Below are 57,671 nucleotides of genomic sequence, written 5' to 3' on the forward strand. Positions count from 1 at the left end.
ATGGGCATGTACTCATTGAGAGATGGGTATGAGTCACTGAAAATATATTCGGAACCGCCGTATGCGACCCACGCTTGTACGGTGGTGTGAGAGGACGGAGGCCGTGAGGCCTCCTCCTACTCGATTCACTATTATTGACTCAGTTGATCATATCCGGACGGGTGACAACAATACCTTGTCCAGCATTCGCTGAGAACGTCGCAACTTGCAGCTGAGCCTGATCGGTGGCAGCTTGGGCGGTGACAGGATCAATAGCAGTTCCTTCGCCGTCGACTAATTGCGGGCCGATTACCGTACTGTGCTGAGCTTTGGAGTCGATATTGAATCGAGCGATGTGGGCGACTTCGCCCGATGAATAGTTCTTGAGGTCAGCCAGGCCAAGTTGTTTTGCTAACGGCTCCGTACCACCAATGATGCCATACTTGGTGGTTTGGTTTGGTATCACGCTGTCATTGGCCGCCTGCATGACATATACAGGGCCTTCAACATCACGTCCAAGGTTGTAGGGGTCAATGGTATCCAACACGGTTTGAGCGGCATAGGCAAAGGCGGTAAATGTACCGTCGACTTTTGCTTGGGTTGTTTCATCCAAGCTGTCATAGAAAGTAGCGAAACAAGCAGCGCCATCTTCAGCTCCGCCGCAGGCACCCAGGTATGCTGCGTCTTCTGCCCCCAGCATGAGTGAATGCTTGATAGTTGGCCCAAAGGTCTTTGACTCAAGCAATAGCGATGGAATACCGCCGCCCGGGTTGGCAAATGCCCCAGAGGTGAAGTTGAACAAAGCATCAGCTTCATCGATGCCTAGTGTTTTGTTGCCTAAACGGTAAGTGCCGATGCCCGAAATAGCCCCGAGAGAGTGGCCGAAGAAGCTGACATCCATGACATTCAGGCTTGGGAATGTAGGAAGGCCGCTGCCAGCCATCACAGACAGCGAGGTGCGAAGACCTAGATCATCAATGATACTCTGGCGGATATTGTCGCGGGCAACATTGAGGTATTCGAGGTTCATGTACACGTCAGCGGTTTCGCCGGTGGTCACGGTACCATCGGCCAGCGCACGTTCACCGTGAAGCGGGTGGTCAATCGCGACGATGGCTTTCGGGACTGCCGATGTAGCTGCTGCGGCACCGATATGTTGGGCACCGAACAGGTAGGCGGTTTCCTTGACCGAAGTGATACCGTGCTGGTAAACCACGACCCCCGGCGTCGGTGCCAGAGCCGCTGGTGGAACGATCATCAGCACGGGCACCTGATCGACCGATTGGATTTGCGGTAATGGACTGTACTGGGTGACCAGGCGTTCTTCATCCAGTTGCGAACCATCGGCTAGCGTGACTTTTAGGCCAATCAGTTTGATGAACTCGGCACTGTCGCCGCCAAGCAGCTTGGCAATATCGATACCGTCCAAAGAGGCTTGTACCGCGGCTTTGTCGGCATCGGAGCCGTTGGTCATGACATTGCTGATCTTGGCAAGGCTAGGTACCGCGCTCTGCCATGGGGTTTTCTTCCACGCTTCATTTTCTGTATTGCTGTTGAGGAAGTTAGGCAGGCTGACGGTACCAGTGTACACTTTAATTCCATTTCCCACGTAACCAGCGACCAGATCATCAATCGTGTCCTGGTCATTGCTAACCAGTGCGCGCAGGGTAGCGCTGTTATTAAAGAAGGTTTCAATATCAGTGACTTCACTGATATTCATCTGGTACAGGCTGGACAGATCGATGTTATTGGGATTGGCTTCACCCTTTAGTATATCTTCCGCTTTCCCGCCTGCTTGAACAGTGCCGATTGTCTGGGCGATGACGGCCTTGGTGGTATCAAGCACATCACCGACCGAGCCGGTAGTGAACCAGCTTGAGTAGATGATTGAATTAGGCTCTATACCTTTTACCGCGGCAACAGTCGCCTCGATGGCATGGGTGACTTTCTGTGCGCCGATAAGGTCACTGCTTGGCGGTTTAACGGTTGTTTTCAGTGCTGCATAGGATTCGGACATGCCGACCGGCTCGCCTTCACTATCAAGCAGGCTATCGGTCAGGGCAAACATATAGTTAGATTTCGGGTTCAGTGGTGAATTCGGGAAAATGGTAATCTTTCCATCTCCGGGAACCAGCAAGTAGTCTTTCAGAGGGCCGCGTTCCAATACTTTGATGAGTTGAGGAGCCCCCGCCAGCGGACTGGTTGTCTCTATAAGGTGGAATGCATCCAAAGCGCTCGCGGCATCGAGTTTTCCATCAAACGGCAATACAATCGGCTGTGATACACTCCAACCGTCTGTTTTACCCAGTGCGGTTAGCGGATCAGACAGGTCGGTTTTGTAGTTTTCATCACCGACACTGCCCTCGGTAGACAGTGTTCCATCAGTACTGTCCATGGCCAGGAAGGTTGGTAGAATCGGCGCCGTCAAAATATCAAATTTAATTTTGGTATCGGCTTCCAAGCTCTTGGCGATGTGATCTTCATAGCTGACTTTATTCTCGACTTTTGCGTCGTTACCACAGCCGGCCAGGGCCAGTGAGGCGGCAATGCTCAGAGCTAAAATACTTTTGTTCATTGTGGTGATCCCTTAACTGAATTTATTGTTTCCTACCGGATTAGAAGATGTAGTTAATCTGCGCCGAGGTTAGGTACGCATCATTGGTGGCGTTGAATGTCTCGCCACTTTCTTCGAAAGTACTGCTCTTGCCGTAAAGGTAGGTAAAGCCAAAGTCGAATGTCATCTGGTTGCTGTAGTTGTAGGTAAATCCAGCCGAGTACCAGTAACGGTCGGTATCGGGAATACTCAGGGTAGATTTGCCCGCCTGCTCATCGAACGCAAAGCCAGCGCGGAGGGTCCAGTCAGGGTTGAGGTTGTAGGTGGCACCAATGGAGTAGCGGAAGTTATCGTCGTAGTCTTCCTCTTTGAGTAAGCACACATTGTCGACACACTGATCGCTGGTGGCACGAAGCTCTTTGAACTTGCTCCACTGGACCCACTGCACGCCATAGTGAACGGCCCATTGGTTGTTTAGCTGATGGAAGCCGCCAAATTCGGCAATGGCCGGGGTGATCACATTGAGTTTGCCGGGTACGGTATCGCCAGGTGCACCGTCTTTGATAAATGCACCGCTGTAATCGGTAAAGTCGCCATCAAACTTCAGCTCTACTTCCGAGCGGTAGCTCAGGCCGAAGCGGTTGTTTTTGTTATATTCATAAAGAAAACCGATGTTCCAGCCCCAATCAATGGTATCGCCTGCCAGTTTTAGGAGATCCGCACTTGGGTTGGATGGGGTAAGGCCACCGTTATGGCGCAGCAATTCGGCGTCGGCATACACCATGTTGATGCCCGCACCAAGACTGAATTGTTCGTTGATTCGGTAAGCGATGTTGGGATTGAGGTTGAGGGTGAGCAGGTCGGTTGTACCGGCATCGGTGCCGAAGTGGAAATCAGCAGGGTACTCTGTGGCAAAACCGTAGTTGGTAAACATCGCCAGTCCCCAAGCAAACTTATCGTTGATTGGCTGGATGAAGTAACCGGCTGGAACCACGGCGGTTGGCGCGACATCCTTCGCCGTTTCGCCAATTGTTTCCGCAGTGACATCGATTTGCGGGTCAATGTATGAGACCGCACCTGAGAATTGCATCCGGTCGAACATCATCATCGCGGCTGGGTTACGGGCCAGTACCGACGCATTGTCTGCGACTGCTACTTCGCCAGAGAAAGCGCGGCCAAGACCGGATGCAGAGTGTTCGTTAACTTGGAAGCCAGCCGAGTGAGCATTGATACTGAGGAGCGCTGCGGAAACGGCGAACGCCGTTAGAGTGATTTTCTTAGTCATTATTATGCATGCCTTTTAGAGTAAGTTACTTCTTGTTCTTCGATCCATGAATGAAAAACGCAAAAAGGTGTTACTGAACCACGGGTTTCGGAAGGGGCCCTTGACAACAGGGGAACAGGATATTTGTTCACACGAAGGGGACACATCAACGATAAATAGCCAGAGGTTATCGTTCATGCGGTGATACCACTTGAAACAATATGAAACAGTTAGGGCAGTATAAAGACGGAATTTAGAATTGTTAACCTACTGTAAAGCATTGTTTTTGATTAATATGTATAATTGAGCAATGTTTAATTAGGTTGCGTTTAAAACAATCACAAAAAGTTGCAGGCATGTTTGAATGGAAGTGTGACCAAGCCCAAATTTAAAGGGCTTGGTCAGAGGTCTGATGAGTTGGTGTTGTTTGAATTATTGGCTGTTAGCGCTAGCGTCTGTTTGACTTTCTAGCAGTGGCCAACCACCCAATTTTTTCCATTTGTTAACAATCTCACAAAATAACTCTGCCGTTCTCTCGGTGTCGTACAGGGCTGAATGTGCTTCCTTGTTGTCAAATTCGATCCCTGCGGTGGCACAGGCTTTGGCCAGCACAGTTTGCCCGAAGGCCAGGCCACTCAAGGCTGCGGTATCGAATGTGGCAAATGGGTGGAACGGGTTGCGTTTTAGTTTCGCACGCTCTGAAGCCGCCATAACAAAACTGTGGTCGAAGTTGGCGTTATGGGCCACCATGATGGCTCGAGAACATCCCGCTGCTTTTTGTTCTTTGCGGATCTGCTTGTAGATTTCTTTGAGCGCAGCTTCTTCCGATACTGCGCCGCGCAATGGGCTGAACGGGTCACGGATGCCGTTGAACTCTAATGCTTCTTTGTGGATTACGGCCCCTTCGAATGGCGTCACATGAAAGTGCAGGGTGGATGCCGGTTTCAGCCAGCCTTCCTCATCCATTTGTAGCGTTACGGCACAGATCTCCAGTAACGCATCAGTCTTGGCATTGAAGCCTGCAGTTTCTACATCAATGACGACTGGGAAGTAGCCGCGAAAGCGACTTTTCAAGGTATTTAGTTCGTTATCTTGGCTCATAAAACGGCAAATCAATGTAAAATAGTCGGCCATTATGTCAGATTCGACCGATGAGCTAAACCTTTCCCTGCCCTGAAGCCCAATCGCTCTGCAGTAAGGATAGGTCGAGCCAATTCAGCCTCGTAGCCCCAATAACCCCGAGGCTATTTGGTTATAAAGTTTTTCTGGCGTTTTCCGATACAATAACAAGCTTCACATTTATCTCGCACTGACAGGCAGTGTGAAGGGCAGGACAGCAGTAATGGGTGATAAAATGGCTATCTCGAAATTTCAATCTTGCAACGTAGCATTCATGCTCGGCATGGTGATGGCCAGTGCGGCGAGCGCGACACCTGTGTATGTTGCCGAGCCTGCCCAGTCGACCTGGAAAGTGGCCGTCGATACCCCATTGGAGTGCCGGATGCTCCACACCATACCCAGCTATGGTGAAGCCCAGTTTACCTCCAAGGCCAGTAAGAAAATCAATCTCGACTTCGAGCTGAAGATGCGTCGTCCGATGGGCGAAACACGCAATGTCAATCTCGTTTCAATGCCCCCGCGTTGGATGCCGGGTGAGGCCGCGCAGTCCATTACCAACCTGACGTTCTTCAAACAGTTCGATGGCTATGTCGGTGGGCAAACAGCCTGGGTTATGCTGTCTGAGCTAGAAATTGGGCGCTACCCAACATTTAGCTACCAGGACTGGCAGCAGCAAAACAAACGGATCGAAGTGGGCTTGTCTGCTGTCGCTTTCCGTCCGGCCTATGATCAGTTCAGCCAGTGTCTGAATAATTTGCTGCCTTACAGCTTCGAAGATATTGCATTTACCGTGCTTCATTACGATCAGGGCAGCGATCAACTGAACAAAGCCTCACAGCAGCGCCTGGCTCAAATTGCGGATTTCGTCCGCTACAGTGACGACGTAGATTTGGTCTTGGTGGCGGCCTACACCGATGGGCGGGGGGGAAAGACCGCTAACCAGGCGTTGTCCGAGCGACGGGCAGAGCGTTTGGAGGAATACTTTATGGCGATGGGGTTGCCGGAAGACAGGATCCAGGTTGAAGCGTATGGTGAACGCCGCCCCGTTGCCGACAACAATACGCCAATCGGGCGCAATAAAAACCGCAGGGTTGTCATTTCATTAGGTAGAACAATTATCTAATGGCACCTTGCCGTAAAAGAGTAATTTGCCTCCTGCTTTGTCTTAATTTTGAAGCGCTGAGTTTGCCTGCCGAAGACTAAATTTATCTGGATAAATAATTAAGCAAGGTAGTGGCGATGAAAAATATCCTGTGGACCCTATTGTTCGGTGCTGGTTCGGTTTTGGCTGCTAATGACGTGGTTGTAGGCAGTGATGTGTCTAAAATACAAAGCGAGTTAGCCTCTGAGGTAAAATCGCAATTGATTACATCGGAGCAGGCCGAAGAGATGGAGCTTAACCGGGCGGAAACGTACGAAGTCACTAGTACGGTGAGTGTCGAAAACTTGGAGTTACAGATTGCCGAGAAGCTCAAAGACAGCATCATGCCTTATTACTCAATTGAATATAACGAACCAACCAATGACGATGATCGTTTTACGGCTATCGTTACAGAATATTTCGGTAAAGTTGAGTAATCGATTTGCTTGGTTGGATGCGCCCGCCATGGCGGGCGTATCATTATCCATTACGCGAAAAGGCCAGCTCTATAGTTCCGTTTTTTCTTTGTACTCACAAAGGTCTTCGATGATGCAACTGCCACAGCGGGGTTTACGCGCCACACAGGTGTAACGGCCGTGGAGGATCAGCCAGTGGTGAACATCGACCTTGAATTCTTTAGGGACCACCTTGAGTAGTTTTTCCTCTACCTGATCGACATTTTTGCCCATGGCGAACTTGGTGCGGTTCGATACCCGGAAGATATGGGTATCAACAGCAATGGTCGGCCAGCCAAAGGCCGTATTGAGCACGACATTGGCTGTCTTGCGGCCAACGCCCGGTAAGGCCTCCAGTGCCTCGCGACTTTCAGGAACTTCGCCACCGTGTTTCTCCAGCAAGATTTTACAGGTCTTGATGACATTCTCAGCCTTGGAGTTAAACAAGCCGATGGTTTTGATATATTCCTTGACGCCGTCTACACCGAGGTCGAACATGGCCTGCGGGGTATTGGCAACAGGGTAGAGCTTGTCAGTAGCCTTATTGACACTGACATCGGTTGCTTGGGCAGAGAGCAATACTGCGATTAGCAACTCGAACGGGGTGCTCCAGTTCAGTTCGGTCTCGGGGTGGGGGTTCTCCGCACGTAAACGTTCCAGGATCTGGACGCGTTTTTGATTATTCATATTAACTTCCAGCGATATAGCCAACATTGTTCTGCCGGTGATCCCTCACCAGCAGTTTAGGATTAATTTGTTGTCGTGACGCGGGCACGCTCGATAACAGGTTTGTCCTGTGCCTTGGCGGCTTTCTGCTCACGCTTGTTATCAATAGCATTTTTCAGGGCAATCATAAAGCCTACCCCGATGAAAGCGCCCGGTGGCAGGATGGCCAGCAAGAAACTGCTGTCAAAACTGAAGACTTCGATACGCAGCGATGCTGCCCAGCTACCAAGCAGGCGGTCTGCGCCATCAAATAGCGTACCGTTGCCCAGGATTTCTCGCATGGCGCCCAGTACCACCAAAGCGGCGGTCATACCTAGCCCCATCCATAATCCGTCCAATAGGGCTGGAACAGGATCATTTTTAGAGGCAAAGGCTTCAGCACGGCCGATAATGATACAGTTGGTAACGATCAACGGGATGAAGATACCCAGCGATTGATACAAGCCATAGGTAAACGCATTCATCAGCAATTGCACGCAAGTTACCAAGGAGGCAATGATCATCACGAACACCGGAATACGAATTTCTGATGGTACCCACTGCCTAACCAAAGAGACGATCAGGTTCGAGCCAACCAGTACTGCCGTTGTCGCCAGGCCCAGGCCAAGGGCATTGGTCACTGTGGCTGATACGGCGAGAAGCGGACACAGTCCCAGCAATTGGACAATTGCCGGATTATTGTTCCACAAGCCATTTTTCATCAGTTCTTTATTCATCATCTTCACTCACCCTGACAGTTCAGTGGCTGTTCGAATAGGTCTTGCTGGTTCGCCTGGTAATACAATGATACGTTTTTGACCGCACCCACTACCGCTCGTGGGGTAATGGTCGCACCGGTAAACTGATCAAACTCGCCACCGTCTTTGCGTACCGCCCAGCGGGTATCTTTTTCGTTGTCGACACGTTTGCCAGTGAAGCTGTAAATCCAGTCGCTGATCCTGGTTTCGATTTTATCACCCAGCCCCGGGGTCTCATTGTGGCTAAGGATGCGAACACCGGTCACGGTACCTTCAAGATCGAGTCCGACGATAAGTTTGATGGCACCGCTGTAGCCATCAGGTGCGATAGTCTCAATAGCCATACCGACTTTCTGACCATCTTTCTCTGCGATATATGCCGGCATAGGGCTTTCGGTACCCAAATATTGTTCGCTGGTCAGCAAAGTACAACTTTTATATAGCTCATTATCATGGCTTTCCGCTGGGATCACCTGGTTAAGTACCTTAAGCAGTTCTTGCTGCTGCTGTTGCTCGATTCGCCCGGCGGTTAGCAGGTTGGTGACCGATACCAAGCTGGTAGCTAGGATGGCAAAAATTGCCAGGATGCCACCATTTTTTTTCATTGCGTTAATCATGGTGGTTTCCTCAGTGGCCAAACGTGCGTGGTCGGGTGTAGTAGTCAATCAGCGGTACGCACATGTTGGCCAGCAGGACACTGAAAGCGACGCCGTCAGGGAAGCCACCGAAGGTGCGGATCAAGAACACCAGCACGCCGATCAATGCGCCGAAGATCAAGCGGCCTTTAACTGTGGTCGAGGCTGATACGGGATCGGTCGCAATAAAGAAGGCACCCAGCATGGTGGCTCCCGAGAACAGGTGGAACAGCGGCGAAGCGGTGTTATCCGGGCTGATCATAAACGCGATAGTGCTGATGACGAACAGCGCGCCGAGCATACCTGCTGGAATATGCCACTGGATCACGCGCATTTTCAGCATGAGCAGACCACCCAACAAAAAACCGAGGTTAACCCACTCCCAGCCAATTCCGCCAATCAGGCCAAACACTGGGCCAGAGAGGATCTCTGTAGCGGTATGGCCTGTGGTCAACGATGTTTTCAGCGTATCGAGCGGCGTTGCCATTGTTATACCATCGACCGACATACGTAGCTGGTGGACGCTGAATCCATCAGGAGTGAAGCCTGTCAGGATCGCGCTGACACTATCCATCAAAGTAACAGGCTCAGCAGCCAATGACTGCGGTGGTAACCAGGTGGTCATTTGCAGTGGGAATGAGATCAGCAGAACCACATAGGCCACCATGGCTGGATTGAACAGGTTTTGTCCCAATCCACCGTACAGGTGTTTAGCAATAACAATGGCAAATAGGCAACCAATAACACTGATCCACCAAGGTGCTAGAGGTGGAATGGAGAGGCCAATCAACACTCCTGTTAGCAGCGCGCTGTTATCACGCAGGTAGGGTACCAAAGGACGCTGGCGCAGTTTCAAAATCACAGCTTCGGTGGCGACGCACAGTGTTGCTGCTAGGGCGATTTGGATAAGGACGCCCCAGCCAGAGAAGTACCATTGGGCGCTGACACCCAAGGCGGTACAAAGGATAACAGTGCGCATCAAGCTGCTGGTGCTTCGGCGACTGTGGGCATGGGGGGAGCTTGCAATATTAAAAGCCACAGTTAGTTTTCCTCATTTTTTTCTTGTGCTTCTTTCGCGGCTTTGCGTGCCTTGGCGCGGGCGACGGCAGCTGCGACAGCGGCTTTTTTCGGATCAATTTCAGCCTCTGGTGCCGATTCTTCCTGTTTGGCATCTTCAGCAGCAGCTTCGGTTTGCGCCTGCTGAGCCGCCTTGCGTGCCTTGGCTCGAGCAATCGCAGCAGTGACAGCGGCTTTCTTCGGATCAACCTCAGCATCTGGTTCCGGTTGTTCCGGTTTGGCATCTTCAGCAGCTTCGGTTTGTGCCTGTTGTACAGCCTTGCGCGCTTTGGCGCGGGCGACGGCAGCAGCGACAGCGGCTTTCTTCGGATCAACCTCAGCATCTGGTGCCGGTTGATCCGGTTTGGCATCTTCAGCAGCTTCGGTTTGCGCCTGCTGCGCCTGCTGCGCCTGCTGCGCCTTGCGGGCCTTGGCACGGGCGACGGCAGCAGCGACAGCGGCTTTCTTTGGATCAATTTCAGCGTCGCCAGTTTGCTCTGGCTTGGCTTCTTTAGCAGGTGACTCCGCTTGTGCTTGCTGGGCCGCCTTGCGCGCTTTGGCGCGGGCGACGGCAGCAGCCACAGCCGCTTTTTTCGGATCCGTATCTGCTTGTGTGGTTTCAGCCGGTTGCTCAGGTTCACCGCCTGATTCCTGTGCGGCTTTACGCGCTTTGGCACGAGCTATAGCGGATGCAACCGCTGCTTTCTTCGGATCGGATGTTGCACTTGCAGATTGCTCTTTCGTTGACTCTGGCTGTGCATCAGCTTGTTGAGCTGCCTTGCGGGCCTTGGCGCGGGCAATCGCAGCAGCAACCGCATCCTTCTTGCTATCAGCGCTTTGCTCTGATGAGTTTTCTGCCGTGTCAGTCGATTTAGCTTCTTCTGCTAATTTTGCAGCCTTGCGCTCACGGGCTTGACGCTTACGTTCTTCACGCAGTTTTGCCATCTCACTGTTGTCAGGGACCGCACTGCTGATCTTGGGTACTGCATTACCGGCGTTAGCGGCTTCTGCCTGCTTGGCTTTAGCACGCGCAATGGCAGCTGCAACGGCTGGCTTCTTCTCCGCGCCTTCAGTAGTTGCAGCGGCTTGCTTAGCTTTGACGCGTGCAATAGCCGCAGCGACTGCGTCGTCGCCACCTTTCGCGGCCATATCTTTGCGACGGTCTTCAGCCGCCTTCTTGAAGCGGTTTTCACGCGCCGCTTTTTCACGTTCGAAGCGCGCTTGCTTGGCTTCGAAGCGCTGTTTTGCGCGCTCGGCATTAGCGGTCTCTTGCTGGTTGGCCCAAATCTCGGCCTTAGCCTTGCGGTAGTAGTTAACCAGCGGAATTTCACTTGGGCAAACATAGGCACAGGCACCACATTCGATGCAGTCGAACAGGTTGTATTCTTCACATTTGTCGTAGTCCTTGTCCTTGGCATACCACTGTAGCTGCTGGGGTAGCAACGATGTTGGGCAAGCGTCGGCACAGGCACTACAGCGGATACATGCCATTTCGTGAGTATGCAGCGGTAGCTCACGACGTTTGGGCGTCAGGATACAGTTGGTGATCTTGGTGATAGGTACATTCGGATGCGGCAAAGTAAAGCCCATCAATGAGCCACCAATAATCACGCGCGGGTATTTTCGATCCGGCTTATACCCGTAGTTATCGAGCAGGTAGGAAATCGGCGTTCCCAAGCGGGCAAATACGTTACCACGCTGCTTGAATGCTTCGCCGGTCAGGGTGACAACACGTTCGATCAAGGGCTCGCCATCAATAATGGCCCGCTTGACCGCAAAGGCGGTACCGACGTTCTGCACCACGACACCCACTGCGGAAGAACGTGCTTGGCTTGGTACTTCACGTCCTGTCAGGATTTTCACCAACTGTTTGGAGCTGCCCGAAGGGTACTTGGTGGGTATTACCCGGATGATAATGTTGTCTTCCGGCGAAACACATTTCTCCAGTGCCTTGATTGCATCTGGTTTGTTATCTTCGATACCGATCAGCGTCAGCTTGGGTTTGACGATATGACGGAGGATCCGCACCCCTTCGATCACTTCTTCGGCATAGTCCTGCATCAGACGATCGTCGGCGGTGATATAAGGTTCACACTCTGCCGCATTGATGATCAGAATATCGGCCAAGCCCAAGCTGCCCTGCAGCTTACGACCTGTCGGGAACCCTGCGCCACCAAGACCGGCAATGCCGCTCAGGCGGATCGCATCGATCAGCTCAGCGGGCTCAAGAGATTGGTAATCGGCAATTTTGTGCTGAGAGCCCCACAGATCTTCGCCGTCACTCTTGATCACAATACTCAGATCGCTGAGACCTGAAGGGTGCGCCGTGGTTCGTTGTTCTATTGCCGTCACGGTGCCGGATGTCGGGGCGTGGATCGGCACGCACATGCTCATATCACTTTTGGTCAGCGGTTGGCCTTTGAGAACGTGATCACCAACATTGACTAATATTTCACCTTTGGTACCGATGTGCTGCTTGAGTGGCAGTACCAATTCATCCGGAACCCCAGCACGAGTGATTGCCGTGCGGTTAGACAGGGTTTTATTTTCGGCAGGGTGGATACCGCCTGGGAAGTCCCACAGCTGACCTTGTTTGATTTGTTCAATAATAGACAGCATGTTACTTCACCGTGCTTTCATTGTTATCTGCTGGAAGGTTTACAACCGGGATCTGGTTCAAGTCCCATGTCCAGCTCTCAGGCGTTGTTTCTACCGGGATCATTTCAATACAGTCGGTCGGGCATGGAGCGACACACAAATCACAGCCGGTACATTCATCCTTGATGACGGTATGGAGGGCCTTGGTACCGCCGACAATCGCATCGACAGGGCAAGCCTGGATGCACTTGGTACAGCCGATACACATGTCTTCATGGATGAAGGCGACTTTCTTGATGGTTTTATCGACATCGTGGGCCGATTCCTGCACCTCAACACCCATCAAATCTGCCAGTTTTTCGATGGCCTGCTGGCCGCCAGGGGGACATTTGTTGATGTCGTCGCCATTGGCGATGGCCTCGGCATAGGGACGGCACCCTGGATAGCCGCACTGGCCACATTGGGTTTGCGGCAAGATAGCATCAATTTGTTCGACGATCGGATCCGCTTCAACCTTGAACCGGATAGAGGCATACCCCAATACCAGGCCAAAAATTGCTGCCAGGGCTGCAATGGCTATCACAGCAATGATTAATCCACTCATGTTACAGTTTCACCAATCCAGTAAAGCCCATAAAGGCAAGTGACATCAGTCCTGCAGTGATCATGGCAATAGAAGCACCTTTGAACGGGGCGGGTACATCCGCTGCGGCGATACGCTCGCGCATCGAAGCGAAAAGAATAAGGACCAGAGAAAAACCGGCAGCAGCACCAAAACCATAGACGACCGACTCAATAAAATTGTGGCGTTCGTTAATGTTTAGCAGGGCAACCCCCAGTACGGCACAGTTTGATGTGATCAGTGGGAGGAAAATGCCCAGAAGGCGGTAAAGTGTCGGGCTTGTTTTGTGAACCACCATTTCTGTGAACTGTACAACGACCGCAATCACCAGGATAAAGCTCAGCGTTCTGAGATATTGGATGCCTAGTGGTACCAGAATGTAGGTTTCGACTAAGTAAGCACATACTGACGCCAGAGTCAGCACAAAGGTGGTAGCAAGCCCCATCCCGATGGCAGTCTCCAGTTTTTTGGAAACCCCCATGAAGGGACAAAGTCCTAAAAATTTAACCAGTACAAAGTTGTTGACCAACACTGTACCTACGAGAAGGAGTAGGTATTCAGTCATACCGCCGTAATACTATTTGCAAAAGATCCTTATATTATCTTCCTTTGTCGCACCTATAACAACTCCCTAGGAGCAGGGTTTTTCCACTTCGACGACCTTTTCGCCATTCATTGCGGCAAAGTTAATGCGACATTATGTGCTGTTAACATTTAAGCCCGATCTTTCTATGTCACTACAACATCCGCTGAGGCCATGCTACTTGTGGTAAAAAACACGGTTGTTTACAACAATAAACATCTTCAGTTCCAGAGTAGTCTGTTTTTTGACCAGGCTTGTAACAGAAGGCGAAAGAAAGTTCGGCGAGGTTTTTTTTGCAGAAAAAAAGCTTGATTTCCTTCAGCCCTGACGGCTCAAGGGTTTAGCCCACTTATCCACGGAAACTGTGGATAACTGTGTTGATGGATGTTTGGAAACTAGGGCTTGAGGTTATCTCTGTGTCGTTGCGGTTAAAATGTGAGCAGGATCAGATATGCAATAAACCACTGTTATAGGTGGAGTCACGGAGGGTAACGATGTGCTTGTGGAGAAAGCTAGAGTGATTACTTTACGGAATTTTTGGATGCAACAACGCTGTGAATTGATATAAATCAAAACTTGGATAAGTTGTGGAAAGTTTCCTCAAAAGCATATTTTGAAGATAACGAAAGGGGTAAAGCTGACTGGTGGGTAAACAGCACTGTGCTGCAGCGTGGGCGGTGATAATACGGCGTTAGACGGATACCGTCAAGGAAAAAGACGCAGATGTTTGGCAGAAAGTACCACTCCAGTCAGTGAGGGGCTGGAGTGGTACCACGGGGTTATGGCGCTAGCTGGCAGCCCTTATCTGATAGTGAGTTTAGATATACCACTTCTCCCTGTGGCTCGTAATCAGCGGCATTGATAACCTGTTTGGTCTCAAAGAAGCGCTTCAGTTCATCTGCGTCAACTTTACCGGTATCGATGAAGTCAAGGATTGGGTAATTGTCGCCCCCGTTGGCATTAAAGCTTGGTATGGTGAAAATGTAGCTATCTTCAGGGCTATAGTCTTTATCTCCCAGTGAGTTGATAGCAACCGTACCGGCTGCGCAGTCAACAGCCATATTGACCCCAGAGAATTGTGCATAGGCACCAGATTCGATCTGCTTGGTGGCGACATCGCCAAGGTATTCGGCGATTGCCGCGCCTGACATCTCGACACGGCCAATAGTATTACCGAATGGCTGCACGATTAAGACATCGCGGTAGGACACGTCATAGCCACTAATACCTTCGGCATTGATGGAGTCACGAACTCCACCAGAGTTCATGACGCCGAAGTCGGCGTTTGGCACCGCTTCGGTTTGGGCTGCAGCAATCAGGCGGCCAAGATTGGTTTGCTGCGAGCGCACAACGCTCCTGTCGCCTTCAAGCTTACCGTTGAGGGTGGCGATGATATTGCCAAGGGCCTCGTCACCTTTGTTCTGGAACTCTTCGAGGATAGAGTAGAGGGCGGGATCTTTCTCGATTTCCTCACCAATAAAGACCTTGTCGCCGTCTTCATTCTCTTCTTTTAGGTTCACCGGGATGAGCTCATAGCTGACGAGCTTTAATTCATCGCCGCGAAACTCAAAGTCTGCACGGCCAACATATTTGCCCCATTCATGGGCTTGCATAATGTAGGTCCCGTTTTGCTGGTCGGGAACACACTCGTCGCCGGGCTTAAAGTCCGTATTGTAATTGTTTGTGCCAGGCTCCATGCACACCGGGTTTTGCGAGTGCCCGCCGATGATGGCATCTAATTTGCCAGGTGCCAGTGAGCGTGCAAGAGTGACATCGCCTGGGGCGTTGCTCCCATTATTGCCATCTTCGTAGTGGCCCATATGGGTGGTGGCGAGGATAACATCAACGCTTTCGTTAGCTTCGATTTCAGCGATGACTTTTGCGGCTTCTTCTGCGGTGTTGCGAAACTCAAGATCAGAGACATACTCAGGGTTACCTATCCGACCGGTATCTTCGGTCGTTAGCCCGATCACGGCAATCTTTACCCCATTGACATTAAAAATTTCATAGGGCTTGAACAATCGCTCGCCAGTGTCTTTCTTGTAGATGTTGGCAGAGAGCATGGGGAAAGATGCCCAGGCTTGCTGTTTTTCCAGAACCTCACGAGGGTTATCAAATTCATGATTGCCGACCGCCATGGCATCGTAACGGATGTGGCTCATACCGACGAAATCCGGCTCGGCATCGAGCAAGTCAGATTCGGGTACACCGGTATTGATATCGCCCCCGGAAAGCAGCAACACTTCGCCGCCGTTCGCCGCTACTTGCTCACGAAGACGGTTAATCAAGGTTTGCCGTGCGGCCATGCCATATTCGCCATCGGAGTTATGCCAGAAACGTCCATGGTTATCATTAGTGTGTAAGACCGTGAATTTTAACGTTTCATCACTATCGCTGGAGCAGCCTGCCAGTGACAGAAGAAGTGATGCTGATATTGCGGTTTTAATTAAGTTCTTTTTGCGGATAAATTTCATAATAGTCTTGCCGTATGCTGAATTTATTGAGTGAAAGCTTCTATGGTTCTTTTCATGCATAGAGGAAAGACAAAATTAGGGATTTATTGTTTAAAAACAACGGTAAGATCATTCGAGTATGGGCAGGATCACTGCGTCGGCTTAAATTACTGTCAATATTGTAATTAGCATCCATAAAACAACATTTTATGTTACCTATCAGTGTATTATTTAAACCGAATGCCAATAGTGTGATGGTGACTGTAGAATGTTATACAGTATTCAGGATAGGCCGTCGGTAAATACCCAGGGGGAATACCCGCTGGTTATTGCACCGTGCGTGTCTGTGTTTTATATCATGGGTGAGGGCTGACATCATACCCTTGCCGATATGGGGCAGAAAATGGCTTATTATTGACATGCTCGTTAGCTGCTGCACAATGTCATACACACTGATCATATAGCCAGTATGGAATCATGATGGACAAGTCTAGTTCTAAAACCTTTAAACTCTCTTCTCGCTATTCCCCTTCCGGTGATCAGCCGACGGCTATCAACCAGTTGCTTGAAGGGCTGGAAGCCGGCCTTGCTCATCAGACCCTGCTGGGGGCGACGGGGACAGGTAAAACTTTTACGGTGGCCAATGTGATTGCCGAGTCAGATAGACCAACGCTGATTCTGGCACCGAACAAAACCTTGGCAGCACAATTGTACGGTGAGATGAAAGAGTTCTTCCCGGACAATGCGGTTGAGTATTTTGTTTCCTACTACGATTACTACCAGCCGGAAGCTTACGTCCCGACGACAGATACCTTTATCGAAAAAGATGCGTCAGTCAATGCGCATATCGAACAGATGAGGCTGTCTGCCACCAAAGCGCTGATGGAGCGCCGTGATGTGGTCATTGTGGCATCGGTGTCGGCGATTTATGGTCTGGGCGATCCTGACTCATACCTCAAAATGATGCTGCACGTGCGCCGTGGCGACATCTTGGATCAGCGCGATGTCTTGCGCCGCTTGGCTGAGTTGCAATATACCCGAAACGATGTCGCCTTCGAGAGGGGTAACTTCCGGGTACGGGGAGAGGTGATCGACATCTTCCCGGCTGAATCTGAGAAAGAGGCGGTAAGGATCGAGCTGTTTGACGATGAAGTTGATTGCATCAGCATGTTTGATCCGCTAACAGGTGCCATATTGCAACGGGATCTGCCTCGCTGCACGATCTACCCTAAAACTCACTATGTTACCCCACGGGAGCGTGTCCTTGAGGCTATCGATGGCATCAAGGAGGAGCTCGATGTACGCAAAAAGCAACTGCTCGACAACAACAAGCTGGTCGAGGAGCAGCGTATTAGCCAGCGAACTCAGTTCGATATCGAAATGATGATGGAGCTTGGCTTCTGCTCGGGGATCGAAAACTACTCCCGCTACCTCAGTGGCCGTGCCGAAGGTGAGCCGCCACCGACCCTGTTTGACTACTTGCCGCCGGATGGCTTGTTGATCATCGATGAGTCCCATGTCACCGTCTCGCAAATTGGTGCGATGTACCGCGGTGACCGCTCTCGCAAAGAAAACTTGGTGGAATATGGTTTTCGTCTGCCGTCGGCACTGGATAACAGGCCTCTGAAATTCGAGGAGTTTGAGTCTCTGGCTCCCCAGACGTTGTATATCTCGGCAACACCGGGCCAGTATGAAATCGACAAATCCGGCGGGGATATTGCCGAGCAGGTTGTTAGGCCAACAGGGTTGCTCGATCCGGAGATTGAAGTCCGCCCGGTTGCGACTCAGGTTGACGACCTGCTGTCTGAAATTCGGATCCGCGAGGCCAAGCAGGAGCGGGTACTGGTAACCACGTTGACCAAACGGATGGCAGAGGATCTCACTGAATACCTGACTGAGCACGGGGTCAGGGTGCGCTACCTGCATTCGGATGTCGACACGGTTGAGCGGGTTGAGATCATTCGCGATCTGCGGCTGGGGGAATTCGATGTCCTGGTCGGGATCAACTTGCTGCGTGAGGGCTTGGATATGCCGGAGGTCTCGCTGGTGGCGATCCTCGATGCCGATAAGGAGGGCTTTTTGCGCTCCGAGCGTTCGCTGATCCAGACAATCGGCCGTGCCGCCCGTCACTTGGAAGGCAAGGCGATATTGTATGCCGACAGGATCACCGGCTCGATGGAGCGGGCGATGAATGAAACCAACCGACGCCGTGATAAGCAGATCGCCCATAATGAAAAGCATGGCATTGTGCCCAAGGCACTCGAAACCAAAGTGTCCGACATTATGGAATTGGGGGCCCCGGGCAAGGGCAGCAAAGCCAACCGCGCAGCACAGCTGCATAAAGTTGCCGAGAAGAAGGCAACCTATACCACGATGTCTCCGCAGCAGCTGGAAACGGAAATTCTGCAGCTTGAGAAGGAAATGTATGATGCTGCCCAGAACTTGGAGTTTGAAAAAGCGGCTGAGCTCAGGGACAAAATCCACACATTGAGAGAGCAATTTATTGCCAATAGCTAGCCAACGCGAGACGGTAAAATAGGTAAGGAAAAGCGGGCAAAAAAAAGCCAACCGAGAATAGGTTCGGTTGGCGTCATTGTTTTATTGAAATAATTCCAAAAACAACGTCAGTTGGCTAGGTTGACTCTCAGGAAGAGTCACTATGAATAAAGCATGATGTGTGCCAACTTTTTATGGCCCTCTTTAATTGCACTTTTTTAAGGGTTTAACAGCAAAATTAGCCGTGTATATTGATTATTTGTGGACACGGATTCGCATTTTGCAAAGCAATTTGCGATTCATAATGCCAAGGCAGTGCAAGTCAGTTATATTTGAGTGATAGATTAGAAAAAGTCACATCGTTTTTTTTCTTTTGTTTACAATTAGTAAAGATTGGTGGGACTTGGAGGGGCAATGGAAAGCAGATTACAACAGCGTCGTATTTTGATGGTTGAAGATACCGCCTCAGTCGCTGCGTTATATAAGTCGTACCTTAATCCATTAGGGGTATCAGTGACCATTGTGGGCTCGGGGGCGGAAGCGCTGGACTTTGTCAAAGGTGTCACGCCCGATTTGATCCTGCTCGACCTGCGGTTGCCTGATATGCAAGGCATGCAGGTGCTGGAAGTGGTTAAGCGAGACAATCCTGACATCCCCGTGGTCATTATGACTGCTCATGGCTCAATCGATGTGGCTGTTGAAGCGATGCGATATGGTGCCATCGATTTTCTTATCAAGCCTTGTGAAGCTGACCGCCTGAGGGTGACCGTTAACAATGCGCTCAAAGACGGAGACCGTAAGGCCAAAGGTGAAACCTACCAGGCTGCGCCCAAGCAATCTGGCGCCCAATATCAAGGGTTTATCGGTAACAGCCTGCCTATGCAGGCTGTTTACCGGGTGATCGAGTCTGCCGCAGCCAGTAAGGCTACTGTGTTTATCACCGGGGAGAGCGGTACCGGTAAAGAGGTCTGTGCCGAAGCGGTTCATGCGGCCAGTCCACGCAACGACAAACCTTTTGTCGCTCTCAATTGTGCCGCGATCCCCAAAGAGCTGATCGAGAGTGAATTATTCGGTCATGTGAAAGGGGCATTTACCGGTGCGTCGACTGAGCGCCAAGGTGCCGTCGAGTTAGCGAATCATGGTACGTTGTTCCTTGATGAGCTTTGTGAAATGGATTTGGATCTGCAAAGCAAATTGCTCAGGTTTATCCAGACCGGCACTTACCAAAAAGTCGGCTCATCTAAAACCAGTACCGTCGATGTCCGGTTTGTTTGTGCCACTAACCGCAATCCTTGGCTGGAAGTGCAGGAAGGCCGTTTTCGTGAAGACCTTTATTATCGTCTGCATGTGATTCCCGTGACGTTGCCTCCGCTACGTGAAAGGGGGGGAGATGTGATGGAGATCGCCCATGCCTTGCTGGCGTTGATGTCAGTTGAGGAGGGTAAAAACTTTTCCCGTTTCTCTCCGGAGGTCAGCTCTCTGTTCGAGCAATATCACTGGCAGGGCAATGTCCGTGAACTGCAAAACGTTATTCGAAATATCGTTGTGCTAAATTCGGGCGAAGAAGTGACTTTGGAAATGGTCCCACCTCCAATTAACCAAGCTGGTGTTAAAATTGCATCATTTCAGCCTGTTGCCACTGGTAGCATCGAGGGGGAAGCTCTTCAACCCGAGGTCAGTGGATTAACAATCATAGATAAATCGCAGGTTGAACCGCTGTGGATTGTCGAAAAGCGCGCAATCCAAGCAGCTATCGATGCTTGTGATGGCAATATTCCACGTGCTGCGGGGTTGCTAGAAGTCAGTCCGTCAACAATTTACCGGAAATTACAAGCCTGGCAGGAATCGCAAGGTTAGTTGTAGGGAGAGAAATACATAATGACAATTAATGCCGAGACTATTAAACGCATGGCAGATGAAGTCGGTCAGGAAACATTGACATTACTCCTCAATGTATTTAGCGATGAATTGGAACAGTACCAGCGCCAGCTCTTGGACCAGCCCACGATCAGTGAGGTTAGAGAGATCTGCCATTCGTTAAAGAGCAGCGCGGCCAGCTTCGGTGCTGATGAGCTCGCTGATATGGCCCAAGAGTGTGAATCACGTGTCAAGCAAGGGCAGGATGAGTGGATTGTCACCCATCTGCCAGAGTTTAGGCAGATGGTTGAAGGTATGGCAATTGAGTACAAGCGCTTAGCCTGCCATGATAATCCGGTGAATAGCCTGTTTTAACTTTTCCCTGTCGTGTCGCCATTGATGGTTGTTAGACGCAAGTGAGGTAATATGCTGGTTGTATCTTGCATCCAGCCCTTCGGACTTCTCGTCAGCAAGCACAATATCAATTTGGCGGCCTCCCATCGAGCGTTCACACCAATTGAGCATTTGCGGTAGCGTCATCATGCCTGCCGGACCGTGTTCTTTATCCAAGTTGGTGACAAAAACTATTCTGGCTTTGCATTTCTTCAATGCTTGCTCAATTTCTTTTAGCAACAGTGGCGGCATGACGCTGGTTAGGAAACTGCCAGGACCGAGCAATATGATATCAGCGTGCTGGATAGCGATGACGGCTTCTTTGGTTGCCGGCACGGCCGGTTCGATGTATAGCCGCTGAGGTACATCAGCCAGCTCATCCACGCTGGTTTCACCGCAAATAATCTCACCTCCCGGAGTCATCGCTGACAGATCGGCAGGGTGCTCGGTCATCGGTACAATATGCGTTTTGACTTTCAGCATATCGCGGATCAAGTTGATTGCTTCCAATGGCCTGACCGAGAGGTTATCCAGTGCCTTTAGCATCAGGTTGCCCAGGTTATGGCCATTCAACTCGCCGTTGCCACGGAATCGATACTCGAAAATCATCGAGCCGACGGAAGGCTCAGTAATAAGCTGGTTGATACAGTTGCGGGTATCGCCCCAAGCAATCCCCCCTTGGCAGGCGCGGATCCGACCGGTTGAGCCACCATTGTCGGTAGTGGTTACAATACCGGTTACATTCTCGCCATGTTCAGAGAGGGCCGAAAGCATGCGGCCGAGACCATGGCCACCACCAATAGCAACAATTTTGGCTTCTGTAATATTATTCACTGTAGTGTTTGTCATCATTGGCTGAAAAGTGTGAACTAAGTAGATGCAGTGTATCGCGTTAGTTGTATTGAATACAGGCCTTGCCCCTGTGGTGGTATGCCTGTCACGTATTGTGGGCGTAGGGCGAATAAAAAATGCCCTCTATGGGGGGAGGGCATGGGATGGAACGGTCTGGCTACCGCCGTTGCAGCATGAGCGCAGCGGGGTAAGGAGTCTACCAGGCTATAATCTAATGGGTTTTTTGCATAATGCTGATCAGGTAGTCATAGGTCTCTAAGCAGCTTGGCGCTGTCAGCAGCATCTGTTTTTCACTGGCCGGTACGGGGAGCAGCTCCAACCAGCGTTGGCAAAGCCAGCTCAGGTTGTCGAATTGTTTTTTATGGTGTAGCTCGCCAAGCTCCGGATGTTTGCTGAACATTTGCTTGAGCTTTTCAGCCAGGATTTGCTGGTCTTGGCGCACCTCGGTTTCGGGCCAGGGAGGAATGAATTGGCAGTCTCCACAGAAGAAGCCTTCATCAGTTTGCTCCAGATGGTTGATTGTGAAATTTTCGTGGCCCGCAACAGTAACGATCAAGCAGCCGTTGTTTGGCGAGATATCAAAATCTTCAACCGTAACGCGAGTGCCAATTTGGAAGAAGTTGTGTCCGTGCTCGTCTTGGTCGAACATACAGACACCAAAACTGTTACTACCTTCACGTAGCGCGGCTTTGAAAGCTTCCATCTGCGGTCCAGGAGCAATGCGTAGGGGAATGCGACCACCGGGTAAGACGTGGCGTTTTTGGAAGAGTAGCGGCATGTAAGTGTTCATAGTCTAATCCGGTTGCAAAATGTCTGATGAAGTAGACATTGCAAATGGGATACCAATTTTACAAACCGCTTATAGTTTGTTTTCGGCGCTTTTGACCCAATTTGTCTTTCTAAAATGCAAAAAAGTACCAATTTACAATTTGCATTTTGCGAATTATTTCTGATTCGCAATGATTTTCATTGCATTATCGCTGGGTAGCAACTCCAAATGACTTTGCTCATCAAAGTACCAGCCTTTGATTAAACCTTTCTCCTGCATGTCAATAAAACCGTTAATAACCAGCTTGGCTTGTTCGCGAGCATGTGCCAAATCTAATCCCTCTTCGCGTTGTAAGTAGAGGGCAATATCATCGACTGTCGCAGATTCAATAATATTGGACATAATATCCTCACAATCAGTAAGAAATTTTCCGGGTATTCCCTTTAGTAGTATTGTCGTGAATTCGGCTGAAAGGTAGAATGCAGCACGAAAAAACTGAGAGTTTGCCTATATGGCATTTCCTCTGATATTTTTATAACTAATACGCTATTGTGCGCATTTTGGTTTTATCCTGTGCGGTACAATTGCCATGCTCCGAGCTTTTTTCACTAAGTTCCCGGCTAAAGGGGATAAGTGATTCAAGCCAGTGACAAGTTGTCACCAGGGTCGATAAAGAAATGCATCGGCCTCCCGTACTTGGAAAGGTGTTCCGTGGCGAAACAATTTGAAGATAATTATCATCGCAAGTTCTATTACTTGCGTTTGTCGGTTACAGACGTCTGTAACTTTAAGTGTACTTACTGCCTGCCGGATGGCTACCATCCTCAACAGAAGAAAAAGCCATCGTTTCTGACGCTTGAAGAAATTCAACGCGTGACAGGGGCGTTTGCTCAGTGCGGCACATCAAAAGTACGCATTACCGGTGGCGAGCCAAGCCTGCGTCGTGATTTTACCGATATCATCCGTACGGTTGCCGAGCAACCCGGTATCCGTAAAGTCGCAACTACAACCAATGGTTATCGCATGGCCAGACATGTCCATGAGTGGCGAGATGCAGGCCTTACCAATATCAATGTCAGTGTGGATAGCCTTGACCCGAAGATGTTCTACCAAATCACCGGTGAGAATATGTTCAATCAGGTGATGGAGGGGATCGATGCTGCGTTTGATGCCGGCTTCGAGCAGGTCAAGGTCAATACCGTATTGCTCAAAGACCTCAACTCTCAGCAGTTGCCGCAATTCCTGAACTGGATTAAGACACGGCCAATCCAGCTGCGCTTTATCGAACTGATGCAGACCGGTGAAATGGATCAACTGTTCAATAAGCACCATGTCTCGGGTGTCAGTATTCGCAATTACCTAATAGCCAACGGCTGGGTACTGAAGCTGAAAAGCAACAACGATGGCCCTGCACAAGTCTTTTGCCACCCCGATTACCAGGGTGAAATTGGCCTGATCATGCCTTACGAAAAAGATTTCTGTAAGAGCTGCAACCGCCTGCGCGTCTCTGCCTTGGGTAAACTACACCTGTGTCTATTTGGTGAACATGGCGTGGATTTACGTGACCTGCTTCAGCAGGATGAACAGCGTGACGAGCTCATTGCCCGTATACAAGGTGGATTGGCTGAAAAAGCGGTGAGCCATTTCCTCGATGAGGGGAATACCGGTATGACACCAAACCTTGCCTCTATCGGTGGCTAAACGCCACCTTTCAAATTTTCTTTTTCTGTTTTGGGACAGACGGATGAACCAATTTACGCATATCAACGCTTCTGGGGAAGCTAACATGGTTGACGTGTCAGCAAAAAATGACACGGTTCGAGAAGCACGCGCTGAAGCTTTTGTGCATATGGCGCCGGAAACTCTTCAGTTGATCGTTTCTGGTCAGCACCACAAAGGCGACGTGTTTGCTACCGCGCGTATTGCCGGTATTCAGGCGGCGAAAAAAACCTGGGATTTGATCCCACTTTGCCATCCACTGCTGCTATCCAAAGTTGAAGTGCAGCTGGAAGCGATAGAAGCTGAAAATATGGTTCGTATCGAATCATGCTGTAAACTGGCGGGTAAAACAGGCGTCGAAATGGAAGCCTTGACGGCTGCTTCGGTAGCGGCCTTGACCATTTATGATATGTGTAAGGCCGTACAGAAAGACATGGTGATTGGACAAGTGCGTCTGCTGGAAAAAACAGGCGGTAAATCTGGGCATTTTAAGGTGGAATCATGATTAACGTATTATTCTTCGCTCAGATTAAAGAGCTCGTTGGTGTCGACCGTTTGGAGGTCACGGCAGACTTTGCCACTGCCGAATCGTTGCGCCAGCACCTTGCTGAAAAAGGCGATAAGTGGCAGCTGGCGCTGGAGCAGGGCAAGCTGCTGGTAGCGATTAACCAAACCATCAGCTCGCTCGAGAGTGAAATTAAAGACGGTGACGAAGTGGCTTTCTTCCCGCCTGTAACTGGGGGCTAAACATGATTTCTGTTCAGTTCGAAGACTTTTCTGTTGCTGAAGAGTACAGCTTGTTATCACAGGGTACCGATGCCGGCGCAGTTGTCACCTTTGTCGGAAAAGTCCGTGACTTCAACCAAGGTGATGCGGTAACGGGGTTGTCATTGGAGCACTACCCTGGCATGACGGAAAAGTCTCTGGAAGAGATTGTCGAGCAAGCTCGTGAGCGCTGGCCTTTGCTGAAAACCCGTGTTATCCACCGTGTGGGTGATCTAGAACTTGGTGATCAGATTGTCTTCGTTGGCGTAACCAGTGCCCACCGTGGCGCGGCATTTGAAGCTTGTGAGTTCATTATGGACTACCTGAAAACCCGTGCGCCGTTTTGGAAGAAAGAGCAGACGCCGGATGCATCTCGTTGGGTCGATGCTCGCGAAACCGATACCTCTGCTGCCGGTCGTTGGCAGCAAAAATAACTTTTTGTGGCACCTGTTCTTAGCAGGTGCCAACATCACCACGCCTCACGCCTCACGCCTCACGCCTCACGCCTCACGCCTCACGCCTCACGCCTCACGCCTCACTCTCGCATAATCTTTCTCTATTATTCAGCTATTCTTTCAGTGAGCTCTGTGCTACTTTGAAATTGATCGTATAAATAACCAATAAAAGTGAATGGTTATTGGTTATTTATCTGGTCTTCGGAATCGGCCAGAGGCAATATCAAGCAATGAAAGAAGGAGTATGCCAATGATCAGGAGCGATCGACTACTCTATGAACTTGAGCCCGATGGTTTTGGTAGCCGCCACTGTGAATCATGGGAACAATGGCAGCCCAAAGCGCATCAGGTCCTACCTAACTTCCCTGACGATGTGTTGAAGCAGTGGCTATACCGGCACTGGAAAGGCGTTTTGTGCAACTGGGGCTGGCTGGATTTTCAGTCAATGCGGTTTGAACTTGAATCCTGGACCAGTGAGCAAATTCAGTCACAGATCCGTACCCCACACCAAGAGGTGGTCGATAAGTTATCACGTCGGATGACGAACCCGATTTTTCAACGTAGCTGGCTGGTACAGCAGATGCAAGAGATGGGGACGTGGCCGCAGGCGCCAATTGTCCTAAGTTATGAACGGGATATCGCTATGGCCAATGGTAAGTCGCTAAAGGCGCCTTTTAACTTGTTGGAAGGCCACCACCGGTTGGCATACTTGAGCAAGATTATTGAGCAGGGAGTATATCACCAAGATAAGCATGATATTTGGGTGATTCGTATCCCAACCCACTAATAGAATAATCCACTGACACATCGCGGATTAATAAAGGGGGAGTAGCGAGAGGGCTACTCCCCCTTTTTATACACGTGGTTTCTTATTGAGTGTTAACATTGTAGCGCAATAAATCTGTCTCACATGTTGCCGTTTTGTTTCTTTAGGTGTTTAAAAAGTGAGCAATTGAAGGTTTTTGTTATATCTTTTTTGCCATTTATTTTATTTCTTATGCTTTATTGTTATGGATAAATTTATTGTTTGGTCTAAAGCTACGCTGAATAAAGTCTGAGCTAGGTTACTGTAAAGATGAATAATAATGGTGGTTTTAAGGTTTTTTGTGATTTTTTATGTTTTCTGTTTATGTTTTTTTAGCTAGCTAAAAGTGTTGATATATTTTTTTATGTCAGTTTTTTGCTCTATTGATGATTTTTTTTGTTGTTGATATGTTTCATTTCGGCTCAGGACGAGTCAGCAAGATTAAAAAAATTATTACAGGTAAGTAAAAATGAAAAAAACACTTCTAGCAGTAGCAATCCCAGCAGTACTTTTCGCTCATTCTATTTCAGCCGCTGAAGTATACAAATCAGACGAAGGATTCGTTGATTTTTATGGTCAGCTTAGAACTCAGTTGGAAAAAAAAGAGGATAAGGATGTCACTCTAAATGCGGGTTCTTCAAGGGCCGGTGTACAGGCACAATACTCCGTTACAGATTCTGTTGATGTATTTGGTAAAGTTGAATTTAGCCTTAACTTCACTGATGGCGAAGACTATGAAATGAAAAACCGTCTACACTTCGCCGGTGTAGATACAGACTTTGGTAAAATTACATTTGGTCGACAGTGGATCGTTTCAGATGATGTTGGTGTAGCTGATTATTCATACTTCAACGGTGGTTCAGGTAACTTATCAGGAATTCTCTCTGGAGGTCGCCATGATTCTTATATTAAGTACAACTATGAAGGCGAACAGTTCTGGTTAGCTGCTGGCTTTGGTCTTCCTGAAGACGATACAAACCAAGAGCTAGCTGAGCTTTATGTTGGTTCAAGCATCAATGGTTTCAGCTTCAACCTAGGTGGAGGTGTAAATACTGACAAATCTGCTTCTGCTGTTGAACTAGAAAACACTTACTACGAAGCAACAGTTGATTACACCACAGGCCCATTCCTAATTGGTTTCACCTACTATACAAATGAGCTTAAAGACACAATCAGCGGACTTTCTATTGATGGGGATTCTTACACTGTAGCCGCTACTTACAGTTGGGCTGATAATGCTACCGCTTATGCTGGTTACGAGTATACAGAGCAGAAACTGAGTGTTGGTAGTCTAAGCGAAGACAGCACAGTAATTTATGTAGGTAGCGATTATCACTTCAATAGTTATGTGCGTGTATATGCCGAGTACGCCTATCTAGATGGTGCAACTTTGGGCTATACCAACAAAGAATCTGATAACACAGTAGAACCAGGATCACGTGCAGATGGTGATAACTACTTCGGAGTAGGCGCTCGCGTTTACTGGTAAGCCTACCCAACGTTCATTGTCTTATTTATTTTTGCCCGGCCAAGTGTCGGGCTTTTTTGTGCGTGTAAAGAAAAATGGCAAAGCTATATCAAGGAGGGAAAATTCAATCAAACTTCTTGAGTTGCTGGTAGCACTTTCTCTCAGCGGCATTGAGCTCCATCATCAGGCGGTTGATATCGGCTTGTTGTTGCCTGAGTTTCTGTTGGCGCGACTGGATGGTATGGAGCATATGCTGCACCTGGGAAAGACTCTGGGATCCTGAGTCATAGAGCTGGAACAACTCTTGTATCTCCTGCAGGCTGAACCCCAGACGCTTACCGCGGAGGATCAGTATCAACCGGGCTCTGTCATGCCTCGAGAAGATCCTGGCCTTTCCTTGCCGTTGTGGACTGAGCAGCCCTTGATCCTCATAGAAGCGGATGCTGCGTAGGGTGACCGAAAACTCATCGGCGAGCGCTGATATGGTATAGGCCTCTTCTGGGTGGCTGCTATTGGACATTATGACTTCCTGTGATGTTGCCTGTTTTCAGTTCGATCACTCCCTGATCTGGCCTGATGATTTCACAATACAATGGCTATCACAAGTTTTTAACATGGTGCGGCGAAATAGCGAAGAAAAAGCCCCTCTACGAGGGGCTTGTTGTTGTCGTGCCTATCAAGCTGTGTTGATACGCTTATTCCGCTTTTGGCTTGCGTGATGGTGGTACGTAGCCGTGGCGGACGCGGGAAGGACTTGGACGTGAGAAACAACCTGCTGGTCTCATATTTTCTAACTCTCAAGGGTAACGGAACGGGAACGGAATATGGCTTAAACCAAGGCTTTAGCCAACAAAACGATAGTAGCGTTAATGAGACGTGAGAGAAACGTATCAACGTTGAAAAGTTCAGTGATGTGAGAACTTAATCTATTAGACATGTTTTATATAAAGTTTGGTTATTATAACTCAGTGCCTCTTCGCGGCATGGCAGGCAGGATAACGGATCCTGTGCCATAGTTAAATCTGTGCTAGGTGACAGGCTTCACTTGGTACAGTCTATCTGTTATGGGTCAATAGTGCTGTGGTTAACAGCGGAGGGTTCCATGAAGCATAAAAGAATGTCAAACCGTCGTATCAAGCAAATGCTGGAAGATATCAATCACGATGGTCTATTTGATGAGGCTATTGGTAACGAGCACAACGCAATGGTGGAGGGCAAAGAACAATCAATCAATGAAGTGCCTCCGAACATAAACATGGATAGCGAGAATAAATAAGAAAGCGCCGCAAGGCGCTTTTTTTATAGGTAAAAGTCATATTTTTACACCTTTGTTATTGACATATTGAGTTGTTGTAAAAAATAGAAGAGATTTCTGCTGCTAATTTATGCAAACTTACAATTATTTATTCAGTTTTTACTCTTTTTTGGCTCAATTGGCGGATTTTTCTCTTGATTTTGGATTTTGTGATAGATCTAGCTGCAACACAACTTTGAGCTAGGTGCTTATGCTAGCGGCATAGTGCTTATTAAGGATTATGTCGGTTTTTGTAATCAAAATGTGGCAAATTACTTCAATGCCTGATAATGTTTTGACCAATTCTTCGGTTTGCTTTGTATTGTTTAGGATTAACGATGCGAATATTGTGAGATGGCACCGGCTGGAGAACGCAAGGACGTATCTAACGATGTATTGGAGTTAATGCATGTATAAGAATAAAATCACCCAGGCGATTCTCCTGGGCGCTGGCATGGCTGTAGCGGCTACTTCTTTTTCTACTCTTGCTGCTGACGTGCCGGAAGGGGTAAAGCTTGCTGCCAAGCAAGAGTTGGTGCGTGGTAACGGTACGGAAGTTGCCTCGCTAGACCCACACAAAACGGAGGGTGTGCCTGAGTCACACGTTATCCGTGACCTGCTTGAAGGCTTGGTAAACCAAGATGAAAATGGTAACACTGTCCCTGGTGTTGCTGAGAGCTGGGAAACTACTGACAACCGCACATTTACATTCCACCTGCGCAAAGATGCTAAATGGTCCAACGGCGATCCTGTGACTGCCCACGACTTCGTGTACAGCTTCAAGCGTGCTGTTGATCCGGCGACGGCATCTCCGTATTCATGGTACCTGGAAATGACCACCATGAAGAACGCAGATGAAATCATCGCGGGTAAAGCCGACAAAGAAACTCTCGGCGTATCAGCGAAAGACGATTACACACTGGTTGTTGAGCTTGAGCAAGCTGTTCCATACTTTGTTAAGATGATGGGCCACACTACGGTTAAGCCAGTAAACCGCAAGGTTGTCGAGAAGTTCGGCGACAACTGGACCAAGCCAGAAAACTTCGTGGGTAACGGCGCATACACCCTGGACAATTGGGTTGTGAACGAGCGTATCGTGTTAACTCGCAATGAGAACTACTGGGATAACGATAACACGGTTATCAACAAGGTTACTTTCCTGCCAATTGAAAATCAGGTAGCTGAAATGAACCGCTTCCTGGCGGGTGAGATCGATATTACCAACGAGCTGCCGAACGAGCACTTCCGTCGTCTTCAGAACCAGCACGCTGATTCTGTGTCTATCTCTGGTAACCTGTGTTCTTACTACTACGGCTTCAACAATGAAAAAGCGCCATTTAACGATGTGCGTGTTCGTAAGGCGCTATCTTACGCGATTGACCGTGATGTAGTGACCAAGGCACTGCTTGGCCAAGGCCAGAAGCCAGGCTACTTCCTGACGCCAGAAATCACTGCTAACTTCAATCCAGTGACGCCTGAGTATGGCCAGATGACGCAGAAAGAGCGTAACGCGAAAGCGAAAGAGCTGCTTGAGGAAGCCGGCTTTGGCCCAGGCAACCCGCTGAACTTCACCCTGCTTTACAACACGTCTGAAAACCACAAGAAGATTGCAGTTGCGATTGCTTCTATGTGGAAGAAGAACCTGAACGTCACAGCTACGCTTGAGAACCAAGAGTGGAAAACGTACCTAGATACTCGTCGTCAGGGTAACTTCGACGTTACACGTGCAGGCTGGTGTGGTGACTACAACGAAGCATCAAGCTTCCTGTCACTGATGCAGAGCAACAACAGTTCTAACGACCCTCGTTACAACAGCAAGGCATACGATGCGATCATGGCAAAAGCGCTGGAGTCCACTTCAGATGCAGAGCGTGAGCAGCTATACATCGAGGCTGAGCAGCTACTAGCCTCAGATATGCCAATTGCTCCTATCTACCAATATGTGAAAGCGCGTCTGGTTAACCCGAAAGTGGGTGGCTACCCTGCGAACAACGCAGAAGACAAGCTTTTCTCCAAAGATATGTACATCATTGCTGACTAATAGCCAGCAAGAAGCATGATAATAAGCGCTGCTCTCGGGACGGGAGCAGTGCCCTTTCTGGTTTTTCACGCCAGTATTTATTGACTGTCACAGACTAAAAAGAACGGTGGAGTTTATGATTAAATTCATCGCAAAACGGATTTTTGAAGCAATACCAACCCTGTTGGTGTTAATCACAATTTCCTTTTTCCTGATGCGCTTTGCACCAGGCAACCCATTTTCCAGCGAGCGTCCGCTTCCCCCGGAAGTGATGGCTAACATCGAGGCCAAGTATGGTCTGGATAAGCCGGTATTCGAACAATACACCACGTACCTTGGCAATATTGTGCAAGGTGATTTCGGTCCTTCTTTCAAATATAAAGATTTCACCGTCAACGAGCTGGTGTCTAAAGCCCTGCCGGTCTCGGCGAAAATCGGCTTCTTTGCCTTTATTTTTGCCTTGGTGATGGGGGTCACCGTCGGCACCATTGCCGCCTTGAAGCAAAACAGTTGGATAGACTACTGCATAATGTCGACGGCCATGGCCGGGGTGGTGATGCCGTCGTTTATTCTCGCCCCGGTATTGATCTATATCTTCTCGATTAACCTGGGCTGGCTACCCGCGGGGGGCTGGAACGACGGCGGCCTGAAATTTATGCTGTTGCCAATGATGGGGATGTCACTGCTGTACGTAGCAACGTTCGCCCGTATTACCCGTGGTAGCATGATCGAAACCCTCAATAGTAACTTCATCCGTACCGCTCGCGCCAAGGGCCTGAGCTACGGCTATATCATTATCAAGCACGCCCTGAAGCCTGCGTTGCTGCCAGTTGTTTCCTACATGGGTCCGGCTTTCGTCGGTATCATCACGGGTTCAGTCGTTATCGAAACCATTTTCGGCCTACCGGGTATCGGTAAGCTGTTTGTTAACGCCGCCTTTAACCGTGACTACTCTCTAGTATTGGGTATCACTATCCTGATTGGTTCTTTGACCATTATTTTCAACGCCATTGTCGACATTGTACTGGCGTACATTGATCCGAAAATCCGTTACTAAGGAGCCCAACCGATGATGCTGACTAAAAAAGAAAACGTAGAAGCGGTTGAGAATTTTTCCGAGCAATTGGAAATTGAAGGCCGTAGTTTGTGGCAGGATGCCCGCATCCGCTTTATGCGCAATAAAGCGGCGATGGTGAGCTTGACGATCCTCTGCTTGATCTCCTTGGCAGTGATCTTTGGCCCGATGTTCAGTAACTATGCATTCGATGACACCGACTGGTATGCATTGCACGCCGCTCCGAGCTTTGGTCCGGAAGGCCATTTCTTTGGTACTGACAGCCTGGGCCGAGACCTGTTCACCCGTACGCTGATCGGCGGCCGTATCTCCCTGATGGTAGGTATCATGGGGGCATTGGTCGCAGTTTTGATTGGTACGCTTTACGGTGCAACCTCCGGCTTTATTGGTGGCCGGACCGACCGTGTGATGATGCGTATCCTGGAAATTCTCTACTCGATCCCATTCATGTTCTTCGTGATCGTATTGGTAACTTTCTTCGGCCGTAACATCATGCTGATCTTTGTGGCGATCGGTGCGATTTCATGGCTCGACATGGCACGTATTGTTCGTGGTCAAACCTTGTCGTTGCGCAGTAAGGAGTTCATCGAGGCGGCTCGGGTATCTGGCGTAAGCCAGTGGCGGATCATTACCCGCCATATTGTGCCGAACGTATTGGGTATCGTCGCGGTTTACTCAACTTTGCTAGTGCCATCGATGATCCTGACAGAATCGTTCCTGAGTTTCCTTGGCTTGGGGGTACAGGAGCCAATGACCAGCTGGGGTGCCTTGCTACAGGAAGGTTCACAAACGATGGAAGTCGCCATCTGGCAGCTGATGTTCCCAGCGGCATTTATGGTGGTTACGCTGTTCTGCTTTAACTATGTGGGTGACGGTTTGCGTGACGCACTGGATCCAAAAGACAGATAACAAGAAGGCCTCGGTCTACCACCACGGAAGAGGGCAGGTAGGCCAGAGGTAGATAGATTATAAGGAAGTACTATGAGCTTATTAGATGTCAAAGATCTACGCGTAGAATTCAAAACTCAAGACGGCATTGTCACCGCGGTAAACGATCTAAACTTTTCGCTCAACCAAGGCGAGACCTTGGGTATCGTCGGTGAGTCCGGTTCGGGCAAGAGCCAGACGGTATTCGCTATCATGGGCCTACTGGCTAAAAACGGCATGATTGGCGGCAGTGCCAAATTTGAAGGCCGTGAAATTCTCAACCTACCAGAAAAAGAACTTAACCGGATCCGTGCCGAACAAATCGCAATGATTTTCCAGGATCCGATGACGTCACTGAACCCGTACATGAAAGTTAGCGATCAGCTGATGGAAGTACTGATGTTGCACAAGGGAATGGGCAAGGCTGAAGCATTCGAAGAAAGTGTTCGCATGCTGGAAGCGGTGAAAATCCCTGAAGCACGCAAGCGTATTACCATGTACCCGCACGAATTTTCGGGCGGTATGCGACAGCGTGTAATGATTGCCATGGCACTTTTGTGTCGTCCTAAACTACTGATTGCTGATGAGCCGACAACAGCGTTGGACGTGACGGTACAGGCGCAGATCATGGAGTTGTTGAATGAACTGAAAACAGACTTCAATACTGCGATCATTATGATCACCCACGATCTGGGGGTGGTTGCCGGTAGCTGTGACAAAGTATTGGTAATGTACGCTGGCCGTACCATGGAATACGGCAAGATTGATGAGATTTTCTACAAGCCATCGCACCCATATACAGAAGGTTTGTTGAAAGCCATTCCGCGCCTTGATACCGAGGGCGAAGAGCTGCCAACAATCCCGGGTAACCCACCGAACTTACTGAGTTTGCCTGTCGGCTGTCCTTACCAGGAGCGATGCCATCGTGTATCTAGCCGTTGTTCGCAAGAAGCGCCTCAATTAAAGGCATTTACTGAAGGTCGCTTGCGCGCGTGTTTTTCTGATATGGGGACGTGGTAATGGAAGCTCAAAAGAAAGTATTACTTGATATTCATGATCTGAAGGTTCACTTCAGCATTGCTCAGAAATCCGCATGGCCGTGGACCAAACCATTGAGCTTGAAAGCGGTTGATGGCGTTGATATCCGTCTCTATGAAGGTGAGACGCTGGGTGTGGTTGGTGAATCTGGTTGTGGTAAATCAACCTTCGCCCGTGCGGTTATCGGCTTGGTTGAAGCAACCGATGGCAAGGTGGTTTGGTTGGGTCAGGACTTGACCAAGCTGGACCACAAAGCGATGCGCGAAAAACGTAAAGACATCCAGATGATTTTCCAGGATCCGCTGGCATCGCTGAACCCGCGTATGACGGTAGGTGAAATTATCGCTGAGCCATTGAAAGCTTACTTTCCGGAGCTTTCGGCAGATGATGTGAAACAGCAAGTTAAGGCCATGATGGCCAAAGTAGGTTTGCTACCTAACGTAATCAACCGTTACCCGCATGAATTCTCAGGGGGGCAGTGTCAGCGTATTGGTATTGCCCGTGCCTTGATCCTAAAGCCCAAGTTGATTATTTGTGATGAGCCGGTATCGGCTTTGGACGTATCGATTCAGGCACAGGTCGTTAACCTGCTTAAATCGCTACAGAAAGAAATGGGCCTGAGTCTGATCTTCATTGCCCACGACTTGTCGGTAGTTAAGCACATCTCGGACCGCGTGCTGGTGATGTATTTGGGCAATGCGGTTGAGATGGGGGAAGCCGAGGCACTGTTCAGTGAGCCGAAGCACCCATACACCAAAGCCTTGATGTCGGCAGTACCGATCCCTGATCCGGAGTTGGAGCGCACCAAGCACATTGAGCTGCTGGAAGGCGATTTGCCTTCACCGATGAACCCGCCTTCAGGCTGCGTGTTCCGGACCCGTTGTCCAGTGGCGACGGCCGAATGTGCGAATAAAAAGCCAGTGCTAAACGGCAACGATATTCATGCAGTTTCTTGCCTCAACGCTCAATAATTCAAGCCTGTGACAGGCTTTGGGCGCGGTGTAAAAACCGCGCCTTTTTTGTTTGTAATCTGGCTAAAAAGCCAATAAATTTAATTATTTATGCTATTGGTGCCTGTGTGACCTACATGTCACAATATGCAAAATATGGCGACTGGGTCCAAGGTTTGACACAGTACCGATAACGTTTGTTGTCGAATAAATGTAGTAGTAACAAGGATTGTTGTATGCGGTCATTATCCGTCAAATGGAAAATAGCCCTGATGGCCGGGCTAGCCTTACTGGCGACAGTTATAGTCTTAACAGGCCTGTCATTTTATTTCGCCTCCCAAAACCAACAGCTCGTTAGCCAGCAGGTTTTCTCTACTCTTAGGGAAAAATCCCAACTGGTCGTTCAGGCCCAAGCAGAAAAGCAAAGCACGACGGTTCAGCAGTACCTGGATGAAGCGACGCACCGCGCTGAGATGCTGGCCCAGAGTGTACTGTTCCTAAAACACAATGCTGAAGAGAATTACACCAATAGCTCTGAATTGCGTGGTTCTATCAGCGAGTTATTACGTCGTACCGTAAATGAGTTCGAGAATATTCATGGTGCCTTTGTGGTGTTTAACCCTGATGCCCTGGACGGTGAAGATAGGAATTATGTTGGAGCCGATTATGTGGGTGCCAATGAACAGGGACGCTTTGCGCCGTATTGGGCGAAATCACCATCCGGTGATGCTGAACAATTTATCTATTCAGAGTCGCAGTTGATCTCTCGCCAAAGGCTATGGTCACAGTGTCTGAGCAGCCAAGCGAGTATGTGTGTGTCTAATCCGCTGTTGGCAGGGTTCGGTCAGCTGGCACCTATTGTTAGTACCATTACTGTCCCGCTTGATATTGACGGAGAGATCGTCGGGGTGATGGGAATTGATATTCAGCTTTCTCCATTACAGCCACTAATTCAATCTGTCGACCAAGCGTTGTTTGATAGTGCCGGCAATGTCAGCCTGATCAGCCAGAATGGCACAATCGTGGCTTGGGATCAGTCGCAAAGTCGAGTCGGCCAGCTCTTTAATCAAAACGACGGACTGCCGGCGGAACTAACCCGCTGGTTACAGGGAGGCGAAGAGCAAGTGCTCTGGACGGGTGATCAGCTGTGGCTCTATGCCTACACACCGGTCCAGCTTGGGCTGGTGCGCTGGGGAATTGTTATCCAGTTGCCGGTGGCACGGGTGCTGGAAGAGGCAATCGCTTTGGACGCAGATATTTCGCAGCAGCGTGACCAGTCGGCATGGGTTCAGTCGGTTGCAAGTTTGGCGGTCGCGGTTACTGGCTTGCTGGCGGTTGTCTTCGCTGCTTCTCGTGTGGTGGCTCCGATCCGCCATGTTGCTGAACGATTGGAAGACATTGCGACGGGGGAAGGGGATTTAACTCAGCGCTTGCCTGTCGCGCAAAATGATGAAGTCGGCCAGCTTGCCCTTTGGTTCAACCGTTTTTTGGATAAACTCCAAGCCACTATCGGTGATGTCGTGGTTGCGGTGAACGATGTGGGTATGACGTCTGAACAAGCAGCAGAAGTCGCTAACCATACCCGCGACGGCAGTCAGGCCCAGTTCCGGGAAGTGGATATGGTGGCCACAGCGTCGGAAGAGCTGGCACAGACCGCCGAGCAAGTTGTGGGCTATACCGAAACGGCCGTTGTGGCTGCCGGCCAGGCCGATAGTGCGGTGCGAGATGGTCACGGGGTGATCAAACAATCAGCAATATCGATGGATAGCTTGGTGGCCAGGATGGAAAATGCCGTGCCGGTTGCCAAGGAGCTTGAGACCAATAGTGAAGACATCAACCAGATCCTCCAGGTAATTGAAGGCATTTCCGAGCAGACTAATTTGTTGGCCTTGAATGCCGCCATCGAAGCAGCTCGTGCCGGTGAGCAGGGGCGTGGTTTTGCCGTTGTAGCCGACGAGGTGCGCCAGTTAGCCAGCCGGACACACGACTCGGTCGGGCAGATCCGTACTGTGATTGAAGTATTGCAACAAGGTACGCGTGATGTTGTCGTTGCGATTGAAGAGGGTAACCAGTTAGCCGGTGAGACGTCCTCTCAAGTTGGCCGCGCCGTGGTCAGCCTCGGACAAATTACGGAGGCGGTGGCATCTATTCAATCAATGAATGAGCAAATCATGCATGCGGCCCATGAACAGCAAACAGTATCGGCTGAAGTTAACCACAATGTGTCGAATATCCGAGGTTTGAGTGAGAACATCCTTGAGCAGGCGGAGAAGTCTGCGGGTATTGGCAAGCGGTTGGCTGACCTATCCAAGCATCAGCAGTCGTTAGCCGGGCAATTTAAGCTCTGAGTTATATACCCGGTAACCGCATCAACACCAACACCGGGCAAACACCCGGTGTTTCATTTAACAATCGACTATTCAACGGGATACCAGTATCCGTAGTTGATCAGCTGGGTCAGTAAGGCGATAAAGGCCGGATGATCGATGAGTTTGCCCAGCTTATCCTGACTGATGGTTTCAGCATCGCACAGGTAGGTCGCCGCCGTGCCGCACTCTTCTGGTAGTTGGTAGCTTTCACCATTGATAAAGAGCTGGTGCGGTTGTTCGGGGTAGTAAAACGCCCGGAGGCCACCCAGTCGTTTTAGCACTTCACCACTTTCGAGAAACTGGTAGACTTCAGCGGCTTGCCATGGTGGATCAGCGGCAATGATATCAAGTTCGTGGCGATTTTGGCTGAGGTGTTCACCCATCCACTGTTTTATCATCTCAGGGTGATCTAACAGGCTGCGCATCATGGCTTCCATATCGGCGCGCTCGCTGGCCATGATTGCCCCTGGTGTTTTGCGAGCCGGTAAATCAGGGTTGTGGTAATGGACATCACCCACCTCGTTGGCAATCACATAATCGGCAAAGCTGCTGAGTAACTCTTGTTTCTTCGGTGAGCGAAAGCCGATAGAAAAACTCATCGCCGTCTCGATGGCATAGCCGTCGTGCGGGAAGCCCGGCGGAATATAGAGGATATCGCCCGGCTCGAGGACATCGTCAAGAATAGGCTCGAAATCTTTGATCTGGCGAAGTGCCGGATGGCCATGCTTTTCTTCGTAGTCTTCTTTTTGAGGCCCTACGCGCCAGCGCCGCTTACCCGAACCTTGTACGATGAAGACATCGTATTGGTCGATGTGCGGGCCGACACCGCCGCCTGGAGTGGAATAGCTGATCATCAGGTCATCGAACAACCAGTTCGGTAATTGGCGAAAAGGCGTTACTAAGCTGGCCGCCCCCTCATGCCAGTGGTTAGCGGCCTGTACCACGAAGGACCAGTTATCTTTTGGCACGTTGTCGAAAGTAAGCGGGCCATGTTTGACCTCCCACTCGTTGCCGTGCTTGGCGATATAGCGAGAGTCGACCTCTTCTTCCATGGCAAGGCCTGCCAACTCGTCAGGACTGATAGGATCGGTAAACTTATTGAATCCACCTTTGATGATAGTGGGTTTCTTTTGCCAGAATTCGGCAAGGAACGCTTCGAAAGAGAAGGTGAGCTGATACATAGTTTTGCTTTTAAACGCTGACAATGATGTTGAGATTATACGCATAAGTATGTCGTGGCAGTGGATTATTTGCGAAAAAGAGCGAGCAGCACTGTTTCGTGAGATGGGCCATCATTGGCTAATGCTTAAAGTGATAAGCTGGGTAATTCAATCTTTTACAGCGAAATTGTCGAGAAAGAGAACGAAAATGAAACCTGCACCTATTAAAGAACTAATCACGTTCGAAGACTTTGAAAAACTGGATATCCGAGTTGGCACGATCACAGCTGTTGCTGAAGTTGAAAAATCGAGGAAGCTGATGAAGCTGACAGTGGATTTTGGCGATCACGTTCGCTCTATCCTTGCCGGGATAAAGCAAGAGCGTGAAAACCCTTTTGAGATTGAAGGCAAGCAAGCCTTGTTCGTGGTGAATTTACCCGAGCAAAAAATGGCCGGTGAGGTATCTCAGGGAATGCTGTTTGATATTGGCTACGCTGACAAGTTGACACCTTGCCTCGCTATACCGGAAGCCACAATTCCGAATGGCAGCCGAGCGGGCTAGATAACAGGTAGTAGGTTAGTTAGATAGAGGAAAAATATGACCGGGAAGCTGTATTTCTTCTGCGGCAAGATGGGGGCGGGAAAGTCTACCAAGTCCAAGCAAGTTAGCATTGAGCGAAATGCTGTCTTGCTATCGGAAGATGAATGGTTGGCAGCGCTTTATCCCAATAAGGTTGCTTCGTTCCAAGATTACATCCACTATTCAGGTTTGATGAAACCATTAGTCCGGAGCCATGTTCAACGCATTCTATTAACTGGCACCAATGTGGTATTGGATTTTCCTGCTAATACCCAAAGCCAACGGACTTGGTTCTTATCTCTAGCCTCTGAAGTTAATGCCAATCATGAACTTATTTACCTGCAGGTAAGTAACGAGCAATGTCTCAGGCAGATAGCGAAAAGGCGAGCCGAACAACCGGAGCGGGCAGCGTTTGATAATGAAGAAATGTTCAACCATATTACTCAGTTTTTCGAGGCTCCTGACAGCAGCGAAGGTATCATGATAACTGTTGTTTCAAACGGGTAGTGCGGTGATAACGAGCGGCAAAATTCTGATTAGCCGTTAGAATACACTCGCATAGACCGAAGTGAGCCAATACTATATATGGCAGATTCATTGATAGAAGAAGTAATGTATGTCTTTCCCTCCTTGCCCTGTTTGTAACTCTGAGTTTGTGTACCCGGATCAAAACCAGCTGATCTGTCCCGAGTGTGCGCATGAATGGAACCCGTCTGAGCCTTCTGGCGAAGAGGAGTTTACCGTTAAAGATGCCAACGGCACATTGTTGGCTGAAGGGGATAAAATTACGCTAGCCAAAGATCTCAAAGTAAAGGGGAGCTCTATGGTGATGAAGATTGGCACCAAGGCGGTCATTCGTCGGATCGTTGAAGGCAAGGATCATCAACTGGACTGCAAAGTTGATGGCGCGGGCGAAATGATGGTAACGGCGAAGTTCGTGAAAAAAGCCTAAACATCGGTAACAAAAAGGCCAGCAATCAGCTGGCCTTCCTTTATGCGAGATATAACCTTGCGATTACAGCTTGTCAGTTAGTTTAACTGCGTCACCGATGTAGTTCGCTGGGGTCATTTCTTTCAAGCGTGCTTTCTCGTGCTCTGGTAGTTCCAGACCATCGATGAAGTTGCGCATGCCTTCGCCGTCAACACGCTTACCGCGAGTTAGCTCTTTTAGCTTCTCGTATGGCTTCTCGATGCCGTAGCGACGCATTACTGTCTGTACCGGCTCGGCCAGTACTTCCCAGTTTTTGTCTAGCTCGGCTTCAAGAGCAGCCTGGTTAACTTCTAGCTTGCTGATACCTTTAAGGGTTGAAGTGTATGCAATGATTGCATAGCCACAGCCAACACCTAGGTTACGAAGTACTGTTGAGTCAGTCAGGTCACGCTGCCAGCGAGAAACAGGCAGTTTCTGTGCTAGGTGGCCGAAGATAGCGTTAGCTAGGCCAAGGTTACCTTCAGAGTTTTCAAAGTCGATTGGGTTAACTTTGTGCGGCATAGTCGATGAGCCGATTTCGCCAGCGATAGTCTTCTGCTTGAAGTGACCTAGAGCGATGTAGCCCCAAACATCACGGTCGAAGTCTAGAAGAATCGTGTTGAAGCGAGCGATAGCATCGAATAGCTCAGCGATGTAGTCGTGCGGCTCAATCTGAGTGGTGTATGGGTTCCAAGTTACGCCAAGAGATTCCGTGATGAACTCTTCACTGAACTGGTGCCAGTCAACGTCTGGGTAAGCAGATAGGTGAGCGTTGTAGTTGCCTACCGCACCGTTGATTTTCGCAAGAATTTCAACGTTAGCGATTTGCTTGTACTGACGTTCCATACGGTATGCAACGTTAGCCATTTCTTTACCCATAGTCGATGGAGAAGCTGGCTGGCCGTGGGTACGAGAAAGAAGCGGTACTTCACGGTATTCGTTGGCTAGGGCCTTGATCGCATCGATAACGTTGCGGATCTCAGGCAGGATCACTTGCTCGCGCGCTTCATGCAGCATCAGTGCGTGAGAAGTGTTGTTGATATCTTCAGATGTACATGCGAAGTGAATGAACTCGTTCACTGCGTGTAGCTCTGGTACTTCTGCAACTTTTTCTTTCAGGAAGTATTCAACAGCTTTTACATCGTGATTAGTCGTGCGCTCAATGGTCTTGATGCGCATTGCGTCTTCTTCGCTGAACTCAGCAGCAATGCGATCAAGGAAGGCATTGGCTTCAGCGCTGAACGCAGGAACTTCCACGATAGCATCAGTAGCGGCTAGTTTCTGTAGCCAGCGGATTTCAACGATTGTACGGTACTTTAGCAGACCAAATTCACTGAAAATGCTGCGTAGTGCAATCGTTTTACTTCCGTAGCGGCCATCTACTGGGGAAACAGCAGTCAATGCTGACAGTTCCATGTTGCTCTCTCCTGATTCAATTAAGGTTTAAACAAGGTGTAACTCTCACCCTTGCAAAATCGACGCAAGGGGATGAAAAAGGTGCCAGCTTAAGGGCTGGCACAAAATATTTTGTTAGCAGCGGGCAAGTAGGATTTTCGCCTGCTCGACCATCTGCTTGCGTCCGAAGATCAAGTGGCGTCGTTTGCCACCGACCTGGCGCCATAGCACCGCAGAGCGAATTGCGGCGAGAAGTAAGGCACGCACTTTGTGCTGTACACTCTGCTGCTGAAGCTGTGCTGGTGTACCGGTCACCTGAATACGAGGGCCTAACGGGCTGATGATATCCAAGTAGATATTTGCCAGGTTGCTGATCATTTGGTCTTCAAGCAATTCGAAGTGATCCATCTGGCGCTGGGCGGTGCTAATACGGTCACCCAGCTGTGCCATGCTGTCGCGGCGGCTATCCAGCTTTCGTTCCAATGCCATTACACTAACCAGATAGCGAGTGATTTCATTACCCGAAGGAGTGTTATCAATCTCAGCTGCCAGTGCTTCGAGACCCATTTTCAAATTGGCTTCATTGCCGAAGATCTCAATAGTGTTTGACGGGTTGGTTGCCATGATGCTTCGCAGGCTAGCTTCCAGCGCGTCTTGGTCACAATGGCCATCTCGGGCAATCTTCTGAACCAGTTTTACGGCCTGACAAATACCAGCAAAGGCAATAGTACGGTCATAAACAGTGTGTGCCACGTGCGTCAACTCCCTTAGATACGCTTTTCAATAATACCGCCGCCAAGGCAGACTTCACCGCTGTAGAATACTGCAGACTGGCCCGGCGTTACCGCAATTTGCGGCTCGTCGAAGATAACCTTGATAGTCTCGTCATCAACCGGGATAACGGTACAAGGGATATCTTGCTGGCGGTAGCGTGTTTTAACCGTGCACTTGAACGGTTCGCGAATTGGTTGGCGGTCAACCCAGTGCAGCTGAGCGGCCACCAAGCCGTCTGACTTCAAGCGAGGGTGATCTTTACCCTGGCCAACAATCAGTACGTTACGCTCTACATCTTTATCAACAACGAACCATGGCTCTTCATTACCGTTGCCACCTTTCTGGCCCCCAATATGCAGCCCTTTTCGCTGACCTAGGGTGTGGTACATCAGACCCTGGTGTTCGCCGATGACTTTACCTTCATCGGCTGTTTCAATGTTACCTGGCTGTGCAGGCAGGTACTTGCTCAAGAATTCAGTGAACTTACGTTCACCGATAAAGCAGATACCGGTTGAGTCTTTTTTCTTCGCGGTGATCAGACCTTGCTCTTCCGCAATGCGGCGAACTTCTGGCTTCTCTAGCTCACCCACAGGGAACAAGCTGCGAGCGATCTGCTCGTGGCTCAATGTGTACAGGAAGTAGCTCTGATCTTTATTGTTATCAACGCCGCGCAGCATCTTCGGCAATTCACCTTCAGCCGTCGGGAAGCTGCGACGGGTATAGTGGCCCATGGCAATGTAATCGGCTTCCAGCACTTCGTCGGCAAAGTCCAAAAATGCTTTGAATTTAATTTCTTTATTACAAAGAATGTCTGGGTTCGGTGTGCGACCTGCTTTGTACTCTGCAAGGAAGTACTCGAACACGTTGTCCCAGTATTCTGCCGCAAAGTTGATGGTGTGCAGGTGGATACCCAGTTTGTCACATACAGCTTGCGCGTCAGCGAGATCTTCGGCTGCAGAGCAGTACTCATCGTTGTCGTCTTCTTCCCAGTTTTTCATAAACAGGCCTTCAACTTGGTAGCCCTGTTGAAGAAGAAGGTACGCGGATACCGAGGAATCTACACCGCCGGACATGCCGACAATGACTTTTTTCTGGCTGTTATCTGACATTTTACTCTTCAGTCGTTAATAAAAGTTAAGGGCGCGATTCTAACAGAAACCATCTGGCCGAAACAGAGCGAGAGCGGAATCACACTTTAATAATTTTACCAACGTCATTTTTTTATTTGCGCAAACGTTTGCTTCTGGTGGCAATGATAGATGAGGCCGAGGCAAAAGTGTAGTGTTTTTAATGTTAAAATCGTAAAAATGCGGCAGGGAAATGTGAAGGCTTTGCCAGCAGTATAAAACTGCTGGCAAGTTGGTTTAGGAGGCGTCGAGTTTGACTTCTTTCCATTCTCCCGGCGCCAGGTCGCTGACGGTCCAATCTGCCATTTTATAACGGATAAGGCGCAGGGTAGGGTAGCCGATATGAGCTGTCATGCGGCGGACTTGGCGGTTGCGTCCTTCTTTGAGGGTAATGGCCAGCCAGGTGGTCGGAATGTTTTTCCGTTCGCGAATGGGCGGGGTCCGCTCCCAGACTTCTGGACTGGCAATGACTTCCACCCCGGCTGGCAGGGTTGGGCCATCCTTGAGCGTCACGCCGCGGCGCAATTGTTCGAGCTCTTCTTCGCTTGGCGCGCCTTCTACCTGAACCCAGTAGATCTTGGGCTGTTTCGATTTTGGTTGGGTCAAGCGTGCCTGCAGGACACCATCATTGGTCAAAACCAACAATCCTTCACTGTCTTTATCCAGTCGCCCGGCCGGGTAAACGTCTTTCACCGAGACATAATCAGACAGCGTTTTATCCCCCGGCTCGCCGGTAAATTGGGTCAAAACGTTATAAGGTTTGTTAAATAATATGATTTTTGTCGGGCCGCGTGGCCGCTTTGGCTTATTTCGTATTCTTGATGGTCGGCGCTCATTATTGGCACGTTTGGGTTGACGCGAAGAGGTGTTTGGCTTCATAAATAGCGAGTTGTACAAGGGAAAAGTAAATTGACATACCTATTATACGCGAAAAATACAATGAGTGGCGTATCGATAAAATTTCAAGTATGATTTGCGCGCATCTTACAAAAAGATAACAAATGGACGCTAGGAGATTTAAATGGATAGTAAAGTAGTTGTACCAGCTGAAGGTCAGAAAATCACTCTGGACTCTGAAGGTAAACTGGTTGTTCCTAACAACCCTATCATCCCTTACATCGAAGGTGATGGTATCGGGGTTGACGTAAGCCCTGCGATGATCAAAGTCGTTGATGCCGCTGTCGAGAAAGCCTATGCCGGCGACCGTAAGATTGCCTGGATGGAAATCTATACCGGTGAAAAATCAACGCAAGTATACGGTGAAGATGCTTGGCTACCACAAGAAACCCTTGATTTTATCCGCGACTACAAAGTGGCAATCAAAGGTCCTTTGACGACGCCAGTAGGTGGCGGTATCCGTTCATTGAACGTTGCGCTTCGCCAAGAGCTAGACCTATACATCTGTGCCCGCCCAGTACGCTACTTCGACGGTGTACCAAGCCCACTTAAGCAACCTGAACTGACTGATATGGTTATCTACCGTGAAAACTCGGAAGATATCTATGCCGGTGTTGAGTTCAAGGCTGGTACCGAAGAAGCGGATAAAGTCATCAAGTTCCTGCAAGAAGAGATGGGCGCCACGAAGATCCGCTTCCCACAGCAGTGTGGTGTTGGTATCAAGCCTGTTTCTGAAGAAGGTACTAAGCGCCTAGTCCGTGCTGCGCTTCAGTACACGATCGATAACGATCGTGACTCGCTAACGCTGGTTCACAAAGGTAACATCATGAAGTTCACCGAAGGTGCCTTCAAAGATTGGGGTTACGAAGTGGCAGCGCAAGAGTTCGGTGCTGAACTGCTAGACGGCGGCCCATGGATGACGCTGAAGAACCCGAATACGGGCAAAGAAATCATCATCAAGGACAGCATTGCTGATGCGTTCTTGCAGCAAATCCTTCTGCGCCCAGCAGAGTACGATGTCATTGCCACGATGAACCTTAACGGTGACTACATCTCTGATGCTCTGGCTGCCCAGGTTGGTGGTATCGGTATTGCACCGGGTGCGAACATCGGTGATGGTGTTGCATTGTTCGAAGCAACACACGGTACAGCGCCTAAGTACGCTGGCCAAGATAAGGTTAACCCTGGTTCATTGATCCTGTCTGCTGAAATGATGCTTCGCCACCTAGGTTGGACTGAAGCGGCTGATCTAATCATCAGCTCAATGGAAGCGGCGATCAGCAACAAGACGGTAACCTACGATTTCGAGCGTCTAATGGACGGTGCGACACTGCGTAAGTGTTCAGAATTCGCCGATGACATGATTGAGCAGATGTAATTCTGTTTCATCATTGCGATAAAGCATAAAAAAGCCCAGCCCTGCTGGGCTTTTTTGTGTCTTAAATTTTCTAAAAATAACCTGCTAACTCTTGAGTTGTAATATTATTGTTAACTCTTGGTTCGTGAGATAGAACGTCGCTTATGCATAAGTTATGCATTTTGGTTTGGTGGTGTGACGAGGGGGGGAAGAAAGGTGGTAGGATAAATAAAAAAGACGAGCAATTACTCGTCTTCAGAAAGAGTCGTATTGGTCAAGCACGTTATTTTACGGCTTCACCTTCAACGGGAACGATCTCCTTGGCATGGAACCCTTTTGGCCCTGTCTCAACGGTATAGTTGACCTGTTGACCAGCCTTGAGTGTACGGTAACCATCCATCTGAATAGTTGAATAATGGGCGAAAATATCGCCTTCGCCTGTCTCAGGGCAGATAAAACCAAATCCCTTAGCGTTATTAAACCATTTAACTGTACCTGTTGCCATGCTTACATCCTTCTGTGCATTCAAGTTCCATTTTGCATTAGTCTGCTATTTCCTTTTTAACACGACTTGCATACTAATGCTAATTTGATGCAGTCAATATCCACTACAAGTTACACTTTAGTAAAAAGAATTAGGCAGTCAAGCGGGTTGTATAACATTTTGTTAAAATGCGATGTTGTGTAATATTTTTAGCATTTTTTTACATGCCTGCTTTTTTCTGGCACGTAATTTATGAAGGCGGATTCTCGCGGCTACTCCTTTGTGTTGGGGAACAAATAGAGGGAATTGACCCGGATTGTTGGCTCAGTCATAGTCATCTCTGATTTGCTGGAATACAATGTGTGCATTAGTCTGAATATAGGGATAGGAAAACGGTGGTCGGATAAACCTTGTAAGCATTATTGAGTGATAACTCATTGTTTCTTGGTAGACTATTCCTATCGTACTGGTAAGTTAAGGTTATGAGTAAGTTATACGAGTGGATTATTCCCGACTCTGATGTATTGGAAGAAGAGGAAGTCCAGGTCAAACCACCATCGATGTACAAAGTAATTTTAAATAATGATGATTACACACCGATGGATTTTGTGATAGAAGTGTTACAGAAGTTCTTCTCCATGGATCTGGAGAAATCAACACAGTTGATGCTAACTGTGCATTACGAGGGGAAAGCGGTGTGCGGAACCTTCACTGCCGAGGTGGCCGAAACCAAGGTGGCCCAGGTGATGATGTATGCGAGGGAGCATGAACATCCGCTACTGTGTACGATGGAAAAGGCATAGTCTTTTCCGGCACGCCATAATTGAGTGGTATTTAGGGGAGGTGCCTTATGCTAAACAAAGAACTTGAAGCGAGCTTGAATGCTGCTTTTGCGCGGGCGAGAGAGAAACGTCATGAATTTATGACGGTGGAACATTTGCTGCTGGCATTGCTGGAAAACCCAGCGGCTCAGGAGGCGCTGTTGGCTTGCCGAGCTAGTATCGATACGCTGCGCAAAGAGCTTGATTCGTTTATTGAACAAACGACCCCACTGATCCCAGTGGATGACGAAAGCAGGGAAACTCAGCCTACACTCAGCTTCCAGCGTGTATTACAGCGTGCTGTATTCCACGTTCAGTCTTCTGGCCGTAGCGAAGTGACTGGTGCTAACGTACTGGTTGCCATTTTCAGCGAGCAGGAGTCTCATGCGGCTTACTTACTCAAGAAGAGTGACATCAGCCGTTTAGATGTAGTCAATTTCATTTCACACGGCACCGTCAAAGATAGCGACAATGACGATATCAATGGGTCGGATGTCGGTGGCGAAGAGCCACGCTCAGAGCAGAGTTCCGAAGATAAACTGGAAAACTTTGCCACCAACCTTAACCAGCTGGCCCGTGCGGGTGGGGTTGATCCGCTGATAGGCCGGGATACTGAGCTTGAACGAACGGTGCAGGTGCTGTGCCGTCGCCGTAAGAACAACCCATTGCTGGTCGGTGAAGCCGGTGTGGGTAAAACCGCGATTGCTGAAGGTCTGGCTTGGCGCATTGTCGAGGGCCAGGTACCCGATGTGATCAAGGATTGCGTGATCTACTCACTGGATATTGGCTCGCTGCTGGCGGGCACCAAGTACCGTGGTGATTTCGAGAAGCGTTTCAAGGCTATCCTCAAACAGCTAGAGAAAGAAGATCAGGCCATCCTGTTTATCGATGAGATCCATACCATTATCGGTGCCGGTGCAGCCTCCGGTGGCCAAGTCGATGCAGCCAACCTAATCAAGCCGTTGTTGAGTAACGGTAAGTTACGTTGTATGGGATCGACCACGTATCAGGAATACAGCAATATTTTCGAGAAAGAGCGTGCCCTATCACGTCGTTTCCAGAAAATCGATATCATTGAGCCGTCACTGGATGACACCACCAAGATTTTGATGGGTCTGAAGCCGAAGTACGAAGCGCACCACGAAGTTCGCTTTACCAATAAAGCGATCCGTGCTGCGGTTGAGCTGTCAGCGAAATACATCAATGAACGCCACCTGCCGGATAAAGCGATTGATGTTATCGATGAAGCCGGTGCGCGATGCCGCCTGGCTCCAGCCAGTCGCCGCAAGAAGACTGTCAATGTCAGCGATATCGAGGCGATGATTGCCAAGATGGCTCGTATCCCTGAAAAATCAGTTTCCTCGAGTGACCGCGATGTGTTGCAGAAGCTCGACAGCAAACTCAAGATGCTGGTGTTTGGTCAGGATCCGGCGATTGATGTGCTCACCGAGGCGATCAAGCTGAGCCGCGCCGGTCTAGGGGCCGAGAACAAGCCTGTAGGCTCATTCTTGTTTGCCGGTCCGACCGGGGTGGGTAAAACTGAGGTAACGGTCCAGCTAGCCCGTACCCTGGGTATCGAGCTGCTTCGCTTCGATATGTCCGAATACATGGAGCGCCACACGGTGAGCCGCCTGATCGGTGCGCCTCCTGGCTATGTAGGCTATGACCAGGGCGGTTTGCTGACCGATGCCGTTATAAAGCATCCGCATTCGGTGGTACTGCTTGATGAAATCGAGAAAGCCCACCCGGATGTCTTCAACCTGCTGCTGCAGGTGATGGACAACGGTACGCTAACGGATAACAACGGCCGCAAGGCGGACTTCCGCAATGTGATTTTGGTGATGACCACTAACGCCGGTGTGACCGAGACAGTGCGCAAGTCGATCGGATTGATCCAGCAGGATCACAGCCATGATGCGATGGGCGAAATCAAGCGAGTGTTTACGCCTGAATTCCGTAACCGTCTAGACGGTATCATCTGGTTCAACCATCTTGAGAAAGATGTTATTTCCCAGGTGGTCGACAAGTTCATTGTCGAGCTGCAGGCACAGTTGGATGCCCGCGGCGTGTCAATGGAAGTGTCGTCGAAGGCCCGCGAGTGGCTGGCCAACAAGGGCTATGACAAGGCTATGGGGGCCCGTCCGATGGCCCGCGTGATTCAGGATAACCTGAAAAAACCGATGGCTAACGAGTTGTTGTTCGGTAGTTTGGTCAATGGGGGCTCGGTCCGGGTTGATATCGTCAACGATGAGCTGGACTTCCAGTTCAGCAGCGACCTAGAGCCTGCGCACTAAGCCAAAAAACGCTTTAGCCATAAATGAAATAACCGCCCGAGGGCGGTTATTTTTTTGCGTCGGCATGCGGCTTGAGGTACCGCGCGAGAAGGAAAATCGCTTATCGCTTATCGCTTATCGCTTATTAGCTGCGAATAAATGCAGTAAATCCGTGGCGATAGTGGCCGCAGCCAAGGCCGTCATGTCGGCATGATCATAGGCCGGGGCCACTTCGACAACATCCATACCGATCAGGTTGATACCCTGTAAGCCTCGAATGATCTTCAGTGCCTTGTCCGATGTCAGCCCGCCGCATACCGGGGTACCCGTACCCGGTGCAAAGGCGGGATCCAGGCAGTCGATATCGAAGGTGAGGTAAACCGGCATATCGCCAACAGTGTGTTTAACCTTCTCGACAATTTGCTCAACCGACCAGTCGTTGGCGGTGCCGGCATCCAAGACACTGAAGCCGAGTTTGTTGTCATAGTCGGTACGGATCCCGATCTGGATTGAGTGCTGCGGGTCAATCAAGCCTTCGTTTGGGGCATGGTAGAACATGGTACCGTGATCGAACTGGCTACCCATATCATAGGTATCGGTATGGGCATCGAAGTGGATCAGCGCCATTTTGCCGAACGTTTTCGCATGGGCGCGCAGCAGCGGCAGGGTGACGAAGTGGTCACCGCCGAATGTCAGCAAGGATTTGCCGGCTTCAAGCAGTGACGTCGCATGGTTTTCCAGGCGTTCACACATCTGGGCGGCATCACCGCTATCAAAAACCAAATCCCCACAGTCAGCGATGGTAATGGCATCTTTAAGTGCAAACGGCCAAGGCCAGCGTTTGCCTTCCCAGGCAAGGTGGGTTGATACCTGGCGGATTGCGTTCGGGCCCATGCGGCTGCCTGAGCGACCGGTGGTGGCCATATCGAACGGTACACCGGTGATAATGACATCGGCATCGGTGGAGTGTGGTGCAAACTCTAGCGGCTGGCGCAAAAAACCAAAGGCATTGGCCGTCAGCGAATAATCAGGGTGAGTTGCAAGCGTTGCCATAGTCGGTTCCTCGGTTTTCAAAATGGCCACCAGCGTGCTGGTGGCCTTGTTCTGTTATTGGGTTGGCTTTATCGGCTGAACCGTTCTCTAAAGCTGGCTTTGGACATCTTCCAAGTAGGTGTAGCCATTTAGCCCTTCTTCGAGCTCGCTCAAGATGGCGCTGTGCTCGTGTTCAGGCAAGTGTTGCTTGACCATCTGTTCGTACTGGGCCAAGAAGTTGGCGGAATCAAGGCGGACGCTGCGTAGGACATCTTTGACGCTGTCGCCGTGCTCGACACGCTCAATCTCATAGCCGCCGTTTGGCTGAGTGCGAACAATCGCGGTATCGGTATCACCGAACAGGTTATGTAAATCGCCCAAGATCTCTTGGTAGGCCCCGACAAGGAAGAACCCCATGCGGTATGGCGATTCATCGCTCCATGCCGGTACCGCCAATGTACTTTCTATGCCTTGGCCTTCAACATATTGCTCAATGGCTCCGTCTGAATCACAGGTAATGTCCAGGATCACTGCGCGGCGCTCTGGCTCCTTGTCGAGGTTGCTCAGCGGCAAAATTGGGAAAATCTGATCGATTCCCCATGCGTCTGGCAATGACTGGAACAGCGAGAAGTTGACAAAGAATTTGTCAGCAAGGCGCTCGTGCAGCTCATCCAGCAGCGGACGGTGGGCCCGGTTCTTCGCCGACAGCATTTTCTCTAGCTCGTAGCAGAGTCTCAGGCTGATTTGTTCAGCCCATGCGCGTTCAGTAAAGTTCAGCATGCCAAGGGCAAATTGAGTATGGACTTCAGCCAGATCGCTCTGGTTGTCGTGGTAAATCTCAATCAGCGAACGAGAGTCGGTCAACGTCATCAACTCCTGCCACGAATGCCACATGTTGTGCAGGATCTGCGGTGCCGTTGTCTCCGGCGGGTTAACCGACTCTTGTTTATAGCTTTCTACACCAATCACGTCAGTGATCAGTACCGCATGGTGAGCTGTCAGGTTACGGCCCGATTCGGAGATAATTCTCGGCATCGGGATACTGTACTCTTTACAGATATCACCCAGGGTGTAGACCACATTGTTGGCATACTCACGCAGGCTGTAGTTCATCGAACAACTGCTCTGGCTGCGGGTGCCTTCGTAGTCGACGGCCAAGCCGCCACCGACATCGACGGTGGTGATCCCGGCACCCAGTTTCTTCAGTTCGGCATACACCCGGCCTGCCTCACCGACACCGTTGCGGACATCGCGGATATTGGCAATCTGCGAGCCGAGGTGGAAGTGAAGCAGCTGCAGGCAGTCGAGCATATCGTTGTCGCGAAGCTGATCAACCACTGACAGCACTTGCGATGCCGACAGGCCAAACTTGGATTTCTCGCCACCACTGGCTTGCCATTTGCCCTTGCCTTGAGAGGCCAGGCGGGCACGCAGACCCAGACGCGGCCTTACCCCGAGCTCGATGGCTTCTTGCATGACGGTTTTTAGCTCGGACAGCTTTTCCAGCACAATATATACATCATGGCCGAGCTTTTCGCCGATCAGGGCCAGGCGGATATATTCCCGATCTTTATAACCGTTGCAAACAATCACTGAGCTGGCTTGCTGGGCCATCGCGAGTACCGCCATCAACTCAGGTTTGCTACCGGCTTCCAAACCGAGCTGGCGCTGCTGTTTGGCATACTGGCTAGCGAGTATCTCGCTGACCACCGCCTCTTGCTGGTTTACCTTGATAGGGTAAACCGCCAGATATTCACCTTGGTATTGGTAGTGGTCGATCGCCTGGTTGAATACTGTGCACAGCGTATCGACCCGATGGTGGAGAATATCGGGAAAACGAACCAATACCGGTAAAGATGCGCCTTTGGCTATTAACTGATCCGCTAACTGTGACAGGGCAATGGTGTTAAACGGGTTCTGGCTGTCGGGCCTCGCCACTACCTCACCTTGCGGGTTGATATCAAAGTAGCCTTGTCCCCAATAAGGGATATTGTAAACGTCACGCGCATTTTTAGTCGTCCAATCACTCATTACTTTTTCCTCGGACAGTGATTGGGTACTGACAGTGTATCGACAGCTGTGGCAAGGCCCAGCCTCAAGACTGTAAGCACCAGGTTAGTTAATATTCATCAGGCAGATGTGTGAAGCGCTGGGAATGCAATGGGCCTCAGCACATCATGGTGAATCAAAGGGGTTAGACGCCGCTAGACAGCGTCCTTTGGCTCCGCCTTTGCGATATTCTTTTTTTACGGCGCTCAAGATGCGGCGACGTGTTGAGCGGTCGGTCTTTGGGATGGATAGTAGCTGCGATGTCGCAAACGTTCACCAGGCTTAATTGCACCAGCGCATCATGCATTGCGATAGGTTTCATTGTCATTCCTAAACGGCCGTGCTGCAGACAGATTTCACGGTATGACAGAGTAAGGTGAGGGCATCTCCCTCGTATACACCTCGTTCGCCTTGGGCCTTTGGGTGCAGGGAGGATTAGACAACTGAACGTGGGTTGTGGCAAATAAAATAAATTTGCAGCGACGATAAGGGAATCTTATTGGCCGTGGCAACGTACAACGGCCGCCTTTTACGGCCGTAGAAAAAATAAAACCCGGCACAGTGCCGGGTTTTATTTGTATTCTGTAATCTTGATTAAAGATTAACGGGCGCGGAAGACGATGCGGCCTTTGGTTAGGTCGTATGGAGTCAGTTCCACAGTTACCTTGTCACCAGTAAGAATACGGATGTAGTTTTTACGCATTTTGCCAGAAATGTGAGCGGTAACAACGTGACCGTTCTCAAGCTCTACGCGGAACATAGTGTTAGGTAGTGTGTCAAGCACAGTACCTTGCATTTCAATTACGTCTTCTTTTGCCATTGAATCCTCTTAGGCTACCAGCCATTCATCTGATCGGGCCGGATAATGCCTTGAAACTGTTTGAGTGTAAAGTTTAGGCCGCAATTTTACATCTGCGAATGTGCTTTGTCAGCTACTCTGATGCATTAATCCGTATTTTATCGTATTTCCCTCAGGCAGTGGTGAAAAATGCAGCTCAGTTTTCATCAAAACGTTGCCATCCATGTGCTGTTAGCTTCTCGCAGGGCCTGAAACGAATTTTATAGTTCATCGCTTGGCACTGGTCTATCTGGTAACCCGGATACAGCCAGCGGCGTCCCGAGCGTTGGCAATATTGGATTTGATACAGGACACAGAGCGTACCCAGTGACAGTGTGCTGTCGGGCTCGAAGAAGCTGTACACTGCACTCATGGCATCTTCGAAGACATCGGTGACGGCAATGGCTATCAGTTGTTCATCCTGGTAGACATGCAGGAACCGGGTATCCATCCATGGGGCGGTGCAAAACTCAAAGAACTGCGCCTTGTTGGGTGGGTACATACTGCCATCGGCATGACGCTGGGTAATGTAGCGGGCGTAAAGTGGGTACCAGCCTGGATCTAACTCGGTCTTGAACTCCCATCGCAGCCGTGCCATCTGGTTGCGTTGGCGCTTTTGACTCTTCGATGGACGAAACGCGGGGCAGTCAACCCGCAGCGGAACACAAGCGCTGCATTGCTGGCACATTGGCTTGTAGACGGCGTTGCCACTGCGGCGGTAGCCCGATGCCAGCAGCACGCCGTAGCCAGCCGGTGTCAACCAGTGGTGATCCATCACCACGCCAAGTTGCTCGGTTTGGTCTGGGAGATAGCTGCACGTGGATTCCGGTGTTAGCCCGATACGCAGCGGGAGCTTGTTAATACTGGTCATGTGGTGAGAAAGTTAACTCCTGGCTGTGGTAACATTCTTCACTCAGTATGGCATCTCTTTGCTGGTGGAGGAAACGCGTGAACAGGCTTCGTTCCATTTCACCGGCCCCCAAGGAGGCGAGGTGATCATTCATCATCTGGCAATCGATGAGCTGGCCACCATGGGCGTTGAAGTGTTTGCAAAATAGCCAAAGGGCGATTTTTGAGGCGTTGTCAGCTAGCGAGAACATGGATTCTCCACAGAATATCCCGCCGACGCTGATACCGTAAAGTCCGCCAACAAGCTTGTCCTGCTGCCACACTTCTACCGAATGGCAGTACCCGAGGTCATGCAGTTGCTGGTAGGCCTGGATCATTTCAGGTGTTATCCAGGTTTCTTCTGCTTTTCGGGTGGTAGCGCAGAGCTCGATAATGTCGTGGCAAGCATGGTTTAATGTGACCAGATAGTCAGATTTCCTGAAGAATTTGCGTAAGCTCTTACTGGGTTGAAACTGGCCGGGCAGGAAAACGGCCCTCGGTGCCGGGCTCCACCACAGCAGTGGTTCGCCCTCGGAAAACCATGGGAAGATCCCCTGACGGTATGCGCTGACAAGGCGTTCAGGGCGCAGATCCCCGCCAAAGGCCAGCAGGCCGTTTGGGTCGGCCAGTGCCGTTTCAGGAGCAGGGAAGTCAGTATTGACCGGATCAAGTTCCGGAAGATAAATTGCCATAATTACACTAAATGTAGCCGATCTCTCCCCAAGTCGTTCGACGTTACTGTGGGGGGAGCCTAGGGTTGCCGGGAAAGAGGATTATATGATGAGAAAATGGTTAGTGTTATTGTTTATTTTACCACTGGCACTTTCTGCGGCGCCCTACAACAGGAACCAGGCACGAACAGTGAACAAGGTGGTGTTTGGTGTGGTGGACAGTGTTCGATATATCACCCACCAGGATGTGGTTGATTCGCAACGCAATGGTTGGGAAACCTTACTCGGTGGGGTTATCGGCGGCTTGATTGGTAATCAGTTTGGTGGTGGCTCTGGACGGGAAGTCGCGACGGCGGTTGGTGCTGTCGCTGGGATGGGGATAGCCCACAACCGCCAGCCGACCCGGCAAATTGTCCACTATCGTTTGGTTGAACTGCTTATCAGGGCAGAAGATGGCACCTTGATTGACGTGATCCAGGATGTTGACGCGAGCATGCTGTTTCAACCCGAAGACAAGGTGAGGATTTTGTATTTCGATAATGGGGTGCGAGTGGACAAGACCTATCCGTGAGGGGGAGCATAGACGAAGCTAAACAAAGCGTGATGGCAACACCATCACGCTTGGGTCGTTTCGGTTGTCGATTACTCGACGGTTAGGATACGCATGTTGTTGGTGGAACCAATGGTATCCATCACGTCACCCTGGGTGACGATCACTAGATCGCCGCTTGTCAAGAAACCTTTCTCTTTCAGCGTTGCAATCGCGTGTTTTGCCGCTTCAAGGCCAGCGTCGCTGTCACGATTGAAGTAAACCGGTGTTACACCGCGGTATAGCGCTGCTCGGTTTAGCGTATTTTCGTTACGAGACATCGCAAAGATAGGCTTGCCAGAAGAAATACGAGACATCATTAGCGGCGTACGGCCGGACTCAGTCATCGCGATCATCGCCTTTACGCCTTCCATGTGGTTTGCCGCATACATGGTCGACATGGCAACTGTTTCTTCCGCCGACTCGAAAGTACGTGCTAGACGGTGGTTAGAGACGTTGATGCTCGGCTCTTTTTCCGCACCCATACAAACGCCAGCCATTGCTGTTACTGTTTCCACAGGGTAGCTACCCGCAGCCGTTTCAGCAGATAGCATTACCGCATCGGTACCATCAAGCACGGCGTTGGCCACGTCCATCACTTCAGCACGGGTTGGCATTGGGCTGGTGATCATAGTTTCCATCATCTGGGTCGCCGTGATCACGGTGCGGTTCAGGCTACGTGCACGACGGATCAGTTTCTTCTGCACACCAACTAGCTCTGGGTCACCAATTTCAACACCTAGGTCACCACGGGCTACCATTACCGCGTCAGAAGCCATAATGATGTCATCCATCGCTTCAGTGGTTGCAACGGCTTCAGCACGCTCTACTTTTGCCACTAGTTTAGCTTCAAGGCCAGCTTCCATCGCAAGACGACGAGCATATTTCATGTCTTCGCCGTTGCGTGGGAAAGAAACGGCTAGGTAGTCAACGCCCATCTGAGCGGCAGTGATGATATCAGCTTTGTCTTTGTCTGTTAGAGCTTCAGCTGAAAGGCCACCGCCTTTCTTGTTGATACCCTTGTTGTTTGACAGTGGGCCACCAACGGTGACTTCGGTGTGAACCTTGTTACCTTCAACGGCGGTGACTTTTAGCTGAACACGACCGTCGTCAAGTAGCAGGATGTCACCTGTTTCAACGTCTTTTGGTAGCTCTTTGTAGTCAAGACCAACAGCCTGCTGATCGCCTTCACCTTTTGCCAAGTCGCTGTCTAGGGTGAATTTGTCGCCGATCGCCAATTGAATCTTGCCGTCTTTGAAAGTAGACACACGGATTTTCGGGCCTTGGAGATCGCCTAGGATAGCGACGTGCTTACCTAGCTTCGCGGCGATTTCACGTACAGTCTTGGTGCGCTGGATGTGATCCTCTGGGCTGCCATGCGAGAAATTCATTCGCACAACGTTTGCACCGGCTGCGATAATCTTCTCAAGATTGTTGTCGCGGTCGGTAGCAGGACCCAAAGTAGTAACGATTTTAGTACGTCTTAGCCTTTCAGACATCGGAAACTCCATCTGTATCATTGGTTACCAACGAAACGATTGCTTGTGGAAATCTGCTTCATTGAGTTGCATGAAATTTTACAACATGTAAAGGAAGAAAGAAGCTGTTCTTTATCAACAAACTGTAAGAAAAAAACATATTGTCGGACTAGTCATGCATAATTTTTCATCATGCTTTGGATTTGTTGCGGAAATTTTTATAGGCAATATCATGCATATCTGCAGAGAATTGCTCTCTTGGTTGGGGTAAGTGTAGTTGATGGATAGTGCTTCAGAGCGACAAATCGAGCGTGCGGAAAGATAAAAAGGCACAGCCGAAGCCATGCCTTTTTCGTTTGGTAACGATGCATACCCAAAGGGAGCCGCGTAGAAGGTTATATGATCCCTTCCTTGGTGAAGCGGGAGTCTTTCAGAGACTCTTTGACACGCTTTAGGTTCTCGCGGAAACCTGCACCACGGCGCAGGGTAAAGCCCGTAGCTAGCACATCGATGACGGTCATCTGAACCACACGGCTTGCCATTGGCATGTAGACGTCGGTATCTTCCGGTACATCCAGGCAGATAGAAATTGAACACTCACGATCAAGCGGTGAATCCTTGGCTGTAATACCAATTACCGTTGCACCGTTCTCTCGGGCCATGCGGGCGACTTCGACCAAACTCTTGGTACGGCCGGTGTGAGAAATCATCACCACCACGTCACCATCACTGCAATTGATCACACTCATGCGCTGCATCACAATGTCATCAAAGCAAACAATCGGGATATTGAAACGGAAGAACTTATTCTGGGCATCATGAGCGACAGAGGCGGACGCACCCAGACCGAAGAAGGAAATTTTCTTGGCTTGGGTCAATAGGTCAACGGCACGGTTCACTTGCATTGGGTCGAGGCTGTTCTTTGCCACGTCCAGGCATGCCATGGTGGACTCAAAGATTTTCGATGTGTAGGCATCCGGGCCGTCATCTTCTTCGACATTACGGTTCACATACGGGGTACCGTTGGCTAGACTCTGGGCAAGGTGCAGTTTAAAGTCTGGGAAGCCCTTGGTATCTAGGCGGCGACAGAAGCGGTTAACGGTCGGTTCACTCA

The 57,671-nt window shown here is 49.8% G+C and carries 54 protein-coding genes, 1 pseudogene and 1 riboswitch (1 of these 56 running past the window's edge); of the genes and pseudogenes, 26 read left to right on the top strand and 29 right to left on the bottom strand.

Translation table 11 applies throughout. The annotated features are described in order from the left end of the window. Positions 1-90, top strand: a pseudogene (locus C9J03_RS27165) (group II intron maturase-specific domain-containing protein); the annotation flags it as partial. A gap of 49 nt (positions 91-139) precedes the next feature. Here C9J03_RS27165 and C9J03_RS07780 read toward each other — a convergent pair. The 3 genes from C9J03_RS07780 to rnt all read right to left on the bottom strand — a co-directional run bounded on the left by C9J03_RS07780 (position 140) and on the right by rnt (position 4,898). Next, positions 140-2,554, bottom strand: coding sequence for a VolA/Pla-1 family phospholipase (locus C9J03_RS07780; protein ID WP_052829731.1), 2,415 nt, complete (start codon positions 2,552-2,554; stop codon positions 140-142). Between the two features lie 40 nt (positions 2,555-2,594). Beyond that, complete coding sequence (locus C9J03_RS07785; protein WP_044622891.1) at positions 2,595-3,818, bottom strand: outer membrane protein transport protein; 1,224 nt, start codon at positions 3,816-3,818, stop codon at positions 2,595-2,597. A 411-nt stretch (positions 3,819-4,229) separates the two neighbouring features. Next, the gene (gene rnt / locus C9J03_RS07790) at positions 4,230-4,898 is read right to left on the bottom strand and encodes a ribonuclease T (protein ID WP_039456917.1); all 669 of its coding nucleotides are present in this window, start codon (positions 4,896-4,898) and stop codon (positions 4,230-4,232) included. A 292-nt stretch (positions 4,899-5,190) separates the two neighbouring features. Between rnt and motY the strand changes: the two genes are divergently transcribed. Together motY and C9J03_RS07800 are read left to right on the top strand one after the other, a co-directional pair. Next, positions 5,191-6,039: a flagellar protein MotY gene (gene motY, locus C9J03_RS07795; protein ID WP_044624410.1), complete on the top strand. Its 849-nt coding sequence runs from the start codon at positions 5,191-5,193 to the stop codon at positions 6,037-6,039. Positions 6,040-6,155: 116 nt separating this feature from the next. Beyond that, on the top strand, positions 6,156-6,494 hold the full coding sequence (locus C9J03_RS07800; protein WP_044622892.1) for a hypothetical protein: 339 nt from the start codon (positions 6,156-6,158) through the stop codon (positions 6,492-6,494). 69 nt (positions 6,495-6,563) lie between these two features. On the opposite strand, the gene nth is transcribed toward C9J03_RS07800, so the two are convergent. The 8 genes from nth to ushA form a co-directional block, all read right to left on the bottom strand. Continuing rightward, positions 6,564-7,199, bottom strand: a complete 636-nt coding sequence (gene nth, locus C9J03_RS07805) for an endonuclease III (RefSeq protein WP_044622893.1) — start codon at positions 7,197-7,199, stop codon at positions 6,564-6,566. Between the two features lie 62 nt (positions 7,200-7,261). Continuing rightward, on the bottom strand, positions 7,262-7,957 hold the full coding sequence (locus tag C9J03_RS07810) for an electron transport complex subunit E (RefSeq protein ID WP_039456888.1): 696 nt from the start codon (positions 7,955-7,957) through the stop codon (positions 7,262-7,264). Between the two features lie 2 nt (positions 7,958-7,959). After that, a complete protein-coding gene (rsxG, locus tag C9J03_RS07815) occupies positions 7,960-8,592 on the bottom strand; it encodes an electron transport complex subunit RsxG (RefSeq protein ID WP_044622894.1) in 633 nt (210 codons plus the stop codon). Between the two features lie 10 nt (positions 8,593-8,602). Beyond that, positions 8,603-9,649 (bottom strand): electron transport complex subunit RsxD, encoded by a 1,047-nt coding sequence (rsxD, locus tag C9J03_RS07820; RefSeq protein ID WP_044622895.1) that lies wholly within the window; start codon positions 9,647-9,649, stop codon positions 8,603-8,605. Between the two features lie 2 nt (positions 9,650-9,651). Continuing rightward, positions 9,652-12,285: an electron transport complex subunit RsxC gene (gene rsxC / locus C9J03_RS07825; protein WP_044622896.1), complete on the bottom strand. Its 2,634-nt coding sequence runs from the start codon at positions 12,283-12,285 to the stop codon at positions 9,652-9,654. Between the two features lies 1 nt (position 12,286). Continuing rightward, positions 12,287-12,868 (bottom strand): electron transport complex subunit RsxB, encoded by a 582-nt coding sequence (rsxB, locus tag C9J03_RS07830; RefSeq protein WP_044622897.1) that lies wholly within the window; start codon positions 12,866-12,868, stop codon positions 12,287-12,289. Between the two features lies 1 nt (position 12,869). Continuing rightward, positions 12,870-13,451 carry an electron transport complex subunit RsxA gene (gene rsxA, locus C9J03_RS07835; protein ID WP_039456871.1) on the bottom strand — a complete coding sequence of 194 codons (582 nt, stop codon included), beginning with the start codon at positions 13,449-13,451 and terminating at the stop codon, positions 12,870-12,872. 797 nt (positions 13,452-14,248) lie between these two features. Continuing rightward, positions 14,249-15,943 carry a bifunctional UDP-sugar hydrolase/5'-nucleotidase UshA gene (gene ushA / locus C9J03_RS07840; protein ID WP_044622898.1) on the bottom strand — a complete coding sequence of 565 codons (1,695 nt, stop codon included), beginning with the start codon at positions 15,941-15,943 and terminating at the stop codon, positions 14,249-14,251. A gap of 459 nt (positions 15,944-16,402) precedes the next feature. On the opposite strand from ushA, the gene uvrB reads away from it, so the two are divergent. The 3 genes from uvrB to C9J03_RS07855 all read left to right on the top strand — a co-directional run bounded on the left by uvrB (position 16,403) and on the right by C9J03_RS07855 (position 20,650). Then, a complete protein-coding gene (gene uvrB / locus C9J03_RS07845) occupies positions 16,403-18,439 on the top strand; it encodes an excinuclease ABC subunit UvrB (protein WP_044622899.1) in 2,037 nt (678 codons plus the stop codon). 393 nt (positions 18,440-18,832) lie between these two features. Further along, positions 18,833-20,275: a quorum-sensing sigma-54 dependent transcriptional regulator LuxO gene (gene luxO / locus C9J03_RS07850; RefSeq protein ID WP_039456861.1), complete on the top strand. Its 1,443-nt coding sequence runs from the start codon at positions 18,833-18,835 to the stop codon at positions 20,273-20,275. A 21-nt stretch (positions 20,276-20,296) separates the two neighbouring features. After that, the gene (locus tag C9J03_RS07855) at positions 20,297-20,650 is read left to right on the top strand and encodes an Hpt domain-containing protein (protein ID WP_039456858.1); all 354 of its coding nucleotides are present in this window, start codon (positions 20,297-20,299) and stop codon (positions 20,648-20,650) included. Here the strand turns inward: C9J03_RS07855 and yvcK are convergent. The 3 genes from yvcK to C9J03_RS07870 form a co-directional block, all read right to left on the bottom strand. Further along, the gene (gene yvcK, locus C9J03_RS07860; protein ID WP_039456911.1) at positions 20,612-21,517 is read right to left on the bottom strand and encodes a uridine diphosphate-N-acetylglucosamine-binding protein YvcK; all 906 of its coding nucleotides are present in this window, start codon (positions 21,515-21,517) and stop codon (positions 20,612-20,614) included. The genes C9J03_RS07855 and yvcK overlap by 39 nt on opposite strands. A 214-nt stretch (positions 21,518-21,731) precedes the next feature. Continuing rightward, positions 21,732-22,310 carry an LON peptidase substrate-binding domain-containing protein gene (locus tag C9J03_RS07865; RefSeq protein WP_044622900.1) on the bottom strand — a complete coding sequence of 193 codons (579 nt, stop codon included), beginning with the start codon at positions 22,308-22,310 and terminating at the stop codon, positions 21,732-21,734. 153 nt (positions 22,311-22,463) lie between these two features. Then, positions 22,464-22,691 carry a hypothetical protein gene (locus C9J03_RS07870; RefSeq protein WP_039456852.1) on the bottom strand — a complete coding sequence of 76 codons (228 nt, stop codon included), beginning with the start codon at positions 22,689-22,691 and terminating at the stop codon, positions 22,464-22,466. Between the two features lie 178 nt (positions 22,692-22,869). Next, a riboswitch (molybdenum cofactor riboswitch) is annotated at positions 22,870-23,012 on the top strand. Between C9J03_RS07870 and moaA the strand changes: the two genes are divergently transcribed. The 6 genes from moaA to C9J03_RS07900 all read left to right on the top strand — a co-directional run bounded on the left by moaA (position 23,001) and on the right by C9J03_RS07900 (position 27,522). After that, a complete protein-coding gene (gene moaA, locus C9J03_RS07875) occupies positions 23,001-23,990 on the top strand; it encodes a GTP 3',8-cyclase MoaA (protein WP_044622901.1) in 990 nt (329 codons plus the stop codon). (Overlaps the previous riboswitch by 12 nt.) Positions 23,991-24,033: 43 nt before the next feature. After that, entirely contained in the window at positions 24,034-24,513 is a 480-nt protein-coding gene (moaC, locus tag C9J03_RS07880) for a cyclic pyranopterin monophosphate synthase MoaC (protein WP_039456847.1), read from the top strand. After that, positions 24,510-24,755, top strand: coding sequence for a molybdopterin synthase sulfur carrier subunit (gene moaD, locus C9J03_RS07885; RefSeq protein ID WP_039456844.1), 246 nt, complete (start codon positions 24,510-24,512; stop codon positions 24,753-24,755). The genes moaC and moaD overlap by 4 nt, the downstream gene beginning before the upstream one ends. A gap of 2 nt (positions 24,756-24,757) precedes the next feature. Further along, positions 24,758-25,207 carry a molybdopterin synthase catalytic subunit MoaE gene (gene moaE / locus C9J03_RS07890; RefSeq protein ID WP_044622902.1) on the top strand — a complete coding sequence of 150 codons (450 nt, stop codon included), beginning with the start codon at positions 24,758-24,760 and terminating at the stop codon, positions 25,205-25,207. 271 nt (positions 25,208-25,478) lie between these two features. Beyond that, positions 25,479-26,015, top strand: coding sequence for a hypothetical protein (locus tag C9J03_RS07895; RefSeq protein ID WP_044622903.1), 537 nt, complete (start codon positions 25,479-25,481; stop codon positions 26,013-26,015). Between the two features lie 487 nt (positions 26,016-26,502). Beyond that, positions 26,503-27,522 (top strand): porin, encoded by a 1,020-nt coding sequence (locus C9J03_RS07900; protein ID WP_044622904.1) that lies wholly within the window; start codon positions 26,503-26,505, stop codon positions 27,520-27,522. 103 nt (positions 27,523-27,625) lie between these two features. Here C9J03_RS07900 and C9J03_RS07905 read toward each other — a convergent pair whose 3' ends face one another. Further along, the gene (locus C9J03_RS07905; protein WP_044622905.1) at positions 27,626-28,021 is read right to left on the bottom strand and encodes a MerR family transcriptional regulator; all 396 of its coding nucleotides are present in this window, start codon (positions 28,019-28,021) and stop codon (positions 27,626-27,628) included. A 582-nt stretch (positions 28,022-28,603) separates the two neighbouring features. On the opposite strand from C9J03_RS07905, the gene C9J03_RS26660 reads away from it, so the two are divergent. From C9J03_RS26660 to C9J03_RS07935, 7 genes are all read left to right on the top strand, one after another. Next, positions 28,604-28,777, top strand: coding sequence for a hypothetical protein (locus tag C9J03_RS26660; protein ID WP_156136276.1), 174 nt, complete (start codon positions 28,604-28,606; stop codon positions 28,775-28,777). Between the two features lie 427 nt (positions 28,778-29,204). Then, positions 29,205-30,836, top strand: a complete 1,632-nt coding sequence (locus C9J03_RS07910; RefSeq protein WP_039463972.1) for an ABC transporter substrate-binding protein — start codon at positions 29,205-29,207, stop codon at positions 30,834-30,836. Positions 30,837-30,951: 115 nt separating this feature from the next. Next, positions 30,952-31,872, top strand: coding sequence for an oligopeptide ABC transporter permease OppB (gene oppB / locus C9J03_RS07915; RefSeq protein WP_039463976.1), 921 nt, complete (start codon positions 30,952-30,954; stop codon positions 31,870-31,872). A 15-nt stretch (positions 31,873-31,887) separates the two neighbouring features. Beyond that, positions 31,888-32,799: an oligopeptide ABC transporter permease OppC gene (oppC, locus tag C9J03_RS07920; RefSeq protein WP_039463993.1), complete on the top strand. Its 912-nt coding sequence runs from the start codon at positions 31,888-31,890 to the stop codon at positions 32,797-32,799. Positions 32,800-32,871: 72 nt separating this feature from the next. Continuing rightward, positions 32,872-33,837 (top strand): ABC transporter ATP-binding protein, encoded by a 966-nt coding sequence (gene oppD / locus C9J03_RS07925; RefSeq protein ID WP_039463978.1) that lies wholly within the window; start codon positions 32,872-32,874, stop codon positions 33,835-33,837. Beyond that, positions 33,837-34,826: a murein tripeptide/oligopeptide ABC transporter ATP binding protein OppF gene (gene oppF, locus C9J03_RS07930; RefSeq protein ID WP_039463982.1), complete on the top strand. Its 990-nt coding sequence runs from the start codon at positions 33,837-33,839 to the stop codon at positions 34,824-34,826. Before oppD ends, oppF begins: the two co-directional genes overlap by 1 nt. A gap of 215 nt (positions 34,827-35,041) precedes the next feature. Further along, positions 35,042-37,153: a methyl-accepting chemotaxis protein gene (locus C9J03_RS07935; RefSeq protein ID WP_044622906.1), complete on the top strand. Its 2,112-nt coding sequence runs from the start codon at positions 35,042-35,044 to the stop codon at positions 37,151-37,153. A gap of 68 nt (positions 37,154-37,221) precedes the next feature. Here the strand turns inward: C9J03_RS07935 and C9J03_RS07940 are convergent, their stop codons facing one another. Continuing rightward, positions 37,222-38,355: a ribosomal protein uL16 3-hydroxylase gene (locus C9J03_RS07940; protein WP_044622907.1), complete on the bottom strand. Its 1,134-nt coding sequence runs from the start codon at positions 38,353-38,355 to the stop codon at positions 37,222-37,224. Between the two features lie 187 nt (positions 38,356-38,542). Here C9J03_RS07940 and C9J03_RS07945 point away from each other — a divergent pair, with 187 nt between their 5' ends. The 3 genes from C9J03_RS07945 (at position 38,543) to C9J03_RS07955 (ending at position 39,866) form a co-directional block, all read left to right on the top strand. Beyond that, positions 38,543-38,896, top strand: coding sequence for a tRNA-binding protein (locus tag C9J03_RS07945; protein WP_044622908.1), 354 nt, complete (start codon positions 38,543-38,545; stop codon positions 38,894-38,896). A gap of 36 nt (positions 38,897-38,932) precedes the next feature. Next, positions 38,933-39,421, top strand: a complete 489-nt coding sequence (locus C9J03_RS07950) for a P-loop nucleotide/nucleoside kinase family protein (RefSeq protein ID WP_044622909.1) — start codon at positions 38,933-38,935, stop codon at positions 39,419-39,421. 109 nt (positions 39,422-39,530) lie between these two features. After that, the gene (locus tag C9J03_RS07955) at positions 39,531-39,866 is read left to right on the top strand and encodes a zinc ribbon domain-containing protein YjdM (RefSeq protein WP_044622910.1); all 336 of its coding nucleotides are present in this window, start codon (positions 39,531-39,533) and stop codon (positions 39,864-39,866) included. A gap of 63 nt (positions 39,867-39,929) precedes the next feature. Here C9J03_RS07955 and purB read toward each other — a convergent pair whose 3' ends face one another. The 4 genes from purB to C9J03_RS07975 form a co-directional block, all read right to left on the bottom strand. Further along, the gene (gene purB, locus C9J03_RS07960; protein ID WP_044622911.1) at positions 39,930-41,300 is read right to left on the bottom strand and encodes an adenylosuccinate lyase; all 1,371 of its coding nucleotides are present in this window, start codon (positions 41,298-41,300) and stop codon (positions 39,930-39,932) included. Between the two features lie 114 nt (positions 41,301-41,414). Beyond that, complete coding sequence (hflD, locus tag C9J03_RS07965; protein ID WP_044622912.1) at positions 41,415-42,032, bottom strand: high frequency lysogenization protein HflD; 618 nt, start codon at positions 42,030-42,032, stop codon at positions 41,415-41,417. 14 nt (positions 42,033-42,046) lie between these two features. Next, the gene (gene mnmA, locus C9J03_RS07970) at positions 42,047-43,162 is read right to left on the bottom strand and encodes a tRNA 2-thiouridine(34) synthase MnmA (RefSeq protein ID WP_044622913.1); all 1,116 of its coding nucleotides are present in this window, start codon (positions 43,160-43,162) and stop codon (positions 42,047-42,049) included. 255 nt (positions 43,163-43,417) lie between these two features. After that, entirely contained in the window at positions 43,418-44,059 is a 642-nt protein-coding gene (locus tag C9J03_RS07975) for a pseudouridine synthase (RefSeq protein WP_044624411.1), read from the bottom strand. Positions 44,060-44,201: 142 nt separating this feature from the next. On the opposite strand from C9J03_RS07975, the gene icd reads away from it, so the two are divergent. Continuing rightward, complete coding sequence (gene icd / locus C9J03_RS07980) at positions 44,202-45,455, top strand: NADP-dependent isocitrate dehydrogenase (protein WP_044622914.1); 1,254 nt, start codon at positions 44,202-44,204, stop codon at positions 45,453-45,455. A 262-nt stretch (positions 45,456-45,717) separates the two neighbouring features. Here icd and cspD read toward each other — a convergent pair whose 3' ends face one another. After that, positions 45,718-45,939 carry a cold shock domain-containing protein CspD gene (gene cspD, locus C9J03_RS07985; protein ID WP_039459846.1) on the bottom strand — a complete coding sequence of 74 codons (222 nt, stop codon included), beginning with the start codon at positions 45,937-45,939 and terminating at the stop codon, positions 45,718-45,720. 461 nt (positions 45,940-46,400) lie between these two features. Here cspD and clpS point away from each other — a divergent pair, with 461 nt between their 5' ends. Next, positions 46,401-46,721, top strand: coding sequence for an ATP-dependent Clp protease adapter ClpS (clpS, locus tag C9J03_RS07990; protein ID WP_039459836.1), 321 nt, complete (start codon positions 46,401-46,403; stop codon positions 46,719-46,721). A 47-nt stretch (positions 46,722-46,768) separates the two neighbouring features. Further along, positions 46,769-49,033: an ATP-dependent Clp protease ATP-binding subunit ClpA gene (gene clpA, locus C9J03_RS07995; RefSeq protein ID WP_044622915.1), complete on the top strand. Its 2,265-nt coding sequence runs from the start codon at positions 46,769-46,771 to the stop codon at positions 49,031-49,033. Between the two features lie 114 nt (positions 49,034-49,147). On the opposite strand, the gene speB is transcribed toward clpA, so the two are convergent. From speB to aat, 6 genes are all read right to left on the bottom strand, one after another. Next, positions 49,148-50,065 (bottom strand): agmatinase, encoded by a 918-nt coding sequence (gene speB / locus C9J03_RS08000; RefSeq protein WP_044622916.1) that lies wholly within the window; start codon positions 50,063-50,065, stop codon positions 49,148-49,150. 87 nt (positions 50,066-50,152) lie between these two features. Further along, positions 50,153-52,075, bottom strand: coding sequence for a biosynthetic arginine decarboxylase (speA, locus tag C9J03_RS08005; RefSeq protein WP_044622917.1), 1,923 nt, complete (start codon positions 52,073-52,075; stop codon positions 50,153-50,155). A 163-nt stretch (positions 52,076-52,238) separates the two neighbouring features. Next, a complete protein-coding gene (locus C9J03_RS26665) occupies positions 52,239-52,415 on the bottom strand; it encodes a hypothetical protein (RefSeq protein ID WP_156136179.1) in 177 nt (58 codons plus the stop codon). 279 nt (positions 52,416-52,694) lie between these two features. After that, positions 52,695-52,913 carry a translation initiation factor IF-1 gene (gene infA, locus C9J03_RS08010; protein WP_005298441.1) on the bottom strand — a complete coding sequence of 73 codons (219 nt, stop codon included), beginning with the start codon at positions 52,911-52,913 and terminating at the stop codon, positions 52,695-52,697. Positions 52,914-53,088: 175 nt separating this feature from the next. After that, a complete protein-coding gene (locus C9J03_RS08015; protein WP_044624412.1) occupies positions 53,089-53,793 on the bottom strand; it encodes an arginyltransferase in 705 nt (234 codons plus the stop codon). Continuing rightward, the gene (aat, locus tag C9J03_RS08020) at positions 53,789-54,511 is read right to left on the bottom strand and encodes a leucyl/phenylalanyl-tRNA--protein transferase (protein WP_044622918.1); all 723 of its coding nucleotides are present in this window, start codon (positions 54,509-54,511) and stop codon (positions 53,789-53,791) included. Before aat ends, C9J03_RS08015 begins: the two co-directional genes overlap by 5 nt. A gap of 88 nt (positions 54,512-54,599) precedes the next feature. Here aat and C9J03_RS08025 point away from each other — a divergent pair, with 88 nt between their 5' ends. Beyond that, entirely contained in the window at positions 54,600-55,061 is a 462-nt protein-coding gene (locus tag C9J03_RS08025; protein ID WP_044624413.1) for an outer membrane lipoprotein, read from the top strand. Positions 55,062-55,132: 71 nt separating this feature from the next. Here the strand turns inward: C9J03_RS08025 and pyk are convergent, their stop codons facing one another. Both pyk and C9J03_RS08035 read right to left on the bottom strand, forming a co-directional pair. Next, on the bottom strand, positions 55,133-56,578 hold the full coding sequence (gene pyk / locus C9J03_RS08030) for a pyruvate kinase (RefSeq protein WP_039457493.1): 1,446 nt from the start codon (positions 56,576-56,578) through the stop codon (positions 55,133-55,135). Between the two features lie 374 nt (positions 56,579-56,952). Next, positions 56,953-57,671 carry the 3' portion of a MurR/RpiR family transcriptional regulator gene (locus C9J03_RS08035; protein WP_039457491.1) on the bottom strand. It continues 136 nt past the right edge of the window, so the window shows 719 of its 855 coding nt (coding positions 137-855); its start codon lies off the right edge, out of view; its stop codon occupies positions 56,953-56,955.

Source organism: Photobacterium gaetbulicola (genome assembly GCF_003025515.1).
Taxonomy (GTDB): domain Bacteria; phylum Pseudomonadota; class Gammaproteobacteria; order Enterobacterales; family Vibrionaceae; genus Photobacterium; species Photobacterium gaetbulicola.

Bases quoted from the DNA above. Each gene is read 5' to 3' on its own strand.
- C9J03_RS07780 (WP_052829731.1), bottom strand. From the start codon at position 2,554: ATGAACAAAAGTATTTTAGCTCTGAGCATTGCCGCCTCACTGGCCCTG.
- C9J03_RS07785 (WP_044622891.1), bottom strand. From the start codon at position 3,818: ATGACTAAGAAAATCACTCTAACGGCGTTCGCCGTTTCCGCAGCGCTC.
- rnt (WP_039456917.1), bottom strand. From the start codon at position 4,898: ATGAGCCAAGATAACGAACTAAATACCTTGAAAAGTCGCTTTCGCGGC.
- motY (WP_044624410.1), top strand. From the start codon at position 5,191: ATGCTCGGCATGGTGATGGCCAGTGCGGCGAGCGCGACACCTGTGTAT.
- C9J03_RS07800 (WP_044622892.1), top strand. From the start codon at position 6,156: ATGAAAAATATCCTGTGGACCCTATTGTTCGGTGCTGGTTCGGTTTTG.
- nth (WP_044622893.1), bottom strand. From the start codon at position 7,199: ATGAATAATCAAAAACGCGTCCAGATCCTGGAACGTTTACGTGCGGAG.
- C9J03_RS07810 (WP_039456888.1), bottom strand. From the start codon at position 7,957: ATGATGAATAAAGAACTGATGAAAAATGGCTTGTGGAACAATAATCCG.
- rsxG (WP_044622894.1), bottom strand. From the start codon at position 8,592: ATGATTAACGCAATGAAAAAAAATGGTGGCATCCTGGCAATTTTTGCC.
- rsxC (WP_044622896.1), bottom strand. From the start codon at position 12,285: ATGCTGTCTATTATTGAACAAATCAAACAAGGTCAGCTGTGGGACTTC.
- rsxB (WP_044622897.1), bottom strand. From the start codon at position 12,868: ATGAGTGGATTAATCATTGCTGTGATAGCCATTGCAGCCCTGGCAGCA.
- rsxA (WP_039456871.1), bottom strand. From the start codon at position 13,451: ATGACTGAATACCTACTCCTTCTCGTAGGTACAGTGTTGGTCAACAAC.
- ushA (WP_044622898.1), bottom strand. From the start codon at position 15,943: ATGAAATTTATCCGCAAAAAGAACTTAATTAAAACCGCAATATCAGCA.
- uvrB (WP_044622899.1), top strand. From the start codon at position 16,403: ATGGACAAGTCTAGTTCTAAAACCTTTAAACTCTCTTCTCGCTATTCC.
- luxO (WP_039456861.1), top strand. From the start codon at position 18,833: ATGGAAAGCAGATTACAACAGCGTCGTATTTTGATGGTTGAAGATACC.
- C9J03_RS07855 (WP_039456858.1), top strand. From the start codon at position 20,297: ATGACAATTAATGCCGAGACTATTAAACGCATGGCAGATGAAGTCGGT.
- yvcK (WP_039456911.1), bottom strand. From the start codon at position 21,517: ATGACAAACACTACAGTGAATAATATTACAGAAGCCAAAATTGTTGCT.
- C9J03_RS07865 (WP_044622900.1), bottom strand. From the start codon at position 22,310: ATGAACACTTACATGCCGCTACTCTTCCAAAAACGCCACGTCTTACCC.
- C9J03_RS07870 (WP_039456852.1), bottom strand. From the start codon at position 22,691: ATGTCCAATATTATTGAATCTGCGACAGTCGATGATATTGCCCTCTAC.
- moaC (WP_039456847.1), top strand. From the start codon at position 24,034: ATGAACCAATTTACGCATATCAACGCTTCTGGGGAAGCTAACATGGTT.
- moaD (WP_039456844.1), top strand. From the start codon at position 24,510: ATGATTAACGTATTATTCTTCGCTCAGATTAAAGAGCTCGTTGGTGTC.
- moaE (WP_044622902.1), top strand. From the start codon at position 24,758: ATGATTTCTGTTCAGTTCGAAGACTTTTCTGTTGCTGAAGAGTACAGC.
- C9J03_RS07895 (WP_044622903.1), top strand. From the start codon at position 25,479: ATGATCAGGAGCGATCGACTACTCTATGAACTTGAGCCCGATGGTTTT.
- C9J03_RS07900 (WP_044622904.1), top strand. From the start codon at position 26,503: ATGAAAAAAACACTTCTAGCAGTAGCAATCCCAGCAGTACTTTTCGCT.
- C9J03_RS07905 (WP_044622905.1), bottom strand. From the start codon at position 28,021: ATGTCCAATAGCAGCCACCCAGAAGAGGCCTATACCATATCAGCGCTC.
- C9J03_RS26660 (WP_156136276.1), top strand. From the start codon at position 28,604: ATGAAGCATAAAAGAATGTCAAACCGTCGTATCAAGCAAATGCTGGAA.
- C9J03_RS07910 (WP_039463972.1), top strand. From the start codon at position 29,205: ATGTATAAGAATAAAATCACCCAGGCGATTCTCCTGGGCGCTGGCATG.
- oppB (WP_039463976.1), top strand. From the start codon at position 30,952: ATGATTAAATTCATCGCAAAACGGATTTTTGAAGCAATACCAACCCTG.
- oppC (WP_039463993.1), top strand. From the start codon at position 31,888: ATGCTGACTAAAAAAGAAAACGTAGAAGCGGTTGAGAATTTTTCCGAG.
- oppD (WP_039463978.1), top strand. From the start codon at position 32,872: ATGAGCTTATTAGATGTCAAAGATCTACGCGTAGAATTCAAAACTCAA.
- oppF (WP_039463982.1), top strand. From the start codon at position 33,837: ATGGAAGCTCAAAAGAAAGTATTACTTGATATTCATGATCTGAAGGTT.
- C9J03_RS07935 (WP_044622906.1), top strand. From the start codon at position 35,042: ATGCGGTCATTATCCGTCAAATGGAAAATAGCCCTGATGGCCGGGCTA.
- C9J03_RS07940 (WP_044622907.1), bottom strand. From the start codon at position 38,355: ATGTATCAGCTCACCTTCTCTTTCGAAGCGTTCCTTGCCGAATTCTGG.
- C9J03_RS07945 (WP_044622908.1), top strand. From the start codon at position 38,543: ATGAAACCTGCACCTATTAAAGAACTAATCACGTTCGAAGACTTTGAA.
- C9J03_RS07950 (WP_044622909.1), top strand. From the start codon at position 38,933: ATGACCGGGAAGCTGTATTTCTTCTGCGGCAAGATGGGGGCGGGAAAG.
- C9J03_RS07955 (WP_044622910.1), top strand. From the start codon at position 39,531: ATGTCTTTCCCTCCTTGCCCTGTTTGTAACTCTGAGTTTGTGTACCCG.
- purB (WP_044622911.1), bottom strand. From the start codon at position 41,300: ATGGAACTGTCAGCATTGACTGCTGTTTCCCCAGTAGATGGCCGCTAC.
- mnmA (WP_044622913.1), bottom strand. From the start codon at position 43,162: ATGTCAGATAACAGCCAGAAAAAAGTCATTGTCGGCATGTCCGGCGGT.
- C9J03_RS07975 (WP_044624411.1), bottom strand. From the start codon at position 44,059: ATGAAGCCAAACACCTCTTCGCGTCAACCCAAACGTGCCAATAATGAG.
- icd (WP_044622914.1), top strand. From the start codon at position 44,202: ATGGATAGTAAAGTAGTTGTACCAGCTGAAGGTCAGAAAATCACTCTG.
- cspD (WP_039459846.1), bottom strand. From the start codon at position 45,939: ATGGCAACAGGTACAGTTAAATGGTTTAATAACGCTAAGGGATTTGGT.
- clpS (WP_039459836.1), top strand. From the start codon at position 46,401: ATGAGTAAGTTATACGAGTGGATTATTCCCGACTCTGATGTATTGGAA.
- clpA (WP_044622915.1), top strand. From the start codon at position 46,769: ATGCTAAACAAAGAACTTGAAGCGAGCTTGAATGCTGCTTTTGCGCGG.
- speB (WP_044622916.1), bottom strand. From the start codon at position 50,065: ATGGCAACGCTTGCAACTCACCCTGATTATTCGCTGACGGCCAATGCC.
- speA (WP_044622917.1), bottom strand. From the start codon at position 52,075: ATGAGTGATTGGACGACTAAAAATGCGCGTGACGTTTACAATATCCCT.
- C9J03_RS26665 (WP_156136179.1), bottom strand. From the start codon at position 52,415: ATGAAACCTATCGCAATGCATGATGCGCTGGTGCAATTAAGCCTGGTG.
- infA (WP_005298441.1), bottom strand. From the start codon at position 52,913: ATGGCAAAAGAAGACGTAATTGAAATGCAAGGTACTGTGCTTGACACA.
- aat (WP_044622918.1), bottom strand. From the start codon at position 54,511: ATGGCAATTTATCTTCCGGAACTTGATCCGGTCAATACTGACTTCCCT.
- C9J03_RS08025 (WP_044624413.1), top strand. From the start codon at position 54,600: ATGAGAAAATGGTTAGTGTTATTGTTTATTTTACCACTGGCACTTTCT.
- pyk (WP_039457493.1), bottom strand. From the start codon at position 56,578: ATGTCTGAAAGGCTAAGACGTACTAAAATCGTTACTACTTTGGGTCCT.